General features: G+C 56.9%; 53 protein-coding genes and 3 pseudogenes (2 of these 56 only partly in view). 34 read left to right on the top strand and 22 right to left on the bottom strand.

Going from position 1 to position 57,671, the window contains the following annotated elements; translation table 11 throughout:
• From mioC to AU509_RS06440, 22 genes are all read left to right on the top strand, one after another.
• Positions 1-334: the 3' portion of an FMN-binding protein MioC gene (gene mioC, locus AU509_RS06545; RefSeq protein WP_085650605.1), read on the top strand. Its footprint begins 110 nt before the window's first position; the window shows 334 of its 444 coding nt (coding positions 111-444); the start codon falls outside the window, past its left edge; the stop codon is at positions 332-334.
• 377 nt (positions 335-711) lie between these two features.
• Positions 712-2,601: a tRNA uridine-5-carboxymethylaminomethyl(34) synthesis enzyme MnmG gene (gene mnmG, locus AU509_RS06540; protein WP_085650606.1), complete on the top strand. Its 1,890-nt coding sequence runs from the start codon at positions 712-714 to the stop codon at positions 2,599-2,601.
• Positions 2,602-2,670: 69 nt separating this feature from the next.
• On the top strand, positions 2,671-3,291 hold the full coding sequence (gene rsmG / locus AU509_RS06535; protein ID WP_094117949.1) for a 16S rRNA (guanine(527)-N(7))-methyltransferase RsmG: 621 nt from the start codon (positions 2,671-2,673) through the stop codon (positions 3,289-3,291).
• A 633-nt stretch (positions 3,292-3,924) separates the two neighbouring features.
• On the top strand, positions 3,925-4,308 hold the full coding sequence (atpI, locus tag AU509_RS06530; RefSeq protein ID WP_085650608.1) for a F0F1 ATP synthase subunit I: 384 nt from the start codon (positions 3,925-3,927) through the stop codon (positions 4,306-4,308).
• Positions 4,309-4,331: 23 nt separating this feature from the next.
• Positions 4,332-5,135 carry a F0F1 ATP synthase subunit A gene (gene atpB / locus AU509_RS06525; RefSeq protein ID WP_085650609.1) on the top strand — a complete coding sequence of 268 codons (804 nt, stop codon included), beginning with the start codon at positions 4,332-4,334 and terminating at the stop codon, positions 5,133-5,135.
• 49 nt (positions 5,136-5,184) lie between these two features.
• Complete coding sequence (atpE, locus tag AU509_RS06520) at positions 5,185-5,424, top strand: F0F1 ATP synthase subunit C (RefSeq protein ID WP_005976545.1); 240 nt, start codon at positions 5,185-5,187, stop codon at positions 5,422-5,424.
• A 63-nt stretch (positions 5,425-5,487) separates the two neighbouring features.
• Complete coding sequence (gene atpF, locus AU509_RS06515; protein WP_026738608.1) at positions 5,488-5,958, top strand: F0F1 ATP synthase subunit B; 471 nt, start codon at positions 5,488-5,490, stop codon at positions 5,956-5,958.
• Positions 5,959-5,972: 14 nt separating this feature from the next.
• On the top strand, positions 5,973-6,506 hold the full coding sequence (gene atpH / locus AU509_RS06510) for a F0F1 ATP synthase subunit delta (protein ID WP_085650610.1): 534 nt from the start codon (positions 5,973-5,975) through the stop codon (positions 6,504-6,506).
• A 12-nt stretch (positions 6,507-6,518) separates the two neighbouring features.
• A complete protein-coding gene (gene atpA / locus AU509_RS06505; RefSeq protein ID WP_085650611.1) occupies positions 6,519-8,060 on the top strand; it encodes a F0F1 ATP synthase subunit alpha in 1,542 nt (513 codons plus the stop codon).
• Positions 8,061-8,112: 52 nt separating this feature from the next.
• Positions 8,113-8,976 (top strand): F0F1 ATP synthase subunit gamma, encoded by an 864-nt coding sequence (gene atpG / locus AU509_RS06500; RefSeq protein ID WP_085650612.1) that lies wholly within the window; start codon positions 8,113-8,115, stop codon positions 8,974-8,976.
• 47 nt (positions 8,977-9,023) lie between these two features.
• The gene (gene atpD, locus AU509_RS06495) at positions 9,024-10,406 is read left to right on the top strand and encodes a F0F1 ATP synthase subunit beta (RefSeq protein WP_085650613.1); all 1,383 of its coding nucleotides are present in this window, start codon (positions 9,024-9,026) and stop codon (positions 10,404-10,406) included.
• 29 nt (positions 10,407-10,435) lie between these two features.
• Positions 10,436-10,849: a F0F1 ATP synthase subunit epsilon gene (locus AU509_RS06490; protein WP_026738603.1), complete on the top strand. Its 414-nt coding sequence runs from the start codon at positions 10,436-10,438 to the stop codon at positions 10,847-10,849.
• A gap of 268 nt (positions 10,850-11,117) precedes the next feature.
• The gene (gene glmU, locus AU509_RS06485; protein ID WP_094117948.1) at positions 11,118-12,488 is read left to right on the top strand and encodes a bifunctional UDP-N-acetylglucosamine diphosphorylase/glucosamine-1-phosphate N-acetyltransferase GlmU; all 1,371 of its coding nucleotides are present in this window, start codon (positions 11,118-11,120) and stop codon (positions 12,486-12,488) included.
• Between the two features lie 251 nt (positions 12,489-12,739).
• The gene (gene glmS, locus AU509_RS06480) at positions 12,740-14,575 is read left to right on the top strand and encodes a glutamine--fructose-6-phosphate transaminase (isomerizing) (RefSeq protein WP_094117947.1); all 1,836 of its coding nucleotides are present in this window, start codon (positions 12,740-12,742) and stop codon (positions 14,573-14,575) included.
• A 966-nt stretch (positions 14,576-15,541) separates the two neighbouring features.
• Positions 15,542-16,582 carry a phosphate ABC transporter substrate-binding protein PstS gene (pstS, locus tag AU509_RS06475; RefSeq protein ID WP_085650632.1) on the top strand — a complete coding sequence of 347 codons (1,041 nt, stop codon included), beginning with the start codon at positions 15,542-15,544 and terminating at the stop codon, positions 16,580-16,582.
• A 123-nt stretch (positions 16,583-16,705) separates the two neighbouring features.
• Positions 16,706-17,665, top strand: coding sequence for a phosphate ABC transporter permease PstC (gene pstC, locus AU509_RS06470; protein WP_085650633.1), 960 nt, complete (start codon positions 16,706-16,708; stop codon positions 17,663-17,665).
• The gene (gene pstA, locus AU509_RS06465) at positions 17,665-18,552 is read left to right on the top strand and encodes a phosphate ABC transporter permease PstA (RefSeq protein WP_094117946.1); all 888 of its coding nucleotides are present in this window, start codon (positions 17,665-17,667) and stop codon (positions 18,550-18,552) included. The genes pstC and pstA overlap by 1 nt, the downstream gene beginning before the upstream one ends.
• 52 nt (positions 18,553-18,604) lie before the next feature.
• Positions 18,605-19,381, top strand: coding sequence for a phosphate ABC transporter ATP-binding protein PstB (gene pstB, locus AU509_RS06460; protein ID WP_094117945.1), 777 nt, complete (start codon positions 18,605-18,607; stop codon positions 19,379-19,381).
• A gap of 13 nt (positions 19,382-19,394) precedes the next feature.
• Positions 19,395-20,126, top strand: a complete 732-nt coding sequence (phoU, locus tag AU509_RS06455; protein WP_085650636.1) for a phosphate signaling complex protein PhoU — start codon at positions 19,395-19,397, stop codon at positions 20,124-20,126.
• A 183-nt stretch (positions 20,127-20,309) separates the two neighbouring features.
• Entirely contained in the window at positions 20,310-21,146 is an 837-nt protein-coding gene (locus AU509_RS06450) for an ABC transporter substrate-binding protein (protein ID WP_085650637.1), read from the top strand.
• Between the two features lie 64 nt (positions 21,147-21,210).
• Complete coding sequence (locus AU509_RS06445; protein WP_085650802.1) at positions 21,211-21,960, top strand: amino acid ABC transporter permease; 750 nt, start codon at positions 21,211-21,213, stop codon at positions 21,958-21,960.
• Position 21,961: 1 nt separating this feature from the next.
• Positions 21,962-22,678 (top strand): amino acid ABC transporter permease, encoded by a 717-nt coding sequence (locus tag AU509_RS06440; protein ID WP_085650638.1) that lies wholly within the window; start codon positions 21,962-21,964, stop codon positions 22,676-22,678.
• A 4-nt stretch (positions 22,679-22,682) separates the two neighbouring features.
• On the opposite strand, the gene yieH is transcribed toward AU509_RS06440, so the two are convergent.
• Positions 22,683-23,357 (bottom strand): 6-phosphogluconate phosphatase, encoded by a 675-nt coding sequence (yieH, locus tag AU509_RS06435; protein ID WP_094117944.1) that lies wholly within the window; start codon positions 23,355-23,357, stop codon positions 22,683-22,685.
• A gap of 260 nt (positions 23,358-23,617) precedes the next feature.
• Between yieH and AU509_RS06430 the strand changes: the two genes are divergently transcribed.
• On the top strand, positions 23,618-24,955 hold the full coding sequence (locus AU509_RS06430; RefSeq protein ID WP_085650640.1) for an NCS2 family permease: 1,338 nt from the start codon (positions 23,618-23,620) through the stop codon (positions 24,953-24,955).
• A 114-nt stretch (positions 24,956-25,069) separates the two neighbouring features.
• Here AU509_RS06430 and AU509_RS06425 read toward each other — a convergent pair whose 3' ends face one another.
• The 5 genes and pseudogenes from AU509_RS06425 to AU509_RS06405 all read right to left on the bottom strand — a co-directional run bounded on the left by AU509_RS06425 (position 25,070) and on the right by AU509_RS06405 (position 31,571).
• The gene (locus AU509_RS06425) at positions 25,070-25,789 is read right to left on the bottom strand and encodes a 4'-phosphopantetheinyl transferase family protein (protein ID WP_085650641.1); all 720 of its coding nucleotides are present in this window, start codon (positions 25,787-25,789) and stop codon (positions 25,070-25,072) included.
• Between the two features lie 308 nt (positions 25,790-26,097).
• Positions 26,098-26,604: pseudogene (locus AU509_RS06420) on the bottom strand (4Fe-4S dicluster domain-containing protein); the annotation flags it as partial.
• Positions 26,601-28,607 carry a formate-dependent uric acid utilization protein AegA gene (gene aegA / locus AU509_RS06415; protein WP_094117942.1) on the bottom strand — a complete coding sequence of 669 codons (2,007 nt, stop codon included), beginning with the start codon at positions 28,605-28,607 and terminating at the stop codon, positions 26,601-26,603. The gene aegA and the pseudogene AU509_RS06420, both read right to left, overlap by 4 nt.
• Before the next feature lie 466 nt (positions 28,608-29,073).
• On the bottom strand, positions 29,074-30,174 hold the full coding sequence (locus tag AU509_RS06410; RefSeq protein WP_162896328.1) for an FUSC family protein: 1,101 nt from the start codon (positions 30,172-30,174) through the stop codon (positions 29,074-29,076).
• Positions 30,175-30,647: 473 nt separating this feature from the next.
• On the bottom strand, positions 30,648-31,571 hold the full coding sequence (locus tag AU509_RS06405; RefSeq protein WP_085650645.1) for a DMT family transporter: 924 nt from the start codon (positions 31,569-31,571) through the stop codon (positions 30,648-30,650).
• A gap of 340 nt (positions 31,572-31,911) precedes the next feature.
• On the opposite strand from AU509_RS06405, the gene AU509_RS06400 reads away from it, so the two are divergent.
• The 3 genes and pseudogenes from AU509_RS06400 (at position 31,912) to AU509_RS06390 (ending at position 34,453) form a co-directional block, all read left to right on the top strand.
• On the top strand, positions 31,912-32,754 hold the full coding sequence (locus tag AU509_RS06400; RefSeq protein ID WP_085650646.1) for a transporter substrate-binding domain-containing protein: 843 nt from the start codon (positions 31,912-31,914) through the stop codon (positions 32,752-32,754).
• A gap of 9 nt (positions 32,755-32,763) precedes the next feature.
• Positions 32,764-33,467, top strand: a pseudogene (pxpB, locus tag AU509_RS06395) (5-oxoprolinase subunit PxpB).
• A complete protein-coding gene (locus tag AU509_RS06390) occupies positions 33,464-34,453 on the top strand; it encodes a 5-oxoprolinase subunit C family protein (RefSeq protein ID WP_094117941.1) in 990 nt (329 codons plus the stop codon). Before pxpB ends, AU509_RS06390 begins: the two are co-directional and overlap by 4 nt.
• A gap of 238 nt (positions 34,454-34,691) precedes the next feature.
• Here the strand turns inward: AU509_RS06390 and AU509_RS06385 are convergent, their stop codons facing one another.
• Complete coding sequence (locus AU509_RS06385) at positions 34,692-35,894, bottom strand: pyridoxal phosphate-dependent aminotransferase (RefSeq protein WP_094117940.1); 1,203 nt, start codon at positions 35,892-35,894, stop codon at positions 34,692-34,694.
• A gap of 383 nt (positions 35,895-36,277) precedes the next feature.
• On the opposite strand from AU509_RS06385, the gene nac reads away from it, so the two are divergent.
• The 7 genes from nac to AU509_RS06350 all read left to right on the top strand — a co-directional run bounded on the left by nac (position 36,278) and on the right by AU509_RS06350 (position 41,796).
• Positions 36,278-37,201 (top strand): nitrogen assimilation transcriptional regulator NAC, encoded by a 924-nt coding sequence (gene nac / locus AU509_RS06380; protein ID WP_094117939.1) that lies wholly within the window; start codon positions 36,278-36,280, stop codon positions 37,199-37,201.
• A gap of 290 nt (positions 37,202-37,491) precedes the next feature.
• A complete protein-coding gene (locus AU509_RS06375; protein WP_139824023.1) occupies positions 37,492-37,884 on the top strand; it encodes an acetyl-CoA carboxylase biotin carboxyl carrier protein in 393 nt (130 codons plus the stop codon).
• A 2-nt stretch (positions 37,885-37,886) separates the two neighbouring features.
• A complete protein-coding gene (locus tag AU509_RS06370) occupies positions 37,887-38,684 on the top strand; it encodes a LamB/YcsF family protein (protein ID WP_094117938.1) in 798 nt (265 codons plus the stop codon).
• 119 nt (positions 38,685-38,803) lie between these two features.
• Positions 38,804-39,556 (top strand): SDR family oxidoreductase, encoded by a 753-nt coding sequence (locus AU509_RS06365; RefSeq protein ID WP_085650653.1) that lies wholly within the window; start codon positions 38,804-38,806, stop codon positions 39,554-39,556.
• A 36-nt stretch (positions 39,557-39,592) separates the two neighbouring features.
• Positions 39,593-40,288, top strand: coding sequence for an amino acid ABC transporter permease (locus AU509_RS06360; protein ID WP_085650654.1), 696 nt, complete (start codon positions 39,593-39,595; stop codon positions 40,286-40,288).
• Between the two features lie 4 nt (positions 40,289-40,292).
• Entirely contained in the window at positions 40,293-41,048 is a 756-nt protein-coding gene (locus AU509_RS06355) for an amino acid ABC transporter permease (protein ID WP_085650803.1), read from the top strand.
• Between the two features lie 10 nt (positions 41,049-41,058).
• Positions 41,059-41,796, top strand: a complete 738-nt coding sequence (locus tag AU509_RS06350; RefSeq protein WP_085650655.1) for an amino acid ABC transporter ATP-binding protein — start codon at positions 41,059-41,061, stop codon at positions 41,794-41,796.
• Positions 41,797-41,933: 137 nt separating this feature from the next.
• On the opposite strand, the gene kdpC is transcribed toward AU509_RS06350, so the two are convergent.
• The 15 genes and pseudogenes from kdpC to AU509_RS06290 form a co-directional block, all read right to left on the bottom strand.
• Positions 41,934-42,524, bottom strand: coding sequence for a potassium-transporting ATPase subunit KdpC (gene kdpC / locus AU509_RS06345; RefSeq protein WP_094117937.1), 591 nt, complete (start codon positions 42,522-42,524; stop codon positions 41,934-41,936).
• A gap of 11 nt (positions 42,525-42,535) precedes the next feature.
• Positions 42,536-44,584, bottom strand: a complete 2,049-nt coding sequence (gene kdpB, locus AU509_RS06340) for a potassium-transporting ATPase subunit KdpB (protein ID WP_094117936.1) — start codon at positions 44,582-44,584, stop codon at positions 42,536-42,538.
• Between the two features lie 30 nt (positions 44,585-44,614).
• Positions 44,615-46,288 carry a potassium-transporting ATPase subunit KdpA gene (gene kdpA / locus AU509_RS06335; RefSeq protein ID WP_094117935.1) on the bottom strand — a complete coding sequence of 558 codons (1,674 nt, stop codon included), beginning with the start codon at positions 46,286-46,288 and terminating at the stop codon, positions 44,615-44,617.
• Positions 46,288-46,376, bottom strand: a pseudogene (kdpF, locus tag AU509_RS18280) (K(+)-transporting ATPase subunit F). The gene kdpA and the pseudogene kdpF overlap by 1 nt, the downstream one beginning before the upstream one ends.
• A gap of 294 nt (positions 46,377-46,670) precedes the next feature.
• Positions 46,671-47,720, bottom strand: a complete 1,050-nt coding sequence (gene fni / locus AU509_RS06330) for a type 2 isopentenyl-diphosphate Delta-isomerase (RefSeq protein WP_094117934.1) — start codon at positions 47,718-47,720, stop codon at positions 46,671-46,673.
• A 23-nt stretch (positions 47,721-47,743) separates the two neighbouring features.
• Positions 47,744-48,658: a terpene synthase family protein gene (locus AU509_RS06325; protein WP_094117933.1), complete on the bottom strand. Its 915-nt coding sequence runs from the start codon at positions 48,656-48,658 to the stop codon at positions 47,744-47,746.
• Complete coding sequence (locus AU509_RS06320; protein WP_094117932.1) at positions 48,655-50,226, bottom strand: prenyltransferase/squalene oxidase repeat-containing protein; 1,572 nt, start codon at positions 50,224-50,226, stop codon at positions 48,655-48,657. Before AU509_RS06320 ends, AU509_RS06325 begins: the two co-directional genes overlap by 4 nt.
• Positions 50,210-51,148, bottom strand: a complete 939-nt coding sequence (locus AU509_RS06315) for a polyprenyl synthetase family protein (protein ID WP_254901535.1) — start codon at positions 51,146-51,148, stop codon at positions 50,210-50,212. Before AU509_RS06315 ends, AU509_RS06320 begins: the two co-directional genes overlap by 17 nt.
• A gap of 275 nt (positions 51,149-51,423) precedes the next feature.
• On the bottom strand, positions 51,424-52,773 hold the full coding sequence (locus tag AU509_RS06310; protein ID WP_094117931.1) for a cytochrome P450: 1,350 nt from the start codon (positions 52,771-52,773) through the stop codon (positions 51,424-51,426).
• A 13-nt stretch (positions 52,774-52,786) separates the two neighbouring features.
• Positions 52,787-53,764, bottom strand: a complete 978-nt coding sequence (locus tag AU509_RS06305) for an SDR family oxidoreductase (protein WP_254901534.1) — start codon at positions 53,762-53,764, stop codon at positions 52,787-52,789.
• Between the two features lie 117 nt (positions 53,765-53,881).
• Positions 53,882-54,886 (bottom strand): cytochrome P450, encoded by a 1,005-nt coding sequence (locus AU509_RS06300; protein WP_217809655.1) that lies wholly within the window; start codon positions 54,884-54,886, stop codon positions 53,882-53,884.
• 23 nt (positions 54,887-54,909) lie between these two features.
• Positions 54,910-55,182, bottom strand: coding sequence for a cytochrome P450 (locus AU509_RS18275; protein WP_217809654.1), 273 nt, complete (start codon positions 55,180-55,182; stop codon positions 54,910-54,912).
• 82 nt (positions 55,183-55,264) lie between these two features.
• Positions 55,265-56,332 carry a cytochrome P450 gene (locus tag AU509_RS06295; RefSeq protein ID WP_217809653.1) on the bottom strand — a complete coding sequence of 356 codons (1,068 nt, stop codon included), beginning with the start codon at positions 56,330-56,332 and terminating at the stop codon, positions 55,265-55,267.
• Positions 56,329-56,466 (bottom strand): hypothetical protein, encoded by a 138-nt coding sequence (locus AU509_RS18270; RefSeq protein ID WP_205756420.1) that lies wholly within the window; start codon positions 56,464-56,466, stop codon positions 56,329-56,331. The genes AU509_RS06295 and AU509_RS18270 overlap by 4 nt, the downstream gene beginning before the upstream one ends.
• Positions 56,459-57,283 carry a cytochrome P450 gene (locus AU509_RS06290; RefSeq protein WP_217809652.1) on the bottom strand — a complete coding sequence of 275 codons (825 nt, stop codon included), beginning with the start codon at positions 57,281-57,283 and terminating at the stop codon, positions 56,459-56,461. Before AU509_RS06290 ends, AU509_RS18270 begins: the two co-directional genes overlap by 8 nt.
• 20 nt (positions 57,284-57,303) lie before the next feature.
• Here AU509_RS06290 and AU509_RS18265 point away from each other — a divergent pair, with 20 nt between their 5' ends.
• Positions 57,304-57,671: the 5' portion of a hypothetical protein gene (locus AU509_RS18265; RefSeq protein ID WP_217809651.1), read on the top strand. Its footprint extends 49 nt past the window's final position; the window shows 368 of its 417 coding nt (coding positions 1-368); the start codon lies at positions 57,304-57,306; its stop codon lies beyond the right edge, outside the window.

The raw sequence follows: 57,671 nt of genomic DNA, 5'->3' as shown, positions 1-57,671 counted from the left end.
TGGCCCCGAACTCAGCGAAGTTCCGACAGAAGGGTTATGGCTGGTAATCACCTCCACGCATGGCGCTGGCGACTTGCCTGACAACCTGAAAACGTTGTTTGAAAATATAGAGGCGAATAAGCCCGACCTATCGGAGATCCGTTTTGGCGCGATCGGGATCGGCAGTAAGGAGTACGACACTTACTGTGGCGCGATCCTGACAGTCGATCGCGTTTTGCAGGATCGTGGAGCAAAAAGGATCGGTGAAATCCTCAAGATCGACATCACCGAGCACGAAATTCCGGAGGATCCAGCGGAAGAATGGGTGGGATCGTGGGTTAATTTACTCAGATAATGCCTTTTTTCACTCCTTTATCTGTGGATAAAACGCGTTATAACAGGGGTAAAACCGGTAGTTATCCCAATAACAACTGCCGGTCGTTTTCTGAGCTGTGCATAACTACCCATTCAGATCCCAGCTTATACGGTGTGGGATCACCGATCTTTCACAGCTAATGATCCCGATTAAAGGATTGATCATTCTGCCGATTTTGCGGTTATCCACAGATAACGTCGATCCTAATAAGAGATCTAATAAAGAGATCTTTAAATAAAAAGATCTTTCTTTAATTACCTGACGATCAACCGCGCTTGGTCGTTCGAACAAACTTGAGTAGAATCCCCCACCCCAGGGCCGTAACGATCGTTCGCAACCACGCGAGGTGCAGTACCATGTTTTATCCAGATCCTTTTGACGTCATCGTGATCGGCGGAGGTCACGCCGGCACAGAAGCCGCGATGGCTTCTGCTCGAATGGGACGTCAAACCCTTTTACTGACGCATAACATTGATACGTTAGGACAAATGTCATGCAATCCAGCCATTGGCGGGATCGGAAAAGGACATCTGGTCAAAGAGATCGACGCCATGGGTGGCCTGATGGCCAGCGCGATCGATCAGGCGGGTATTCAGTTTAGGATACTAAACATCAGTAAAGGCCCGGCAGTACGCGCTACCCGAGCTCAGGCAGACCGCGTCCTGTATCGACAGGCGGTGAGAACGGCGCTGGAGAATCAGGAGAACCTGACGATCTTCCAGCAGGCTGTCGACGATCTGATAGTGGAAAACGATCGCGCGGTGGGTGTTGTCACCCAGATGGGACTGAAATTCCGCGCTAAATCCGTTGTTCTGACCGTCGGGACTTTCCTGGACGGCAAAATTCATATCGGGATGGATAACTACAGCGGTGGCCGTGCTGGCGATCCGCCGTCCATTCCGCTCGCTAAACGTCTGCGGGAACTGCCGCTGCGCGTCGGCCGCCTGAAAACAGGCACACCGCCGCGCATCGACGCTCGCACTATCGACTTCAGCGTTCTGGGCCAGCAGCATGGCGACAACCCGATGCCGGTGTTCTCCTTCATGGGAAGCGCCAGTCAGCATCCGGCGCAGATGCCCTGCTACATCACGCATACCAACGAACGTACGCATGAGGTGATCCGTAATAATCTGGATCGCAGCCCGATGTACGCGGGCGTTATCGAAGGCATCGGACCTCGCTACTGCCCGTCTATCGAAGACAAAGTCATGCGCTTTGCCGACCGTAATGCTCATCAGATTTTCCTGGAACCGGAAGGGCTGACCAGCAACGAGATATACCCGAACGGTATCTCAACCAGCCTGCCGTTTGACGTGCAATGGCAGATTGTTCGCTCTATGGCCGGGATGGAAAATGCACGCATTGTTCGTCCTGGCTACGCGATCGAATATGACTTTTTCGATCCGCGCGATCTCAAACCGACGCTGGAAAACAAATTTATCCACGGCCTGTTCTTTGCCGGCCAGATCAACGGCACCACCGGTTACGAAGAAGCGGCGGCTCAGGGCATGCTGGCGGGACTCAACGCCGCACGACTGGCCTTCGAACAGGATGGATGGACCCCGCGTCGCGATCAGGCCTACATCGGCGTGCTGGTGGACGATCTCTGTACGCTGGGCACCAAAGAACCGTACCGCATGTTCACTTCGCGAGCGGAATACCGTCTGATGCTGCGTGAAGACAACGCGGACCTGCGTCTGACCGAACAAGGTCGAGAACTGGGCATGGTCGACGATATTCGCTGGGCGCACTTCAACGAGAAGCTGGAAAGCATCGAAAAAGAGCGTCAACGCCTGCGTGATGTGTTCGTCCACCCGCATTCTGAGCAGGTTGCCGAAATCAACACGCTGCTGAAAGCGCCATTGTCTCGCGAAGCCAACGGTGAAGATTTGCTGCGTCGCCCTGAAATTGACTATGCGCTGCTAACGCAGTTGCCGATGTTCGCACCGGCGCTGAGTGATGCCAAAGCGGCGGAGCAGGTCGAGATTCAGGTCAAATACGAAGGCTATATCGCCCGTCAGCTGGAAGAGATCGAAAAACAGCAGCGTAATGAAAATACCTTGCTGCCTGTTGACCTGGATTATCGTCAGGTCAGCGGACTGTCGAACGAAGTGGTCGCCAAACTCAACGATCACAAGCCCGGCTCGATCGGCCAGGCGTCCCGTATCTCCGGCGTTACTCCCGCCGCCATTTCCATCTTGCTGGTGTGGTTGAAGAAACAAGGGATGTTGCGCCGCAGCGCCTAACAGAGCGCGGCTTAACGCCGCGCTGCATCATGTCTATCAAGCTAACAGAACGAAAAATCAGGATTTTGCGTGCTTACGAAACTAAACCACCTGCTGGACAGCGCTGGCATAACGTTGACCGATCGCCAGAAAACACAGCTGATACAGTACGTTGAACTGCTGAATAAGTGGAACAAGGCCTACAATCTGACTTCGGTGCGCGACCCCGGCCAAATGCTGGTGCGTCACATCATGGATAGCCTGGTGGTAGAACCGCATCTGGAAGGACAGCGCTTTATCGATGTCGGCACCGGTCCGGGTCTGCCTGGCATTCCGTTGGCCATCATCCGTCCTGACGCTCATTTCGTCCTGTTAGACAGCCTGGGCAAGCGTGTACGTTTTCTGCGTCAGGTGCAGCATGAGCTGCAGTTGGAAAATATTGAACCGGTACAGAGCCGTGTAGAGGACTTCCCTGCTGAGCCTGCGTTTGACGGCGTCATCAGCCGCGCGTTCGCGTCTCTGCAGGATATGGTCGAATGGTGCCATCATCTTCCCGCGCGACCTCAGGGCCGTTTCTACGCCCTTAAAGGCGTCCTTCCCGACGATGAGTTGCATGCCTTGCCTGAAGGGATTTCCGCCGAGTCGATCGTCAAATTGAATGTACCCGAGCAGGAAGGGGAGCGTCATTTGGTCATTCTGCGTCAGCTTTAATGTTGTTTTTTATCAAATAAGCACGAAGTAATTGCACTTTTCACCCGATAGTCAGGGACGTGCGCGTGATAAATTAGCGGCCTCAGTAATTTTTAATGTGATGTTACACAGCGGTGTCTTTAATGCATTTTGACGGGAATGTGGGGTGTGGTTTTTTTAAACAGCCTGACAGTTTCGCTGCCGTTTTACGTGACGGATATGTGTTAATGATGTGAGATAAAATTATCCGGAATGTCAATAACCGGTTTCCGCTGTGGTTTTGTTATGTTTGCTGAGTGTTGGTTTTTAACTATTTGAAATTAAATAAATAAAAATAGCTATTTTTGCTAAAGACAAAAAAAAAGCCGATCGTATATAAAACGCTGTAGCTTGTTTTATGTGAGTAATATCACACAATGTAGCCGATTTAGTGCTGGTTTTATTAAAGTCGTGTTAACAGCATAGTTAGTAAAAATAAGGCTTCTGAAATAAATTTAAATAATCGTTCACCTTTTGGCTACTTATTGATTGAATTCGCTTGGCTGAAACGTATAATTTGCTCGTTTTTTGCTGCTTGACTCGATGCTCTAAAGGCAGTTTTATACGACTTTATTCAGCATACCTCTGAGAAAAGGTACGGGGAGAGCAAGCGTCATGTCTGTACCCCTTTACAATGGGAAAGTCGCGCTGCATTCGTTGCTGATACAATGCGTAGTGATGTTGGCGTTGAGCGCTATTTTCGCTACGGTCAGCCAGAAGGCCGCGGTTTCCGCATTAGGCGGGGGATTGGCAGCCTGGTTGCCGAATATGGTGTTTATGCTGTTTGCCTTACGGCGGAACGTGCAGACACCATCAGCAGGACGCATTGCCTGGTCATTTGCTGTGGGCGAGGCGCTGAAAATGCTCTTCACCATTGCATTGTTGGTGGTGGCGTTAGGCGGGTTTCATGCGGCATTCCTTCCGCTTGGCCTGACATACTTGTCGGTGTTGGTTATCCAGATCGTGGCACCCGCTGTCATTAACCGTTACCGTAGTTAACAACAAAAAGGGTAAGAGACATCATGTCTGCTTCAGGAGAAATCTCTACTCCGCAAGAGTATATCGGCCATCATCTGACGCATTTACAGGTGGGTTCGGGCTTCTGGGCGATCAACATCGATTCGATGTTTTTCTCAGTCGCTCTTGGCATACTCTTTCTGGTTATCTTTCGTTCAGTCGCTAAAAACGCAACCAGTGGCGTGCCTGGCAAGCTGCAGACCGCAGTTGAGCTGGTCGTCGGTTTCGTGGATAGCAGCGTGCGTGATATGTATCACGGCAAGAGCAAGTTGATTGCTCCTTTGGCGCTGACCATTTTCGTCTGGGTTTTCCTGATGAACTTTATGGACCTGCTGCCGATCGATTTGCTGCCGCAAATTTGGGCGAAGATTTATAGCGCCGCCGGGCACGATCCTGCCCATGCTTATTTGCGCGTGGTACCTTCTGCCGACGTGAACATTACGCTGTCGATGGCGTTAGGCGTTTTCATTCTGATTCTGTTCTACAGCATCAAAATGAAAGGCGTGGGCGGCTTTGTCAAAGAGCTGACACTGCAGCCGTTTAATCATCCTGTCTTTATTCCTGTCAACCTGATTCTTGAAGGTGTCAGCCTGCTGTCCAAACCGGTTTCACTGGGTTTGCGACTGTTTGGCAACATGTATGCGGGTGAGTTGATCTTCATCCTGATTGCCGGCTTGTTGCCGTGGTGGTCTCAATGGTTGTTGAATGTCCCTTGGGCCATTTTCCACATCCTGATCATTACGCTTCAGGCTTTTATTTTCATGGTTCTGACGGTTGTTTATCTCTCGATGGCATCTGAAGAGCATTGATTTTCTTTCAACACAATAACGTTTTAACTGAAACAAACTGGAGACTGTCATGGAAAACCTGAGTGTGGATCTGCTGTACATGGCTGCCGCGTTGATGATGGGTTTGGCGGCTATCGGTGCTGCGATCGGTATCGGCATTCTGGGTGGTAAATTTTTGGAAGGCGCTGCACGTCAGCCCGATCTGATTCCTCTGCTGCGTACACAGTTCTTTATCGTAATGGGTCTGGTGGATGCAATCCCGATGATCGCTGTGGGTTTGGGTCTGTATGTGATGTTTGCGGTCGCCTAAACAAGCTTGTGCTTGTCAGGTGATGGAACATCAACCATTTAACTTACGAAGAGGCATTGTGCTGTGAATATTAACGCTACAATCCTCGGCCAGGCCATTGCGTTTGTCCTGTTTGTCCTGTTCTGCATGAAGTACATATGGCCGCCGATTATGGCAGCCATTGAGAAGCGTCAAAAAGAAATTGCTGACGGTCTGTCTTCTGCTGAACGCGCCAAGAACGATCTGAACCTAGCGCAGGCCAATGCGACCGATCAACTGAAGAAAGCTAAAGCGGATGCTCAGGTCATTATTGAGCAGGCGAATAAGCAACGCGCTCAGATTCTGGAAGAAGCGAAAGTGGAAGCAGAAACGGAACGCAACAAAATTGTGGCGCAGGCCCAGGCTGAGATTGACGCTGAACGCAAGCGCGCTCGCGAAGAGCTGCGTAAGCAGGTCGCCTCGCTGGCCATTGCGGGTGCCGAGAGAATTATTGAACGTTCCGTGGATGAAGCTGCTAACAGCGACATCGTCGATAAACTGGTCGCTGAACTGTAAGGAGGAAGGGGCTGATGTCTGAATTTGTCACGGTAGCTCGCCCCTACGCCAAAGCAGCTTTTGACTTTGCCGCAGAACACCAGGCGGTTGAACACTGGCAGTACATGCTGGCATTTGCTGCGGAAGTAAGCCGAGATGAACAGATCGCCGAGTTGCTTTCCGGCGCTGTCGCGCCGCAAACGCTGGCGAATACCTTCATCGAGGTGTGCGGTGATCAACTGGATGATGCGGGCCAAAACCTGATTCGGGTTATGGCCGAAAACGGGCGTTTACTGGTGCTTCCTGAAGTACTGGAACAGTTTGTTCAACTTCGTGCGGCACAGGAATCGACAGTTGATGTCGATGTGATTTCCGCCACGACGTTGAACGAGCAGCAGCTATCCAAGATAGCGGTTGCGATGGAACAACGTCTGTCACGTAAAGTGAAGCTGAATTGCAAAATTGATAAGTCTGTTATGGCCGGCGTGATCATTCGCGCAGGCGATATGGTGATAGACGGCAGTATTCGTGGTCGTCTGGATCGTCTGGCAGACGTCTTGCAGTCTTAAGGGGACTGGAGCATGCAACTGAATTCCACCGAAATCAGTGAACTGATCAAGCAGCGGATTGCTCAGTTCAATGTTGTGAGCGAAGCTCATAACGAAGGTACTATCGTTTCCGTCAGTGACGGGATCATCCGTGTACACGGTCTGGCCGATGTCATGCAGGGGGAAATGATTTCTCTGCCCGGCAACCGTTATGCCATCGCACTGAACCTGGAGCGCGACTCCGTGGGTGCCGTGGTGATGGGTCCGTATGCGGACCTGGCCGAAGGCATGAAAGTGAAATGCACCGGCCGTATCCTGGAAGTTCCGGTAGGCCGCGGCCTGCTGGGCCGAGTGGTCAACACACTGGGTGCGCCTATCGACGGTAAAGGTCCGGTAGAGCACGACGGCTTCGCGGCCGTTGAAGCGATTGCGCCGGGCGTAATCGAACGTCAGTCTGTCGACCAGCCGGTTCAGACCGGTTACAAATCCGTCGATGCGATGATTCCGATCGGCCGCGGTCAGCGTGAGCTGATCATCGGCGACCGTCAGACCGGTAAAACCGCGCTGGCCGTTGATGCCATCATCAACCAGCGTGATTCCGGCATCAAATGTATCTACGTCGCTATCGGCCAGAAAGCCTCCACGATTTCCAACGTGGTTCGCAAACTGGAAGAGCATGGCGCGCTGGCTAACACCATCGTGGTTGTGGCTACGGCTTCCGAATCTGCCGCTCTGCAGTACCTGGCGCCTTATGCCGGTTGTGCGATGGGCGAGTATTTCCGTGACCGCGGCGAAGACGCACTGATCATTTACGATGACCTGTCCAAACAGGCTGTCGCCTATCGTCAGATTTCTCTGCTGCTGCGCCGTCCGCCGGGCCGTGAAGCATTCCCGGGCGATGTGTTCTATCTGCACTCCCGCCTGCTGGAACGTGCTGCGCGTGTCAACTCGGAGTACGTAGAAAAATTCACCAACGGTGAAGTGAAGGACAAAACGGGTTCTTTGACGGCGCTGCCTATCATTGAAACTCAGGCAGGTGACGTTTCCGCGTTCGTTCCGACCAACGTTATTTCCATTACCGATGGTCAGATCTTCCTGGAATCTACCCTGTTCAACGCTGGTATTCGTCCTGCTGTTAACCCAGGGATCTCCGTATCTCGTGTGGGTGGTGCAGCGCAGAGCAAGATCATGAAGAAACTGTCCGGTGGTATTCGTACCGCTCTGGCACAGTATCGCGAACTGGCGGCGTTCTCTCAGTTTGCCTCCGATCTGGATGATGCAACGCGTAAACAGCTGAACCACGGTCAGAAAGTGACTGAACTGCTGAAACAGAAACAGTATGCGCCGATGTCCATCGCGCAGCAGTCTCTAGTGCTGTTCTCAGCAGAACGCGGTTACCTGGAAGACGTTGAGCTGTCTAAAGTGGGAAGCTTCGAAGCGGCGCTGCTGGCCTATGCCAGCCGTGAGCACGGCGAACTTCTGCAGCAGATCGACCAGACGGGTGCTTATAACGATGAAATCGAGGGTCAATTCAAAACTATCCTCGATACTTTTAAAGCAACCCAGTCCTGGTAATTGCCCGCGTCTGCCTCACGGCAGACCGCTAGGCTATTGAGGAGAAGCTAAGATGGCCGGCGCAAAAGAGATACGTAGTAAGATCGGAAGCGTCCAGAATACGCAGAAGATCACTAAAGCGATGGAGATGGTCGCCGCTTCCAAAATGCGTAAATCGCAGGATCGTATGGTGGCCAGCCGTCCTTATGCTGAAACTATTCGCAAAGTGATTGGTCACCTTGCGTTAGGTAATTTGGAGTACAGACATCCGTACCTGGAAGAGCGCGAAGTTAAGCGCGTCGGGTATTTTGTGGTGTCTACAGACCGTGGCCTGTGCGGTGGCTTGAATATTAACCTGTTCAAAAAGCTTCTGGCCGAGATGAAAGAGTGGGGCGATAAGGGCGTAGAAAGCGATCTGGCGCTGGTAGGTTCGAAAGGCGTCTCTTTCTTCAATTCCGTTGGCGGAAACGTTCTCGCTCAGGTAACGGGTATGGGCGATGCCCCCAGCCTGTCTGAATTGATCGGATCGGTAAAAGTCATGCTGCAGGCCTATGACGAAGGTCGTCTGGACAAGCTGTATGTGGTGAGCAACAAATTCATCAATACCATGTCTCAGGAGCCTCAGGTTGTTCAGCTGTTGCCTCTTCCCCCGGCGGAAGACAGCACGTTGAAGAAGAAGTCCTGGGATTACCTGTATGAGCCGGACCCTAAAGCATTGCTGGATACCCTCCTGCGCCGCTATGTGGAATCTCAGGTTTATCAGGGCGTCGTAGAAAACCTGGCCAGCGAACAGGCCGCGCGAATGGTTGCGATGAAGGCCGCCACCGATAACGGCGGTAATCTGATTAAAGAGCTGCAGTTGGTATACAACAAAGCTCGTCAGGCCAGCATCACTCAGGAACTCACCGAGATCGTCGGGGGAGCCTCCGCGGTTTAAGCTAGGTTAACGAATTACGTATTGTCGAATTACGTAGAGGATTCAAGATGGCTACTGGAAAGATTATCCAGGTAATCGGCGCCGTGGTGGACGTCGAGTTCCCTCAGGATGCCGTACCGAAAGTGTACGATGCGCTTGAGGTTGAAAACGGTGCTGAAAAACTGGTGCTGGAAGTACAGCAGCAGTTGGGCGGCGGCGTTGTTCGTTGTATTGCAATGGGAACTTCAGACGGTCTGCGTCGCGGCCTGGACGTTGCTAACCTCGGTCACCCGATTGAAGTGCCGGTAGGTAAAGCGACGCTGGGTCGTATCATGAACGTACTGGGCGAGCCGGTCGACATGAAAGGCGATATCGGCGAAGAAGAGCGTTGGGCTATCCACCGCGAAGCGCCGGCGTACGAAGAACTGTCCAACTCCCAGGAACTGCTGGAAACGGGTATCAAGGTTATCGACCTGATGTGTCCGTTCGCCAAGGGCGGTAAAGTCGGCCTGCTCGGCGGCGCGGGTGTGGGTAAGACCGTCAACATGATGGAACTGATCCGAAACATCGCTATCGAGCACTCGGGTTATTCCGTGTTTGCGGGTGTAGGGGAACGTACTCGTGAGGGTAACGATTTCTACCACGAAATGAGCGAATCCAACGTTCTGGATAAAGTGTCTCTGGTATATGGCCAGATGAACGAGCCGCCGGGTAACCGTCTGCGCGTCGCACTGACCGGTCTGACCATGGCGGAGAAATTCCGTGATGAAGGTCGCGATGTTCTGCTGTTCGTCGATAACATCTACCGTTATACGCTGGCAGGGACCGAAGTGTCCGCACTGCTGGGCCGTATGCCTTCCGCAGTAGGCTACCAGCCGACGCTGGCGGAAGAGATGGGTGTGCTGCAGGAACGTATCACTTCCACGAAAACCGGTTCCATCACGTCCGTACAGGCCGTTTACGTCCCTGCGGATGACTTGACCGACCCGTCGCCAGCCACCACCTTTGCTCACTTGGATGCAACCGTGGTACTGAGCCGTCAGATCGCGTCTCTGGGTATCTACCCGGCCGTTGACCCGCTGGATTCCACCAGCCGTCAGCTGGATCCGCTGGTTGTTGGTCAGGAACACTATGATGTCGCTCGTGGCGTGCAGTCCATTCTGCAGCGTTACCAGGAACTGAAAGACATCATCGCGATTCTGGGTATGGACGAACTGTCTGAAGAAGACAAACTGGTTGTATCCCGTGCGCGTAAGATCCAGCGCTTCCTGTCTCAGCCGTTCTTCGTGGCAGAAGTGTTCACGGGTTCTCCGGGTAAATTCGTCTCTCTGAAAGAGACCATCCGTGGCTTTAAAGGCATCATGGACGGCGAATACGACCACCTGCCGGAACAGGCGTTCTACATGGTTGGTTCCATTGACGAAGCAGTGGAAAAAGCCAAGAAACTGTAACGCCTTGATAGGAGGGTGACATGGCTGCTATGACTTACCATCTGGATGTCGTGAGCGCGGAACAGGCAATGTTCGCCGGTCTGGTACAGAAAATTCAGGTGACCGGTAGCGAAGGCGAGCTGGGGATTTACCCTGGTCACGCCCCCCTGCTGACGGCCATTAAGCCTGGTATGGTGCGTATTGTTAAGCAACACGGTGATGAAGAGTTCATCTACCTGTCCGGCGGTACCCTTGAGGTACAGCCGAATGCGGTCACCGTGTTGGCTGATACCGCCATCCGTGGGCAGGATCTTGATGAAGCGCGGGCTTTGGAAGCGAAGCGTAAGGCTGAAGAGCATATCCGTAGTTCACACGGTGACGTGGATTATGCTCAGGCCTCTGCTGAACTGAGCAAAGCCATTGCTAAACTGCGCGTTATCGAGCTGACCAGAAAATCGATGTAACAGAGACAGTCTCCAAAAAGCCGGCCGGTTTTTACCTGCTGGCTTTTTTTATACCCGTGGTCCGGGCGATGTTGTGGGGAGCAATACCTGAAAACGTCGTAAAAGGGTCGCCTCCGCGAAGGAATTCGCCATTTCGTCGGCGTTATCTCGCAAAATGAGGCCAAGCGGGATTTTTCGCTGAAAAATATGTAGTAATCCGGTGTAATAATAGGGTTAACTTTCATTCGTCCCACTTAGTGGGCACCAATCAGTTTCAGTCAGGATGCCTATGTCGAACAGTGCTATCAGCGTCGTGATTCTTGCCGCCGGCAAGGGGACACGCATGTATTCCGATCTTCCCAAAGTTCTCCACCCGCTGGCGGGTAAACCGATGGTTCAACACGTGATTGATACCGCCATGAAGGTGGGCGCTGAGCGCGTTCATCTGGTCTATGGTCACGGCGGCGATCGCCTCAAAAAGACGCTGTCCGGCGAAGCGCTGAACTGGGTGTTGCAGGCTGAACAATTGGGGACGGGCCATGCGATGCAGCAGGCGGCACCTGCGTTTAGCGATGACGAAGATGTCCTGATGTTGTACGGCGATGTTCCGCTGATCTCCGAAGCGACGCTGAAGCGTCTGGTTCAAGCCAAGCCTGACGGCGGTATCGGCCTGCTGACCGTGAATGTGGACGATCCCACCGGGTACGGCCGCATCGTACGGCAGGACCATGAGGTCGTCGGCATTGTGGAACATAAAGATGCCAGCGAAGCGCAGCGTCAAATCGGCGAAATCAATACGGGTATTCTGGTCGCGGGCGGTCGCGATCTGAAGCGTTGGCTCAGCCAGCTGACCAATAACAATGCGCAGGGCGAATACTACATCACCGATATCATTGCGATGGCCGCTCAAGAGGGTCGTCGCGTTGCAGCGGTACACCCTGAGTGTGCCAGCGAGGTGGAAGGCGTTAATAACCGTCTCCAGCTGGCGCGTCTGGAACGTATCTACCAGCAGGAGCAGGCGGAGAAGCTGTTGCTGGCGGGAGTGATGCTGCAGGATCCGGCGCGCTTCGATCTGCGCGGCAACGTGAAGTTTGGCCGTGACGTCACCATTGACAGCAATGTCATACTGGAAGGCGACGTCACTCTGGGGGATCGCGTGACGATTGGCGCGGGCTGCGTGATCAAAAACAGCGTCATTGGTGATGATTGCGAAGTCAGTCCATACTCGGTGTTAGAAGACGCCGTGTTGGAAGCGAAGTGCACCATCGGGCCATTTGCACGTCTGCGTCCCGGCGCGGAGCTGGCCGAAGGGGCTCACGTCGGCAACTTCGTTGAAATGAAAAAAGCCCGTTTGGGTAAAGGCTCCAAAGCCGGTCACCTGACCTATTTAGGCGATGCTGATATCGGCGCGAACGTCAATATCGGCGCTGGCACCATCACCTGTAATTATGATGGGGCCAACAAACATCAGACCATCATTGGCGATGATGTGTTCGTGGGTTCGGACACCCAACTGGTGGCGCCGGTTCGCGTTGCTAAGGGAGCGACTCTCGGCGCGGGGACCACCGTCACTCGCGACGTCGGCGAGAACGAGTTGGTGCTCAGCCGTGTCCAGCAGACGAATATCGCTGGCTGGCAGAGACCGGCGAAGAAAAAGTAAATCTATTCGACGATGGCGGCGGATATGCGCCGTCGTCGAATAGATCATCCCGCCCGAACAGGGGCGGGATGCGCATTGTCTTGATGAAAGACGGTTTTGTCCTGCCTTTTCACACTGATGCGCGAACTTGCAGGCCAAAACATAATAATTCCCCACTCTACAAGGCTCGGGGAGCCCGGAATATACCGGATTAATCAGGTCAAAGACTTCATCGGTGACACAGTATGTCGCCTCTATAGGAATACCATTGTATGTGTGGAATTGTAGGCGCAGTCGCGCAACGAGATATTGCTGAAATCCTGCTGGAAGGGTTACGCCGTCTGGAATACCGGGGCTATGATTCGGCCGGTCTGGCGGTTGTCGATAACGAAGGGCATATGACCCGTCTGCGTCGTCTGGGCAAGGTGCAGATGCTGGCTCAGGCGGCGGACGAACATCCGCTGCACGGCGGCACCGGCATCGCCCATACGCGTTGGGCGACGCATGGCGAACCGTCGGAAACGAATGCACACCCGCATGTGTCTGAAAACATCGTCGTGGTGCATAACGGTATTATCGAAAACTATGAGCCGCTGCGTGAAACGCTGACCGCTCGAGGTTTTCGATTTGTTTCCGAAACGGATACGGAAGTTGTCGCGCATCTGGTGCGCTGGGAACAAAAAGAGAACGGCGGTTCGCTGATTGATATCGTCAAACGCGTCATTCCTCAGCTGCGCGGCGCTTACGGTATGGTGTTGATGGACAGCCGCGATCCCAACGTTTTGGTGGCCGCGCGTTCCGGTAGCCCGCTGGTCATTGGCCGTGGCGTAGGGGAAAACTTCATCGCTTCCGATCAGCTGGCGCTGCTGCCGGTTACGCGTCGCTTTATCTTCCTGGAAGAAGGCGATATCGCCGAAGTCACTCGCCGTACGGTACGTATTTTCGATCGTCAGGGTGCGGAAGTGACGCGCGAAGAGATCGAATCCAGCGTGCAGTACGATGCCGGAGACAAAGGCGCCTACCGCCATTACATGCAGAAAGAAATTTATGAACAGCCTCTGGCGATCAAAAACACGCTGGAAGGCCGTTTTAGCCACGGCGAGATCGATTTGTCCGAGCTGGGCGCGCAGGCGGATGAACTGCTGTCTAAAGTCGAGCATTTACAGATTATCGCCTGCGGCACCTCCTACAACTCCGGGATGGTGTCCCGCTACTGGTTCGAGTCGCTGGCCGGTATTCCGTGCGACGTCGAAATCGCTTCCGAATTCCGTTACCGCAAGCCTGCCGTGCGTCGTAACAGCATGATGATTACGCTGTCCCAGTCTGGAGAAACCGCCGATACGCTGGCGGCGCTGCGTCTGTCCAAGTCGCTCGGCTACCTGGGTTCGCTGGCGATTTGTAACGTCGCGAGTTCGTCGCTGGTGCGCGAGTCCGACCTGGCGCTGATGACCAAAGCGGGCACCGAAATCGGCGTGGCGTCGACCAAGGCTTTCACCACTCAGCTGACGGTCTTGCTGATGCTGGTAGCGCGCATTGGGCGCCTGCGCGGTATGGCTCCTCAGGTCGAGCATGATATTGTGCATGCTCTGCAGGCCTTGCCTGCGCGCCTGGAGCAGATACTGTCTCAGGACAAGCTGATTGAATCGTTGGCGGAAGGCTTCTCCGACAAACACCACGCGCTGTTCCTGGGCCGTGGCGACCAGTATCCCATCGCGATGGAAGGGGCGCTCAAGCTCAAAGAGATCTCCTACATTCACGCGGAAGCGTACGCTGCCGGTGAGTTGAAACACGGCCCGCTGGCGTTGATTGATGCGGATATGCCGGTCGTGGTGGTGGCGCCGAATAACGATTTGCTGGAAAAACTCAAATCCAACATTGAAGAAGTGCGCGCCAGAGGCGGCGAGCTGTATGTCTTCGCGGACGAAGAAGCGGGATTCACCTCGGACAGCAATATGATGAAAATCATCCCGTTGCCGCATGTGGAAGAAGTCATCGCCCCTATCTTCTACACCGTGCCGCTTCAGCTGCTGGCTTATCACGTCGCCTTAATTAAAGGGACGGATGTGGATCAGCCGCGCAACCTGGCTAAATCCGTTACCGTTGAGTAATTAACCCTGCCTCGTCAGCCAGTGAAATAATGTTTATATTCTCTGGCTGACGTTATTTTTTCCTTTTTCTTTAATTCCGTTATAAATTTTTCCGCCCAGCGAACCAATGCTAGGGAGCAACGGATGGGGCATACTTTTCCACTTTGGAGCAACCGGCAAGTTCAACCAGCAAGCGAATTTTTCTGTGGTGTGGGTAAGGCATCGGTGGACAGGGCAGAGGTTGACGATTTTTTCTTATTGTTGATTATGGTAGTGGGTCTAGGTTTGGAAAGCTGATAATTATGTGCATCGAACAATTGGCAATATGGATGCTTTAATTATTGGCTGATTTTCCACCGCTGGAAGTAAGCCTCTCTCTTATTTATCGGATAACCTATTTCCTTCCCGGGTTATCCGATATCTCGATTCTTTCTATTTTTTATCTCCTCCGTTTCTTATAAGAACATATTCAGCGCACTTCCATTCCTAATCAAAATCATCGATAAAAATTATTCTCTGCCGATTTTTTTATATTTCAATCCCGTTTCATTCCGATCTGTTTTGATGCTAATGATTGATTTTATGGATAATTACCAGTCTGGCTTACAACCTGGTTAGGGCTGTATTCTTTGCCTTCGTGAGTGACCTTAATTCGTCATTTCTGACGCATAAAGGCGAGTTCATAGAATGATTCGTGGAGAAGAAAAATAAATCGGCGGGTCGTTTAATTCGGCGTTAATTACCGTTGAGGCCAGGTGAAAATGGTGAAGATAAATTAAACGGCGAAGGCGTAAAAAAGCGCGAATTAACTACGAAATAGGGGGGCATCGAAGCGTCATGGTAAACGCGGGGGTGTGTCATAAAAATGTCATATTTCGTACATTTAACTGTCACCGAATTGACCTATTTTTTGCTGCAGCAAACTACACTCTGATAATACACACTCGCTCTGGGTCTACACGTTGACAATATCCCACAGGAGGGATTATGAAACTGATTCGTACCACTGTTGCCAGTATTGTTGCAGCAAGTGTTTCTCTGACTACCGTCTCTGCTTTCGCTGCCGTTAACATCACCGGCGCAGGTGCGACATTCCCCGCGCCGGTCTATGCCAAATGGGCTGACTCCTACCAGAAAGAAACCAGCAATAAAGTTAACTATCAAGGTATTGGTTCTTCCGGTGGTGTTAAACAGGTGACGGCGAAGACCGTCGATTTCGGCGCATCCGATGCTCCGTTGACGGATGAGAAGCTGACTCAGGACAAACTGTTCCAGTTCCCAACCGTCATCGGCGGCATCGTGCTGGCGGTTAACGTTCAGGGCGTAAAGCAGGGTGAGCTGACGCTGGATGGCAAAACGCTGGGCGATATCTACCTGGGCACCATTAAAAAATGGAATGATCCGGCTATCGCTAAGCTGAACCCGAACGTCAAGCTGCCGAATCAGGATATCGCCGTGGTCCGCCGTGCAGACGGTTCAGGCACCTCCTACGTATTCACCAGCTACCTGGCTAAGGTCAACGCACAGTGGAAAGAGAAAGTCGGGTCCGGCAACACCGTGAGCTGGCCGACCGGTCTGGGCGGTAAAGGCAACGACGGGATTGCCGCTTTCGTACAGCGTCTGCCGGGTTCTATCGGCTACGTTGAATACGCCTATGCTAAACAGAACAACCTGGTTTACACCAAGTTGATCTCCGCTGACGGTCAAGCGGTCAGCCCGTCTGGCGCGTCGTTCAGTAATGCGGCGAAAGGCGTAGACTGGAGCAAATCCTTCGCACAGGACCTGACCTTCCAGAAGGGCAGCGACGCATGGCCTATCACCTCCACCACCTTCATCTTGCTGCAAAAAACGCAGAATAAACCTGAGATCGGCAAAGAAGTGCTGAAGTTCTTCGACTGGGCTTACGATAAAGGCGCTGCTCAGGCGGAAGCGCTGGATTACGCGACATTGCCGAAAGAGGTCGTTGAGCAGGTGCGCGCAGCGTGGAAAACCCAGATTAAAGACAGTGAAGGTAAAGCCCTGTACTAATCGGACGTTGTACGATAGAACGTTTCCCATTATGTAGTCACTGAGAGGTGGATAAACCGGAAACGGCATATCCACCTTTGAACTTTTCATTGGGTTATCCCAGTTTATTAGGAAGAGAGTTGTATGGCTGAATATAAGCCAACCATTACTCCACCAGGAAAACATGGCGACGTGATCTTCGGCGCGGTGGTCCGGTTGGCGGCGCTGTTAACGTTGTTGCTGCTGGGCGGTATTATCGTTTCTCTGATTATTGCGTCCTGGCCCAGTATTCAAACCTTCGGTTTTTCATTCCTGTGGACGAAAGAGTGGGATGCACCCGCTGGTAAATTCGGTGCGCTGGTCCCGATTTACGGCACCATCGTCACCTCCTTGATCGCACTGATTATCGCTATACCCATCAGTTTCGGCATCGCGCTATTTCTGACGGAGCTGGCTCCGGGCTGGCTCAAACGTCCATTAGGCGTCGCCATTGAGCTGCTGGCGGCGATCCCCAGCATCGTGTACGGCATGTGGGGGCTGTTTATTTTTGCCCCGCTGTTCGCGCAATATTTTCAACAGCCGGTAGGAAACGTACTGTCAGCGATCCCGTTCGTGGGGGCCTTATTCACCGGTCCTGCCTTCGGCATTGGTATTCTGGCCGCGGGCGTGATTCTGGCCATCATGATCATCCCTTATATCGCCGCCGTTATGCGCGACGTCTTTGAGCAGACGCCGGTTATGATGAAAGAGTCGGCTTACGGCATTGGCTGCACCACCTGGGAAGTGATCTGGCACATCGTGCTGCCGTTCACCAAAAATGGGGTGATTGGCGGCGTCATGCTGGGTCTGGGCCGCGCGTTAGGCGAGACCATGGCGGTGACCTTCATTATCGGTAATACCTATCAGTTGGACAGCGTTTCGCTGTTTATGCCTGGCAATAGCATTACCTCCGCGCTGGCCAACGAATTCGCCGAGGCGGATTCCGGGCTGCATACTGCGGCGCTGATGGAGCTGGGGCTGATTCTGTTTGTGATTACATTCATTGTCCTGGCCTGCTCGAAATTTATGATCATGCGTCTGGCGAAAAATGAGGGAGCGAGCTGATGGCGACGATGGAAATCGAACGCAGCGACGAGATAGCGCGCAATCGACGCAAAATGCAGTCCTGGCGTCGGCAGAAAAACCGTATCGCGCTGTGCCTGTCCATGTTGACCATGGCGTTCGGGCTGTTCTGGCTGATCTGGATTCTGTTCTCCACTTTTACCCGGGGATTCGACGGCATGTCGATGGCGCTGTTCACTGAGATGACGCCGCCGCCCAACACCCCGGGAGGCGGTCTGGCGAATGCGATCGTCGGCAGTGGACTGCTGATCTTATGGGCGACCTTGTTCGGCACGCCGCTGGGTATTCTGGCCGGTATCTATCTGGCGGAGTACGGCCGTAAATCGCTGATCGCCGAAGTGATTCGCTTCATTAACGATATTTTGCTGTCGGCGCCTTCCATTGTGGTCGGCCTCTTCGTTTATACGCTGGTGGTGGCGAAGATGGAGCATTTCTCCGGCTGGGCTGGCGTGATCGCACTGGCGCTGTTGCAGGTGCCGATCGTGATCCGAACGACTGAAAACATGCTGAAGCTGGTGCCGGACAGCCTGCGCGAAGCCGCATATGCGCTGGGAACGCCGAAGTGGAAAATGATTTCCGCCATTACCCTGAAAGCCTCGGTATCCGGCATCATCACCGGGATTTTACTGGCGGTGGCGCGTATCGCCGGGGAAACGGCGCCGCTGCTGTTCACCTCGCTGTCGAATCAGTTCTGGAGCACCGATCTGATGAATCCGATAGCCAACCTGCCGGTCACCATCTTCAAGTTCGCCATGAGTCCCTTCAAGGAGTGGCAGGATCTGGCTTGGGCCGGTGTGCTGCTGATTACGCTCTGCGTTCTGTTGCTGAATATTGTGGCGCGCGTGCTGTTCGCTAAGAAAAGCGCCTAAAACCCTGTCGAGTGTTGCGTAGCAGCACCACCGCTAGAAGAGAGAAGTCTTGATGAGTATCGTTACTGAGACATCCACCAGCAAAATCCAGGTGCGTGATCTGAATTTCTATTATGGAAAATTTCACGCGCTGAAAAACATCACGCTGGATATCGCACAGAATCAGGTCACAGCGTTTATCGGTCCATCGGGGTGCGGTAAATCGACGCTCTTGCGCACTTTGAACAAAATGTATCAGCTCTATCCGGAGCAGCGCGCCGAAGGCGAAATCCTGCTGGATGGGAACAACATCCTCACTGATAGTCAGGATATCGCCCTGTTGCGCGCCAAAGTGGGCATGGTTTTCCAGAAACCGACGCCGTTCCCGATGTCGATTTACGACAACATCGCCTTTGGCGTTCGCCTGTTCGAAAAGCTGTCTCGCGTCGACATGGATGAACGAGTGCAGTGGGCGTTGACCAAGGCGGCCTTGTGGCAGGAAACGAAAGACAAACTGCATCAGAGCGGTTACAGCCTGTCCGGCGGTCAGCAGCAACGTCTGTGCATCGCGCGTGGGATCGCCATCCGGCCGGATGTGCTTTTGCTGGATGAGCCCTGTTCGGCGCTGGACCCGATTTCGACGGGGCGCATCGAAGAGCTGATTTCCGAGTTGAAGAAAGACTACACCGTGGTGATTGTCACCCATAATATGCAGCAGGCAGCGCGTTGTTCCGATCATACGGCGTTCATGTATCTGGGAGAGCTGATTGAATTCAGCGACACCGACACGCTGTTTACTGCGCCACAGCAGAAACAGACCGAAGACTACATCACCGGTCGCTACGGTTGATCAGGGGAGTTTGATGGAAAACCTCAATCTAAATAAACATATCTCCGGTCAGTTCAATGCTGAGCTTGAGCACATTCGCACTCAGGTGATGACGATGGGCGGGCTGGTGGAGCAGCAACTGACGGACGCCATCACGGCGATGCATAACCAGGATGAAGATCTGGCCAAACGCGTCATCGAAGGCGACGCCAAGGTTAATATGATGGAAGTGAGCATTGATGAAGCCTGCGTGCGCATCATTGCCAAACGTCAGCCTACGGCGAGCGATCTGCGTCTGGTTATGGCGATCATCAAGACGATTTCCGAACTGGAACGCATCGGCGACGTGGCGGACAAAATCTGCAGCACGGCGCTGGAGAAATTCTCGCACCAGCATCAGCCGCTGTTGGTCAGCCTGGAGTCTATGGGGCTGCACACGGTGCAGATGCTGCACGACGTGCTGGACGCGTTTGCCCGAATGGATCTGGAAGAGGCGATCCGCATCTATCGGGAAGACCGCAAGGTGGACAAGGAGTACGAGGGCATCGTGCGTCAGCTGATGACCTACATGATGGAAGACTCGCGCACTATTCCGAGCGTGTTGACCGCGTTGTTCTGCGCGCGTTCCATCGAACGTATCGGCGACCGCTGCCAGAATATTTGCGAAATTATTTTCTATTTCGTCAAAGGCCAGGATTTCCGCCATGTCGGCGGCGATGCGCTGGAAAAATTGCTCATCGAAAACGATGCGAAAAAAGACAGCTAACGTCTTGGTTCCTGCCTCACCGATAAGCCTCGCACTGCGGGGCTTTTTCTTTTTCCGGGCGGAAAAAATATCGCGACCGGCGGGATATGTAACATAACATTATATTATAGTCGGATATGTTATTTCCCTATATTTAGTCGGGTGTTAGCCTATAACCTATAAAAAACGGGGCAGGGATAACACATGAAAAATCGCTTTTTGACGTTAACGCTGGTGGCCGGATTGGCCACGCTGACAGGGACCGCTCAGGCGGATAAATTGGCGGATATTCAGAAGTCCGGCGTAGTCAAAGTCGCCGTGTTCGATAGCAACCCGCCGTTTGGTTATGTGGATCCCCAGAGCAAGAAGCTGGTGGGCTACGATGTCGATATCGCCGAAGCTGTCGGCAAAGCGCTAGGCGTCAAAGTCGAGCTGCGCGCCACCAACCCCGCAAACCGCATTCCGCTGCTGGTCTCGAAAAAAGTGGATCTCATCGCCGCTAACTTCACGATCACCGACGAACGCGCCAAACAGGTCAATTTCAGTATTCCTTACTTCTCCACCGGACAGAAATTCATCGCCCGCAAAGGCGTCCTGAAAACGCCGGAAGATATCAAAAACCTGCGCATTGGGGCGGATAAAGGCACCGTGCAGGAAATCACGCTGCGCGAGCACTACCCGACGGCCAAAGTGATCTCCTACGATGACACCCCGCTGGCTTTCGCGGCGCTGCGTAACGGCAACGTGCAGGCGATCACGCAGGATGACGCCAAACTGGTCGGTCTGCTGGCGAACGTCCCGGCGGCGCAGAAGGCGGAGTTTGAAATCTCGCCGTTCAGCATCACGCGCGAATATCAGGGTATTGGTATCCCCAAAGGGGAAGACGCGTTGACGCAAAAGGTGAGCGACGCGCTGTCGGCACTGGAAAAACAGGGTGAGGCAGAGAAGATCTATAACCGTTGGTTCGGGCCGGAGACGCTTTCCGCACAGCCGCGCGGCGACTTTAAGTTTGCGCCGTTAGATCAACAACCTAAAAGCTGATTTTCCCACAGATGACTGATGCTCTCATTCGCCCTCCGCACCGCGGGGGGCATTGTTGTTTATGATGTTTCCTGAAACGATACAACACTGGCTGACGGAGTGGCTGCTGGCGCCGCAATATCTGGCATGGCTATGGCAGGGTTTCCTGATGACCCTCGGCCTGTCCGCCGCCACCGTGGTCCTGGCCACGCTATTCGGCATGGTGCTGGCCGCCGCTCGCGACAGCCACATGCCCGTTCCGCGTTGGCTGGCTGTCGCCTATAGCGCCCTGTTTCGCAACACGCCGCTGCTGGTTCAGCTATTTTTCTGGTACTTCGGGGCCGGGCAGTTGTTCCCGTCGTCGGTGATGCAGTGGCTGAACACCCCGCATGAACTTTCTGCGCTGGGATTAGCACTGCCGTGGCCTTCCTTTGAATTTCTCGCCGGACTACTGGGTCTGACGCTCTACTCCAGCGCCTTCATCGCCGAAGAACTACGCGCGGGCATGGCGGGCGTCGCCACAGGACAGAAGTATGCCGCGCAGGCGCTCGGCCTAACCAGCTGGCAGGCAATGCGTTATGTGTTGTTGCCTCAGGCGCTGCGCATCGCCTTTCCGCCCTTGCTCGGACAGTACATGAACGTCATCAAGAACTCGTCGTTGGCGATGGCGATCGGCGTGGCGGAACTGTCTTACGCTTCACGTCAGGTGGAAACCGAGACGCTGCGGACCTTTCAGGCCTTCGGCGTCGCCACGGTGTTTTATATCGGCGCCATTGCGCTGCTAGAGGGATGGGGTATGTGGCGTCAACAGCGAAAATCGACGGAGGCGCGCTGAAATGGATTTTACGATCATCCGCGATAACTTCACCTATCTGATGTGGGGCACGTTTCCCGACGGGCCGCTGGGCGGAGCGGCGCTGACGTTGGCGATTAGCCTGATGGCGGGCGTCGCCTCGGCCATACTCGGCACGCTGCTCGGCATCGCGCTGGCGATGTCCCGGGGCTGGCTGGCCGCGCTGTTGGCGATGGTGTTGGGTTTTTTCCGGGCTATTCCCGTCATCATGCTGATTTTCTGGACCTACTTCCTGTTGCCTGTGCTGTTCGGCGTGGATATCCCGGAAATCACCACCGTCGTTTGCGCGTTGGCGCTGATCGCCTCCGCTTATCTTGCTCATGGGGTTAAAGCCGGGATTGTGGCGATAGGCCGCGGTCAGTGGCAGGCGGGGCTGTCGCTCGGCTTTAATCGCTGGCAGACGCTGGGCTACATCGTCTTGCCTCAGGCGCTGCGCATGATGGTGCCGTCGTTCATTAACCAGTGGATTTCCCTGATCAAAGATACATCGCTGGCGTATATCGTGGGCGTCGGCGAGCTGACGTTTCTGGCGACGCAGGTCAACAACCGCAGCATGGTGTATCCGCTGGAGGTCTTCCTGTTCGTGGCGTTGGTTTATTTTGTCATGTGCTTGGCGCTGGATGTGCTGGCGACCGGCATCAGCCGTCGTTATGGCGGCCGACGCGTCCAGAAAGTCGCCAGAGGCAAGGCGACGGCCTGACTGCTCAGCGCACTGATGTCAACGTAGACCAGCCGCGTTCGCGCCAGAGCGCGGGCAGTTGGCGCATATCATCGAACTGGGTGACCAGCGGGTGATGAATGGGGCGGTTGAGCGTATCGGCGCAATAATAAAACACGGGAATCCCGGCGGAAATGCCTGCTTGTACGCCAGCTTCTGAGTCTTCCACCAAAATACAGCGTTCAATCGCCACCTTCATCTGGTCGGCGGCGTAGTAGAGGATTGCCGGATCCGGTTTCCAGGTTTGAATGTCGTAACCGCTGTAAAGATGGTCGTTGAAGAAGGGCAGAAGCGCCGTTTTTCCCAGCGTGCGCTGCATTTTACTCACCGGCCCGTTAGAGACGACCGCCGTCGGAACCTGCAATTTTCCCAGCAGTTCGCGTACGCCTGGAATGGGTTGCAGGGCCGCGTCAAACAAACGGGCGATCTCGTCACGATACTCCTGCTCCAGCACGGCCATGTCTTGCGTCAAATGATAACGTTCGCAGGTGCGGAGAATGATGTCGTGAAGCCTGACGCCTTTAAACTCCGCGATGAATTGCTCTAATGCCAGCGAGATGTTGTAGGTGGCGAACACATTCACGTAGGCCTGACAGCACAGAACTTCGGTATCGACCAGCGTTCCGTCGCAGTCAAAGAAAACGCACTCAATCTGGGACATGACCTTCCTTAACCGGGGAGACAAAAGATACTTTTACTTTACTGCACAATGGGACGGTTGTAATCGCTTGTGGCCGTGGGCGAAGGCCGAATTCGCACGCCCGTGCTTCATGTTCCCGCTGTCACCTTCCACCACTTCCGCATATTCATAGGATGTCCTTATGGTAGATAAAAAAACGAGGCGACAGCGTCAACCGCTGAGAATTTTGGTATAGGATACCTGACGGATAATCTTTTCCTTTCTTCAGGCTATTATGACTCATGGATAAATCTCAAACTGGCTCCGCGTCTGAGCGTGGGTTGCTGCAACGCGTGTTCAAATTACGTCAGCACGGCACCACGGCGCGTACTGAAACGATTGCGGGCTTCACGACGTTCCTGACGATGGTCTACATCGTTTTTGTTAACCCGCAAATCCTCGGCGTGGCCGGAATGGATACGCAGGCCGTCTTTGTCACCACCTGTCTGATCGCCGCCTTCGGCAGTATCCTGATGGGCCTGCTGGCGAACCTGCCGGTAGCGTTGGCGCCTGCGATGGGTCTTAACGCCTTCTTCGCTTTTGCCGTAGTCGGCGCGATGGGCCTTCCCTGGCAGGTGGCGATGGGCGCTATTTTCTGGGGCGCAATCGGTTTCCTGTTGTTGTCCGTGTTCCAGATCCGCTACTGGATGATCGCCAATATCCCGCAGTGTCTGCGTTTAGGGATCGCCAGCGGCATCGGCCTGTTTATCGCGATGATGGGGCTGAAAAACGCCGGGATCATCGTGCCGAATGCGGATACGCTGGTTGCTGTGGGTAAACTGACCTCGCACAGCGTGCTGCTGGGCGTGCTCGGTTTCTTCATTATCGTGGTGCTCGCCTCACGCAACATCCATGCGGCGGTGCTGATCTCCATCGTTATCACGACGGCCATTGGCCTGCTGCTGGGTGATGTGAAATATACCGGCGTCTTCTCGTTGCCGCCGAGCGTCACTAACGTCGTGGGTCAGGTTGATCTGGCGGGGGCGTTGAACCTCGGACTCTCCGGCGTCATCTTCTCCTTCATGCTGGTTAACCTGTTCGACTCCTCCGGTACGCTGATCGGCGTGACCGAAAAAGCGGGGCTGGCGGATGAAAAGGGCAAATTCCCAGGGATGAAGCGCGCGCTCTATGTGGACAGCATCAGCTCCGTCGCGGGCGCCTTTATCGGTACGTCTTCCGTGACGGCTTATATTGAAAGCTCCTCCGGCGTCTCGGTCGGCGGTCGCACTGGCCTGACGGCCGTGGTGGTGGGCGTGTTGTTCCTGCTGGTGATGTTCCTGTCGCCGTTGGCGGGAATGGTGCCGGCCTACGCCGCGGCGGGCGCGCTGATTTACGTGGGCGTACTGATGACGTCCAGCCTTTCACGCGTGAAATGGGAAGACCTGACGGAAGCCGTGCCGGCGTTTATCACTGCCGTCATGATGCCGTTCAGCTTTTCCATCACGGAAGGGATCGCCCTCGGGTTTATCTCCTACTGCGTGATGAAAGCGGCGACCGGACGCTGGCGTGAAATCAGCCCGTGTGTGGTGGTGGTTGCTCTGCTGTTCCTGTTGAAAATTGTCTTCGTGGACGCCCATTGAGGTTTGCCCTGGCTAAAACAGCTGGGGGCCACGATTGATTCAACGAACTCGGGACGATGACAGGACGTTGTCCTCTTTCCTGATGACGATAAAAATAACGCGGCCATCGCCGCGTTATTTTTTTTCCGCCGGGTGGCTGGTCAATTTCATAAACCGCGCTGACTGGCGCTGTTGCTGAACAATCTCCGATGTCTTGCTGAGCCCTCCCGCCACCGTGTAGTTCCACAGTACCAGACGGTTTAGCTGAGGCGTCCGCGCGCAGGCCCAGGCCAGATAATCGTCGATGTCGCTCATCGCCTCTACCTCCGGCAAATGCGCTACGCGCAGTCGTCCGGACGCCGGATGAAGCTTCAATGACTCGCTCCCCTTCAGATTAAATTCCGGTATTTTGAGCACGGACTGGCGGATGACTGCAAGCTGAGAGGCGGCTTCCAGCGGATCGATTTGAGCGTCTACCCACGCCTTTTCCGCCTGCGTTTGCCATACCGACTGCGGCTGTTGGGACGCCCGTACATGGATGATCTCCATACTCATTCCCACACTGCCTGACTCGCTCAACAGTAGCCCGATGGTATTCCCCGCGTAGCTCAGGCTGAAGCTGGGCAGGTTGATATCGCTAAAACAGGGGCGGCCATTGGGCGCCGTCGCCAATGGGGGCAACATTGGATAGCCAAACAGATAAAACATGAGTTCTGCCAATAACGCCCGGCTTTTCAGGTAGCGCTCGCGCCGCTTCATCGAAAAACTTTGCGTTGAGGCGATCAGGTCGTCAGACAGGCGTTGCAGACTGGGCAAAACTTCCGTGCTGGTCCACCTGACGAAATGGCAGGTCATAGTTCACTCCATGATAATGACGCAAATCGTGGCGTCCGAGGTTAGCAGAGACGATATAAACGCTGCGATGCTATATATCACAGACAAAAATATTAACTAAGCACAAACTTACGGATTATTATTCAATTATTGGTACTGAAGCTGCTTTCGTCAAAATTCTCTCCCTGCTGCAACGGAGCAAGGAGAGTTACCGTCAGCGGAAGCGCCGGTGAGATAAGGGCGCGGCGTGATGGGATGACGGAGATTGTGACGTCCAATCTGCTATTGTTGCGCCGGAACCCGCCAGAAAGGCGACTATCTGGCGAATGGGAATTATCTCCCGCCGACTGCCATTGTCGCTCTTCTCTTTGTCGGCGCAGGGCATCGGGCGTGACCAACCGAAGGGCCGAGGTCGGACACACCCTGACGCAGGAAGGGCCGTCGGCCACGCCGTCGCATAAATCGCACTTACGCACTTCGCTGTGGGCGCGGGCGTCTCCCGCCTCTTGCGTCGAGCTCACCACCTGAATGGCGCCGAAGGGACAGGCGATGACGCAGCTTTTACAGCCGATGCAGCGTGAAGAGATCACCTGAATGCTGTCGTTCTGCGCGACCAGGGCGCCCTGCGGACAAGCGCTGGCGCAGGGAGCGTTCTCGCATTGATGGCAGAGTACCGGCACGCTGACGTCGGCGCTTTTGATGACTTTCAGCCTAGGGGCGAACGACGCGGTGTTCAGGCTGCTGAGCCCGCCGCCCGTGTGGGCGACGGCGCAGGCGATTTCACAGGTGCGGCAGCCAATGCACTGGCTGGCGTCGGCAATCACGAACGCATTCATCGCACCGGCTCCCTCAAATCGACGCGAGCGGTCGCTCCGGTCGTCTGCGTTTCGCACATCGCGTTGATCATGCTGTGCGCCGCCTTACGGCCGTCCGCGATGGCCGTCACCACCAGATCGGCGCCGCGCACGGCGTCACCGCCTGCGAAAATGCGAGGGTGACTGGTCTGGCAGGCATGACGACCGAGCGGTTGGGCTTCGATCTGCCCCCATTTATTGCGTTGCACCTGTGCGTCATCCAGCCACGGCATAGCGTGAGACTGAAAGCCGAACGCCGTAATCACGGCATCCACCGGATGGATGAACTCGGAACCGGCAACCGGCTGCGGACGGCGGCGGCCGCTGGCATCCGGCTCGCCCAGCTCGGTGCGGATCAGGCTGACGCCGCAGACTTCGCCTTGTTCATTGAGGCAGATTTTCTGCGGCTGCACGTTGAATATGAACTCCACCCCTTCCTCGCGGGCATTTTTCACTTCTTTTTTCGATCCGGGCATATTCGCTTCGTCGCGACGATAGGCGCAGGTGACCGACTCCGCGCCCTGACGTATTGAGGTGCGCACGCAATCCATGGCGGTATCGCCGCCGCCGAGCACCAGCACGCGTTTGCTCTGCATGGAGATGTAAGGTTCATCTTCTAAATCCGGCAGGCCCATCACCCGTTTGGTATTGGCGATCAGGAACGGCAGCGCGTCATAAACGCCCGGCGCGTCTTCGTTATCCAGGCCCGCTTTCATGGAGCGGTAGGTGCCGACGCCGACGAAGACGGTATCGAATTCGTCCAACAGCTGCGTCAGCGAAATATCACGCCCGATCTCGGTATTGAGATGGAATTCGATGCCCATGCCTTCAAACAGCACGCGGCGCTGGATCAGTACGTCTTTGTCCAGCTTGAATGAGGGAATGCCGAAGGTCAGCAGGCCGCCGATCTCTGGATGGCGGTCGAAGACCACCGCTTTGACGCCGTGACGCGTGAGGACATCGGCACAGGCGAGGCCGGCGGGACCCGCGCCGATGATCGCCGCCCGTTTACCGGTCGATTTGACCTGACTCAGGTCGGGCTTCCAGCCCATTTTCAGGGCGCTGTCGGTGATATAGCGTTCGATATTGCCGATGGTCGCTGCGCCATAAGACTCTTTGCCGAGCGTACACGCGCCTTCGCACAAACGATCCTGCGGGCAGACTCGTCCGCAAATTTCCGGCAGGCTGCTGGTGCGATGCGACAGCTCCACGGCTTCCATAATGCGGTCTTCTTTCGCCAGACGCAGGAGTTCAGGAATGTTGTTATGCAGCGGGCAAGTCCATTCGCAGATGGCGTGCTGGCCGCAGGTCATGCAGCGTCCAGCCTGATCGTGAGTCTGTTCCGGCGTAAAGCCCAGGTAGATTTCATTAAACGTGGAAATACGCTCGTTGAGCGATTTCTTGATGGCATCCATTCGCGGCCAGTCTTTGCGTTTAGCCAGCAGAGGGGGGCGTGATGGCGTAAAGGCCGGCGCCGCGCGCCAGTTTCCGGGCGCGGAACGCTGCGCCGTCTCGCGCTGTTTTTCCTGACGCTGCTGCTCTAGTGTGTGCTCACTAACTAAGCGCAACGCCTGGGTGGGGCAGGCTTCAACGCACGCCTGACCTTCGGCGCGGTCGATACAGAGATCGCATTTGTGAGCGGCTGCGGTATCCGGTGTTTTTTCCGTCGTTTCCACAGATATCGCGCCAAAGGGACAGGCAATGACGCAGGTTTTACACCCGATGCATTTTTTGGCGATGACCTGAATACTGTCCTCTTTTTTCACCAGGGCCTGTGTTGGGCACATGGCGGCGCAGGGGGCGTCTTCACAGTGATGACAGGTGACCGCCGTGTGCAGCTCGGCTTTATGAAAAACGTGGATACGAGGGGTAAAATTTTCCGCGCTTTCAGGATAAGCGCCATCGTTATGGGCAATCACACAGGCAATCTCGCAGGCTTTACAGCCGATGCAGTCCTTGGCGTTTGCGACGATAAACCGATTCATATCTTCTCCCGATAAGATCGTGTTGATGCAGGATTCGGCAATGAATAAAAGCCGATACCGCGTCTTACTTTATCTGTAAAATAACAAAAAGTAAGCGCTTGCTTACTTTTTGGGTGACGACCGTCACACTTTTTAATTGTCCGGCCAGAGCGAAAAGCATGGGGCTGGGGCGTGAAGTCCTATCAAGAATAGCGGCTTCGTAGTCTGGCGCTGGATTTTTATCCTAGCGGCTCCCCACCACGGCTATGTTGATATAGAACAGAGAATTAAAAAGAAGAATAATCAAATTTATTCAATATGTTAGCGTATTGAGAGTCATTATCTTGTACGCAAAACCCGGCGTGCGGCAAAGAGAACGATTGCGTGAGGTCTTTCAACGGTATCTTAAGGCTGTCGCGGTCGCTTCACGGCTGGGGCTGACGCCTCGCCTGAGGAGGGAGCGATCTGAATCAGGAGACGGGGAGCGTTATTCGGCGCGATTCCTGACGCGCAGGTGGACATGCCTGCGCTGTTGCGTTTTCATCGTGCTAAGCAGCATGGCCAACGCATCCAGTTTGTCGATAATTTGGGTGCCCAGATAGAAATAGCCGTAAATTTTGTTCTCTATCGCGATGTCATTTCCGACGTGCTCGACCAGCAGCGTCGACCTCAGTTCCTCCATCACATCCTGTTCGAACTCTTTATGATGGAATTTCTTGATGGCGTCAGGATCGTTAATATCGTCGCGAATAAGCGCCTGTAAAATTTTAAAACGGTAATCGATCGCGTAATTAATTTTCTTCGATAGGGAGGAGGCGCAAATAATATTGTGGCTAACCGGGCAGTCCCAGAAGGCTTTTTCTATCAGATTCAGATAAGAGATGATATCGAGAATAGTTTCTTGGAGTGACGCATAAGTTTTTTTATCTATTCTGGTTTCTTTCTGGGCAGGCGCGGAGAGTTTTAATATATTAGCGATGGTTTTTTTATTAATACTGTTAAGATTTTTTAATTCGGGCCGGTTGAATAGATTACGAGATAAATTAGCGCAGTAAAGCTGATGCAGATTGGATATGAGTTTATACAGTTCTATATTCCAGTGAATACACGCTTTGTGCGGAAAAATACTGGAAAAAATCACGGCGATGACGCAGCCGATAAAGACGTCAGAAATACGCCACAGCGCGATATCCAGATTTCCGCCTGACGCGCTGACGGTTACGGAAAGCGTAATACCAATCAGTATCCCGGCATAAGGAATCTTGCTCAATGTCAGGTAGCCGCAGGTAAATATACCGAGGGCGATGATCACGATCATGCCTGGAAAGGAGTACTTCCCGGCATAAAACGAGAGAATACCGAAGATGATGCCAATCAAGGTACCGGTTGAGCGCTGGATGGCCCGGGGGTAGACGCTGCCTTTATAGGACATCGGGCCCATGATGACGACCATAGTGATCAGGATCCACGAGACGTCTTTGACCAGGTCCAGTTTTGCCAGCAGGAGTAGAGCGAAAATAAAAGAAATCGTTAAGCGCAGCGCATGGGAGATACGATAATATTTATATTGTAAATTCTCTACTTTCATGGTCTTTTCTTTTAAAAGCACCCGCCAAATCACCATTAACCTCTGTGTGAAAGTTAATTATCGATCGCGAGCACCCCTATTTTCCACTGGTATGAAATGATGTCATCCAACAACGGACACAGAGGATAGCATCTTTTTTAACTAAAGTTAACAACAGCGCCGCTCGCAAAAAATCAAGCTTGTTCTTATAAGAAGATAAAGTCTCTGAGCTGAGGTAATAAATTGTAAGTCGATGTTTTTACCGCAAAGCCATCAGAAACTTCCCCTATTCACGATGAATATATATCTTTTTCGTTAAGGAAAGTGTTAATTATTTTAATGGACTGAGGGATAAATAAAAAAAAGAGGGATTAGTGTTGCGATGAATGATTCTGGGGTGAAAATATTATTAATCCATCAGGTTATGGCTATTCTCCACGATGACTCAATCAGCCTGACGCGGGGAAAGAGAAGGATATTTAATGATGACATCGCTAAACGATTGAACGCCGAATGACCGCTTTCCTATTACGGCGTTCGCACCAGACGGTAAAGATACCGGCACAGGCGATGATGGCCGCGCCGGCGATGGTGGAGCCCCCCGGCACGCTATCCAGGAAGAGATAACCGATCAGCATGGACCAGACCAGCGTGGTGTAGTCGAAAGGGGCCAGCAGCGAGGCGTCGGCGTAGCGCAGGCTTAGGGTAATCAGTATTTGCGCCATCCCGCCGAAAAAACCGCAGCCAATCAGCAGCAGGAGCTGGGGATAAGTCGGCATCAGCCAGCCGAAATACAGCGTGCCCAGACCGATAAACATCGTCATCAGCGAGAAATAGAACACGATGGCGCCGGGCTTCTCTACGCCGTTGAGGAAGCGAATTTGTATCGACGAGGCGGCGGTGCAGAGCGCGGCCAGTAGCGCGAAAACGACGCCGATGGCTGAGCCGGTGGCGACGCCGGAGGTGGAGGAAAAGATAGAGCCGCTGGCGCCCAGATACGCCGACAGCATGACAAGGATGCCCGAGAAGCCGACCACGACAGCCAGCCAACGATAAAATCGGACGATCTCTTTTAACAATATCGCCGCCATGATGACGGTAAATAACGGGGCGGCGTAGCTGATGGCGGTCACGTCCGCCAACGAAATATAGACCAGCGCCAGATAGTTAAAATACATACCGCCCGTGCCGGAAAAACCACGGATTAAATGGCCGAAAAGGTTGCGGGTTTTGATTAAGTCGAGAATATTGCCTTGAAACTTGAGCCAGATCAGCAGGGGAAATAACGCGACGAACGAACGGAAAAAAATGACTTCGCCGGTCGGGATTGCGCCGTTTAATCCTTTGACGCAGGCCAGCATTAATGTCGCGCACAGCGCCGACATTATTTTCAAGAGTACGCCCATTCTGGAATTCATTGTCTATTTTCACTCTTCGGCTGCAATATCGGCATTCGCTTTCCTGATGCGGGAAATTGCCCTAACCATAGAGTGACTGCGTTCGCGTCCGTTAAGATAATTTCGTTCTGTCTGGATAGTTTTTCCTTATATTTTCCTCCCGTCATACAAATTCCATATCACCACACACGCTTTCCGTCTTATACATCGGTTTTCTTCGCCTCTATAGTCAAACTGCTTGAAGAGTCACACAGCGTGATGGCTGTTATCTGTTTATTTTTAGTAAGTTACTTCATACCGCTTCTGCCGCGTTGGCGTCAGAAGAACTCTGAATCTTAATTAAAATAGCGGGGAATTCGTGATGAAATTGAAATTGCTTTCGGGTGCCGTATTGACCCTGCCTCTGTTGGCGGCATTGTCACCCGCCGCCCACGCGGATTTACTCGCGGATATCCACGCTCGCGGTCAGTTGAACTGTGCGGTCTACTCCGACGTGCCGCCGTTTTCGTCTCCCGATCCTAAAACGCGTCAGTTGGCGGGGATGGATGTCGATCTCTGTCATGCGCTGGCGAAGGAGATGGGGGTCAAGGCCAACCTGATGCCGACCTCGATTGAGGCGCGCATCGCCGTCATCGCCACCGGCCGCGCCGATGTGCTGGTCGCCAACCTGGCCTACACCAAAACGCGCGGCAACCAAATTCAGTTCAGCGACCCGTACTATGTGGCGAAAGAGATGCTGGTGGTGAAGAAGCCGAACGAAAACAAAACGCGGGCGGACTTTAAAGACAAACGCATCAGCGCGACCAAAGGCACCACCTCCGAGCAGTCCATCCATCTGGCGGGCGCTAAAGCCGTGACCTTCCAGGATGCGGCCTCTGCTTTCCTGGCGCTGGAACAAAACAAAGTGGTGGGCTTCGTCACCAACACTATGACCGCCATTAAAATGATTTCTCAGGCGCAAAAAGACGGTATCGAGCTGGGCATGATCAAAGAGCCGATGGCGCTCGAGCCGATTGGCGTCGGTATGAAAAAAGACGAACCGGCGCTGTTGGCGGCCGTGAACCGCAGCCTGAAGACGATGGACGACGCGGGCACGATCGACACAATCTGGAATACCTGGATTGGACCGAACACCGAGTACAAGATGGTGCGCGAAGAAAAAGTGCAGCCGCTTTCAAGTCTGAAATTCGAACCGCTGGAATAACTCATGACCATGCTGTCGCGCGACGTGCCGGAGCGCGTCTCCTTGACGCTCGTCAGTCAGGGCGAGCAGGTAAAAGTGTCAACGATTGGCGGTCGGGCCTATCTGGTTGATGCACCGGGCGATTTCGACCTGCCGGCGCAAAGGCGCATTTGGGCGCTGGCGGCGTTACTGCGGCAACGTGACGATATCGAATCCCTGATCCCCGGCGTGACCAATCTGCTGGTGCTGTTCAAGCAGACGCCGCCGGAGCCGTCCGCCGTCGTTGATCTGCTGAGGGAAGGTTGGGACCGTGCGCGGCTGTCACCTCGCAGGGCAAACGGATCGACATTCCCGTATGCTACGGCGGTGAGCACGCCACGGATCTGGATGCCGTATGCGAATTCACCGGTCTGACGGCGAAAGACGTCATTCGCCGTCATTATCAGGGCGAGTACACGGTTTTCGCGCTCGGCAGCGCGCCGGGGTTTGGCTATTTGCACGGTCTGGACCCGGCGCTGGCCACCCCGCGTAAAAAAGTGCCGTCGCTGAATATGCTGAAAGGCACCGTGACCATCGGCGGCGCGCAGACGGGGGTGTCGGCGCTGACCGGCCCAAATGGCTGGAACGCGATCGGCTTCGCCGATATGCCGCTCTTCGACCCCTGGGCGGACACGCCCGCGGTCATGGCGCCGGGAGACCGCGTCCGTTTTCTGCCTGAGAGGATTGAACTGTGATTGAGGTCATCAAAACCGGTCCGTTGAATACCGTTCAGGATCTTGGCCGCACCGGCTTTCGCCATATCGGCGTCTCGGTCAGCGGGGCGATGGATGCGCTGGCGCTGCGCGTCGGCAATCTGATGCTCGGCAATGACGAAAATGCCGCGGGGATTGAAGTACAACTTTTCCCTTTCCGCGTCCGTTTCACCGCTGACGGCGCCATCGCCCTGACCGGCGCCGATTGCCGCGCCGTGCTGGACGGTAACGCGCTGCCGCCCTGGTGGGCCTGCGCGGTGCAGGCCGGGCAGGTGTTAGAGATGTCGTATCCCCGCAGCGGCGCTCGCGGTTATCTGTGCGTGGCGGGCGGCATCGATGTTCCGTTGGTGATGGGATCGCGCAGTACCGCGCTGCGCGGCAATTTCGGCGGACTGGAAGGCCGACCATTGACGCAAGGCGACCGTCTGCCGACGGGAGACGCGATGCGGTGTGCGCTGCCGAAGGGCGGGATTGGCGCGGTGCCCCCAGCGGTGGCCTTGGCTGACGTATTTCCGGTTAGCCCGGAGGGCGTGATTCAACTACGGGCGATCCCCTCTGGCGAATTCGACCTGTTTGCTCATGACGCCGCGCGTTTCTGGTCGCAATCGTGGACCATTTCCCGGCACAGCAATCGCACCGGCTATCGCCTGAGCGGCGAGCCGCTCGTCCCGTCCCGAACGGTTGAAATGCGCTCCTATGGTTTGATCCCCGGCATTGTGCAGGTGCCTCCGGCGGGCGAACCCATCATTCAAATGAGCGATGCCAATACGGCAGGCGGCTATCCCAAAATCGCGGGCGTTATCGAAGACGACCTGTGGCGATTGGGACAGGCGCAGGCGGGCGATCGGCTGCAACTCATCGAAAGCGATGCCGCCGAGGCCATCGCCGTCAATCGCGCGGTGAGGGACTACCTGTCTGCCGTCACCCGCAGCTGTCATCAGGTCGCAGCCGTGGCGCTGAACGGCTAATCACCGGGTGCCGCAGGCCTGTCCATCTGGCGGCGGCATCAGCGCAATTGAGCCTCTCTCACCTTCCTCTGAATAACGACGTACTGTTCCTCTCTCTGCGCGGTTTCCCCCGCAGGTTTCTCTCTTTGCCTACGTGGCGTCTGGCAGTATGTCGTGCGGTTGAACGGAGCGCTTGCAGGCATAAAAAACGGGGCGCAGAAGCGGCCCCGTTCTTTTGTCAGACTCGGTGAGATGACGTTTAACGCATTCCTTCGCAGAAGGCGGCCAGACGGTCGCAGCCTTTTTGCAGTATCTCCATGCTGGTGGCGTAGGAGAGGCGGAAATAGGGACTCATACCGTAAGCCGCGCCCTGCACCGTCACCACGTGGTGCTCTTCCATCAGCGCCATCACGAAGTCGGCATCGTTGGCGATGTAGCGGCCGCCTTGGGTGGTTTTCCCTATCAACGCGGCGATGTTCACAAACAGGTAAAAAGCGCCTTGAGGTTTGTGACACAGCAGGCCGTGGATAGCGCTCAGGCGCTCCAGCACATAGTCGCGTCGCTGGCGATAAATCTCCGCGCGCTCTTTCAGTAGATCCTGCGGGCCGTCCAGTACCGCGACGGCCGCCGCCTGCGTTAACGTGGTCACGCCGCCTGCGTTCTGCGTATTGACGTTGCTCATCGCTTTGATCAGGTCGTTTGGTCCGCCGCAGAAGCCCAGCCGCCAGCCGGTCATTGACCAGGCTTTGGAGACGCCGTTGACCGTCAGAACGCGATCTTTCAGTCGGGGTTCGACTTCCGCCATCGTGTAAAAGGTCACATCGTCGTAGATCAGATGTTCATAAATGTCGTCGCTCAGGATCCAGATATCGGGATATCGCAGCATGACGTCCGCGATCCCCTGCAAATCGGCCCGGCTGGCGACCGAACCGGTGGGGTTGCTGGGGTAGTTGAGCAACAGCCATTTGGTTTTCGGGGTGATGGCCGCCTTAATCGCCTCCGGATAGGGTTTGAAGTTGTTTTCCTGCGGACAGGCCACGGGCACCGGAACGCCGCCCGCGAACTTCACGATATCGGCATAGCTAATCCATGAGGGGGACGGCAGCAACACTTCGTCGCCCGGATTGATCGTCGCCATGAAGGCGTTAAAGATAATCTGCTTGGCGCCGCCCGCGGTGATGATCTGACTGATATCGTAGTCCAGATGGTTGTCGCGCTTGAACTTACGCTGAATAGCCGCGCGCAGCGCCGGTGTCCCGTCGGTGGGTGGATAGCGGGTATCGCCCGCCAGCGCGGCGGCGTAGGCGGCCTCCGAGGCGTGTCGCGGTGTGGGAAAATCCGGTTCCCCGGTGGATAAGCCAATAACATGGATACCCTGTGCGGCGAGATCTCGCGCTTTCTGCGTCATGGCCACAGAAGCGGAAACGGTGACATTTTTTAGGCGATCGGCAATTTCAGGCATGTGCGGAGATTCCAGTCAGTCAGGGGCGTCATGCCGGTGAGGCCTGCAACGGAAGGATCAGGCGTGCGGCACGGTGCGAAAAGCAGGTCGATGAGAGACCCAGGTTGGGAAGAGCATAAAAGTGAACCCGGCGCAGAGGCCAATAGCGCTTTGTTGTGGTGACATAACCGAACGCGATGGTTGCCGGTGTCAGGCCTGTGGGGGATGGTGACCGCATTGCTTCAGTATGGTGCAAAAGGCGGAATGACTCGTGACAGACGCGGCGAGCTCATATGGTCTAACCCACTGAAATCACACTCTCTATCGCCCCAGAACCACGGTTATGCGCGTTGGCCCCAATCTTGCTTTGATTAACCTCAAGATCCCGCAGTGAGGAAGCCACTATGAATCTCCGTCGACTTAAATATTTCATCAAGATCGTTGACGTGGGCAGCCTGACGCAGGCCGCCGATGTTCTTCATATCGCGCAACCTGCTCTTAGCCAGCAGCTGGCGACGCTGGAAGGCGAGGTCAATCAGCAGCTGTTAATCCGCACCAAGCGCGGCGTCACGCCGACCGAAGCGGGCAAAATTCTCTACACGCATGCTCAGGCTATCCTGCGCCAGTGCGATCAGGCGCAAATCGCCATCGACGGCGCCGGGTTGACCCTCTCGGGCAGCGTATCCGTCGGTCTGGCGCCGGGGACGGCCGCCCAGCAGCTGGCGCTGCCGCTAATGAAGGAAGTGCATCGGCAGCATCCCGGCATCGTGCTGTATTTCAACGAAAACTTCGGCACTACGCTCAGTGAACTGATCATGAACGGGCGCATGGATATGGCGGTGATTTACGGTAGCCGCGAGATCCACGGCCTGCGTTTTATGCCGCTGATGAAGGAAGATCTTTATTTCGTCTGCCCGCACGTGCTGGACGCGCCGAAAAGCAGCATTTCTCTGGCTGAGGTCGCGCGTTACGACCTGTTCCTGCCGCGAATCTACAACACGATGCGCAAAGGCGTGGATGATGCCTTTATTCAGGCGGGCGTGTCCTACAAGGTCAACTGCGAAATTGAGTCGCAAACGACGCTGAATGCCGCCGTGAGCGAAGGATTAGGCTGCACGATCATGCCGGAGTCCGCCGCGCGCGCCATGCTGCAGGCCAGCAACGGGTGGATGGCGAAGATCGTCGATCCGAATATTCAGGTCTCCCTGACGTTTTGCATGTCGGACCATTTGCCGCTTTCGCAACCGGCGAAAGTCGTGAAAGACATCCTGTTGTCGCTGATGGTGAAACGCACCACGGACAACCGTCCGCTGGCGCTGGTGGGGTAATAAGTCTCCCTTATCGTTGCAAAGCGAAACCCTCTTACCGAATCAACCTGTCGCCACGTTAGAGTGCGAACATCCCCAGTACGCCGGGGCGACGGGTGGTTGTCGGACGTCGGCGACAGGCGGCGATTCCGGTTGTATTTGCGCCCTGCCTGCCAACGTCCCCCTTTCCTGTGTTGACCGCCTGTCTGTCCAGCTATTCACGGGAAGCGCCCGTCGCGTGGCGAAATGATGTCGGACGAGTTGACAGGATATTTATGCAAAACAGCCCATTAGCACTCCGGGAGCTACGTGTGGTGGCCCACAAGATGCGCCGCTCGGGGTTAACCCAAATAGAGATTGGCGGCAGCGATTACCATGTTCGTCTCAGGTTTGAACCGGCTGGCGATGTTCCGACGGCGATGTCCTCCGGACTGCGGGAAGCCGAAGCGAGTGTGCCGACGGAGATCGTGCGGGCCTGCCTGCCCGGCAGGGTCTGTGTGCAGTATCCGGGACGTGATGAAACGTTTGTTTCGCTCGGTTCTGTCGTCCGGCAAGGCGCGCTGCTGGCGCTCTTAAAGATTGGGCTGACCTATCTGCCCATACTGAGTCCGACCGATGGCACGGTCACATCGATGCCGGTCAGGCAAGGCGATGCGGTCGAGTATGACAGCGTCATCCTCACCCTGAGAAAAACAGAGGATTAATGATGAAATCGATGGATTTAAATGCCGATATCGGCGAAGGCTTCGGCGACTATCAGATAGCGGACGACGCGGCGCTGATGCCGCTGATCACCTCGGCCAACGTCGCCTGCGGTTTCCACGCGGGCGATGCCGCGATCATGGCGAAAACCGTCGAGTTGGCCAAACACCATCACGTCGATCTCGGCGCGCACGTCGGTTTTCCCGACCTGATGGGATTCGGCCGCCGTCGAATGCAGATCGAACACGATACGCTGGCGCACTACGTCACTTATCAGCTCGGGGCGCTGTCGGCGTTCGCCAACGCGGCGCGCTATCCGCTGACCCATATGAGTTTTCACGGCGCCCTTGGCAATATGGTTTCTGAGGATGAAGCGCTGGCGGATGTCCTGCTGCGGGCGGTCAAAACCTTCGATCCAAACATGATTATCAGCACGATGGCGGGAAACGCCGTGGATCGCGTGGCGCGTCGGCTTGGCTTACGCGTGGTGTGCGTTTTTCTGGCCGATCGCGCCTATGAAAGTAACGGGCTGCTGGTCAGCCGCGCCAAACCGGGCGCGGTCATTCACGATACCGAACAGGTCAAAGCGCGGGTGCGCCGATTGCTGACGGAAGGCACCATCGAGAGTATTGATGGCGACACGCTGACACTCGATGTCTCCTCGATTCTGGTGCACGGCGATACGCCTGAGGCGATTGAGATGGTTAAAACGCTGCGCGCGGCGATTGAAGAAACCGGCCTGCGTATTGCGCCGGTTTCAGAGCAAATTCGCCAGCAGAGCTGGGAGAAAACCTCGTTATAAGTCGTCCTTATCGCCTCAAACCGTTTATGTCTTATGCTTGCTTGTCATGGCTAGTTAGAGTAGGAAAAAAGATAGGGCACCGAACACGGATGTCCTGTCATCTTACAAGGAGATTGAACATGCCATTTTCAGATTATAAAACTGCATTGGTGACTGGCGCGTCAGCCGGTATTGGCGAAGCGATCGTCGAGCGCCTGTGTCAGGAAGGGCTGACGGTCCACGCGGTAGCGCGCCGCGGAGAACAACTCGCCGAGCTGTCTGCCCGAACAGGCTGTATTCCCCATGCTATCGACGTCAGCGATACGGACGCGCTCACGCGCCTGTGTAGTGAGATTCAGGTCGATGTGCTAGTGAACAACGCGGGCGTTTCCCGTTCTGGCTCGATTCTGGATGCCGATGAAGAGGTGATCGATACGCTGGTGGACGTCAATCTGCGGGCGGTGTTGCACCTCAGCCGCTTATTAGTGCCAGGCATGAAGGCGCGAAACTGCGGACACGTTATCAACGTCACTTCTATCGCTGCCGTCTACAACTTCAACGGCAACTCCATTTATCACGCGACCAAAGCGGGCGTACATGCCCTGTCTCGCCAACTGCGGTTGGATTGTTACGGCAAGATGGTTCGTGTGACCGAAATTTGCCCTGGCCGTGTGGCCACAGACATCATTGGGATTGCGATGGGCGATATTGAAGATGCCCGCCGTCGCTACATTGATGGTTTCGATTTACCGACGCCGAAGGACATTGCGGACACCGTGGCATTCGTCCTTGCCGCGCCGGTAAACGTTAACTTCGGCAATATTGAAATTACACCGACCACGCAGGTAATGGGCGGCTTGTCGACCATGCGGCCGGGCGATTCCGTAGAGTAAGTATAAGAACGATCAGTCGCTGAGGGAGACAAAACGATGACGCTCGATTTTTCCGCTGTTTTCACCGATCAATTCGGATCGATGCTCGGCGAGGGGGTCATCGTTACCCTGAAGCTAGCGCTGGGGTCCTGGTTGCTGGCCATGGCGCTGGCGCTGCTGTTAGTCGTGATCCGCCTGACGCATAAGCGTACGGCGGTGTTTCTGGTGTCGGCCTACGTGTCTTACCATCGTAACGTGCCGACGCTGATTCAGCTGATGATGTGGTACTTCGCGATCCCCACGCTGCTGCCGGAGTCGGTGCAGATGTGGATCAACGATTTCAACGCGGAGTTTCTGTTCTCCATGTTTGCGCTGGGCCTGTGTCAGGCCGCCTATTTCTCCGAGGATATCCGCAGCGGGCTGCGGGCGATCCCGGATGGGCAAAACGAGGCGGCGCGCGCGCTGGGCATGAGTTACGGTCGCGCGATGCGGCTGGTTATCCTGCCGCAGGGGTTGCGCAATTCACTGCCGTCGTTAATCAACCACACCGTGCTGTTGTTCAAGAACACCAGCCTGGCGATGGTCATCGGCGTTGCGGAGCTGACTTATGTCACCCGCGACATCGAAAACCAGACGTTCCGCACCTTCGAGTCCTATCTGGTAGCCTCCGTAGGCTATTTGATCTTCTCTTTGCTGCTGATGGGGGCTGGCGCGCTGCTGGCTCGCCATTTCCAGCGCGTCTATGCGAGGTAATCCCGTGGCCGATATCTTCACGATTTTGCACGACAACGGGATGCTGTTTCTGATGGGGCAGTATCCGAATGGTCCCCTCGGCGGCGTGCTGTGTACGTTACTGATCTCCGTGCTGGCGATGCTGTTCGCCTTCCCGGTCGGCATGCTGCTCGGCATGGCGCGTATTTCCCCTTTCCGCTGGTTACGCTGGCCGGCGGCCTGCTGGGTCTACGCGCTGCGCGGCATTCCGCTGCTCATGGTGGTGTTCTGGACCTACTTCTGCATCCCTTTGCTGATCGGCCATAACATTAGCGGATTCGCGACGATGCTGTGTACGCTGGTGATTTACGAAAGCGCCTACATCGCCGAGATTATTCGCGGCGGCATTCAGGCGCTGCCGTCCGGGCAGTACGAAGCCTCCCGCGCGTTGGGCATGAGTTACGTCAAAACTTTCCGCATGGTGATCCTGCCGCAGGCGCTCTACAACACGTTGCCCAGTCTGGTGAGCCAGTTGGTTTCCATCATCAAGGACAGCACGCTGGGCTATGTCATCAACGTGCCGGAACTGACCTTTGCCGCCAATCAGGTCAACAACCAACTGTTGACCAAGCCGTTTCAGGTGTTCGCGATTGTGGCGCTGAGTTACTACGTCATTTGCTTCAGTCTGACCTGGCTGGCTAACCGGCTGGAAGCGCACGTGGCGCGCAAGCGGCGTAATGAAAACCCCGCAGGTACGCCAGCCGAGAAAACCGAATTATTGACCGAAACACCGTCGCTATAAGGAATGCATGATGAGACCGATGATTATGTTTAACCGGGTCAGCAAATGGTATGGCGATTATCAGGCGTTGACCGATTTGAATGCTGAGATCAAAAGCGGTGAGGTCGTGGTGGTTTGCGGACCGTCGGGGTCCGGCAAGTCGACGCTGATTCGGACGGTCAACCGTCTGGAGCCGATTGAAAAAGGGCAGATCCTGTTCGACGGTATCGATATTCACGGCACCAGCACCCGGCTCAACCAACTGCGCACGCGCATTGGCTTTGTGTTCCAGAATTTCAACCTGTTCCCGCACGTCTCGGTGATGGACAACATCATGATGTCGCCGGTGAAGGTGTTGGGTGTCAAACGTTCGGAAGCGCGAAAGCATGCGGGCGAACTGCTGGAGCGCGTGGGGTTGTCGCACAAGGCCAACGCCTATCCGGCGCAGCTTTCCGGCGGTCAGCAGCAACGCGTGGCGATAGCCCGCGCGCTGGCGATGAAGCCGCCGGTGATGCTGTTCGACGAACCGACCTCGGCGCTGGACCCGGAGATGGTGGGGGAAGTGCTGAACGTGATGCGCGGATTGGCGCAGGAAGGCATGACGATGATGTGCGTGACGCATGAGATGAATTTCGCCCGTGAAGTGGCGGACACCGTCTGGTTCATGGATCAGGGACAGATTCTGGAAAAGGCCGCGCCGGAAAACTTCTTCCGTGCTCCACAGCACCCACGCGCACAGCGCTTTCTGAGCGATTTGCGTCAGCACTAAGGTTTGCCGTGACACCGCATTGCGCCGTCGCAGGTTAAAGCGACGGCGTGATCCTGTTTCTTCTTTCATTTCCCCGCTTTCCCTGTGCTGCCCGCGTTGCGCTGTTCATATCGCCGCGCGGGCTTCGTGCCATTTCACTACCGTTTTTGCTGCGAATCTTTTTGCATATCGTCCAACGCGATATTCAATTCCAATACGTTGACCGTGGGTTCGCCCATAAAATAAGGCTGGGGCCGCTGTGTGTGAGCAATGATCAGCCAACGTACGTCGTCTTCCGACAGATGACGGGCCGACGCGACGCGAGGCACCTGCCACTGCGCGGCCGGTGGGGATATATGCGGGTCCAGGCCGCTGCCGGAAGCGGTGACCAGCTCGACGGGAACGGGACCGAGCGTCTGCGGATTAGCGGTGTGCAGGTCGGCCACACGCTGTTGGATGGCCTCGTCCAGCGCCGGATTGCTCGCCGCCAGATTGCTGCCGGAAGAGGCCAGTGCGTTATACGGCGTGTCGGCGGTCGCCGACGGACGGCCGTGGAAATAGTCCGCCCGCGTGAAGTGCTGGCCGATCAGCGCTGAGCCGCGAAGCTGTCCATCGCGTTCGATCAGCGACCCGCCGGCCGTATCCGGAAAGGCCCACTGAGATAACGACGTCGTCAACAGCGGATAGGCGGCTCCGGTAATGACGGCCAGCAGGAGAAACAGGGAAATCGTAGGACGTATCAGGTTCATACTTTGGCTCCTCAGCCCAGACCCAGAATGGTCAACAGCATGTCGATCAGTTTGATGCCGATAAACGGCGCGGCCAGTCCACCCGCGCCGTAAATCCACAGATTACGGCTCAACAGCGACGCTGCGGACATGGGGCGGTAGCGAACGCCTTTGAGCGCCAACGGGATCAACAGCACGATAATCAGCGCGTTGAAGATCACGGCGGAAAGAATGGCCGAGTTCGGCGAGTGCAGATGCATCACGTTCAGCTTGTCGAGCTGCGGATAGGTCGCGGCAAACGCCGCTGGGATAATGGCGAAATACTTGGCCACGTCGTTGGCGATACTAAAGGTGGTCAGCGAGCCCCGCGTCATCAGCATCTGTTTACCGATGCGCACGACCTCCAGCAGTTTGGTGGGGTTGGAGTCCAAATCCACCATGTTGCCCGCCTCCTTGGCCGCCTGCGTCCCCGAGTTCATCGCCACCGCCACATCGGCCTGCGCCAGCGCGGGCGCATCGTTGGTGCCGTCGCCGGTCATGGCGACCATGCGGCCTTCAGCCTGATACTGGCGGATCAGGGCCAGTTTGGCTTCCGGCGTCGCCTCCGACAGAAAGTCATCCACCCCGGCCTCGGCGGCGATGGCGGCCGCCGTGAGCGGGTTATCGCCGGTGACCATCACGGTTTTGATCCCCATCCGGCGCAGTTCGGCAAAGCGCTCCCTGATGCCGCCTTTGACGATATCTTTCAGTGCCACGACCCCCATCACGGCGTTATTCTCCGCTACGATCAGCGGCGTTCCGCCGGAGCGAGCCACCGACTCCACCAGCACGTTAACCGCCGCCGGGAACTGTCCGCCTTGGCTTTCAACGTGACGGCGAATGGCGTCGGCCGCGCCTTTGCGTAACATCTTCGGGCCGATATTCACGCCGCTCATGCGGGTCTGCGCGGTGAAGGGGATGAACGTGGCGTTCAGGCTCTGTAGGTCGCGTTCGCGCAGGTTGAATTTCTGCTTGGCCAGCACCACGATGCTGCGGCCTTCCGGGGTTTCATCCGCCAGCGACGCCAGCTGAGCGGCGTTTGCCAGCGCATTCTCCGTGATGCCGGGGGCGGGCAGAAACTGGCTGGCCTGACGGTTGCCCAACGTGATAGTGCCGGTTTTATCCAGTAGCAGCACATCGACATCTCCCGCGGCTTCTACTGCGCGTCCGCTGGTGGCGATCACATTGGCCGCCAGCATCCGGCTCATCCCCGCGATCCCAATCGCCGACAGCAATGCGCCGATGGTGGTGGGGATCAGGCAGACCAGCAGAGCCACCAGCACGATGACGCTGACCGGCGAGCCGCTCCAGGCTGAGAAGGGGTACAGCGTCGCGGTCGCCAGCAGAAAGACGATGGTCAGCGCGATCAGCAGGATGGAAAGCGCGATCTCATTGGGCGTTTTGCGGCGCTTGGCCCCTTCGACCATCGCGATCATGCGATCCAGAAAGGTTTCGCCGGGGTTGACGCTGCACTGGATCACCAGCCAGTCGGAGAGGATGCGCGTTCCGCCTGTGACGGAAGCGAAATCGCCCCCGGCTTCGCGGATCACCGGCGCGGATTCGCCGGTGATGGCGCTTTCATCCACCGACGCGCAGCCCGCCAGCACTTCGCCGTCGCAGGGGATAATATCGCCGGCTTCCACCCGTACCCAATCGCCTTTTCGCAGGCTTTCGGCTGCGACCTGCTGGTGCGGCGCGTCGTGTTTCGGCTCTGCCAGTTTTTTCGCCCAGCTGGTGCGTTTGATGCCTTTCAGACTCTCGGCCTGAGCCTTGCTGCGGCCCTCGGCCAGCGCTTCGGCGTAGTTGGCGAACAGCACGGTGAACCACAGCCACAGGCTGATCGCCGCGGTAAACGTCAGTTCCCCCGTCAGCCAATCCATGCCTACACCGACGGCCAGCAGCGTCGCCAGAATACTGCCCAGGAAGACGACGAACATCACCGGATTGCGATATTGCATCCGAGGGTCCAGCTTCCTGAATGACTCGACCAGCGCGGCGCGCCACAGCGTGTTGCGCGGCTGGGAAAGCGTGTTATGTCCCATAAAATGTGTCTCCGGCAATGAATAGTGTCATCACTGCAGATGTTCGATAATGGGCCCTAAGGCCAGCGATGGAATGAACGTCAGCGCCCCGACCAGCATCACGATGCCGATAATCAGTCCGACAAACAGCGCGCCGTGGGTCGGCAGCGTCCCGACGCTGGCGGGTTGCGTAGGACGACTCGCCAGCGAACCGGCGATCGCCAGAACAGGGATAATGGGGGCGAATCGGCCTATCAGCATGGCGGCGCCCAGCAACAGGTTGTAGAACGGCGTGTTCGCGGACAGCCCGGCGAACGCGCTGCCGTTATTGTTGGCGGCGGACGTGAGCGCATACAGCACTTCGGTAAAGCCGTGCGGTCCGGGGTTCAATATCCCGGCTTTACCTGCGTCGGTCATCATCGCCAACGCCGTGCCGAGCAGGACCAGCGTCGGCGCGATCAGGATGGCGAGCGCCGTCATTTTCATTTCCGGTACGCCGATTTTTTTGCCCAGATACTCCGGGGTGCGGCCGATCATCAGCCCGGCGACGAATACCGCCAGCATGACGTTCATCAGCATGCCGTACAGGCCGGAGCCCACGCCGCCGAAGACCACTTCGCCAATCTGCATCAGCCACAGCGGCACCATGCCGCCCAGCGCGGTGAAGGAGTCGTGCATCGCATTGACCGCGCCGCACGAGGCCGCCGTCGTAATGACCGCGAACAACGCAGATTGCAGGATGCCGAAGCGGCTCTCTTTGCCTTCCCAGTTCAGCACGCTGTCCGCACCGTAGGCGGCCAGATGCGGATTGCCGTCGACTTCAGCCTTCATGACCACGGCTGCGGCGACCACGAACATAATTAGCATCGCCCACAGCACGGTGTGTCCTTGTCGGGTATCGCGGATTGCCCGGCCGAATGCCAGACACAGCGCGGCGGGGATCAGGAACATCGCCAGCATCTGCACGAAGTTGGTCAGCGCTGTCGGGTTCTCGAACGGATGCGCCGAGTTGGCGTTAAACAGCCCCCCGCCGTTGATGCCGATCATTTTGATGGCTTCCTGCGAGGCGACGGGCCCCATCGGCAGCGTTTGCTGCACGCCTTCCAACGTAGTGAAGGTCAGATAAGGGCTGAGGGTTTGCGGCACGCCCTGGCTGACCATCAACAGCGCCGCCAGTAAAGACAGCGGCAGCAGCACAAACAGGGTGGTCCGCGTCAGGTCGCGCCAGGCGTTGCCCAGCTTGTCGGTCGCGTGGCGGGCGAACCCGCGAATCAGTGCGAACAGCACCGCGAAACCGGTCGCCGCAGACAGGAAGTTCTGCACGGTCAGCCCCATCATCGTGCTGAAGTTGCTGAGGGTGCTTTCCCCGGCGTAAGACTGCCAGTTAGTGTTGCTGACGAAGCTGATGGCGGTATTCAGCGCCAGATGCCACGACAGCCCCGGCAATCCCTGCGGATTGAGCGGCAGCGATCCCTGCAACATCAGGATGGCGAACAGGACGATGATGCCGAGCAGGTTGAACGCCAGCACTGCCGCCAGATATTGACGCCAGTTCATGTCGCCGTCCGAGATGCCGCACAGTCGCCAAACCCCACGCTCAAGCCACGCCGTTCCCGGCAACGCGTTATCGTGAATGAGTCCCGTCAGCAATCGTCCTAGCGGCTGGGCCAATAACAGCAGCGCCGTCAGATAGACGGCGAGGAGTAAAACAGCATCGGCGGCCATCACAGCGCCTCCGCATTAAACAGGGCGTAAAACAGGTAGCCAGTAATAAAAAGACCAGCACGATGCCGGCGATAATTCCTGCGCTCACGGTGATTCTCCAGGTGTGAAGGGAATACGGAGGAGCGTAGAGAAAGGGACATAAAAATGTCGTCAAATTGCGGAGGGGTGGTATAAAAATTTTGTATAAATGGAACGAAAACTCGGCAATGTCGGGTCTGTTAGGGGGGCGAGATCGACCATGTCGACGTCCGCCGGTTGCGCGTCGAGTGAGCCTGCGTCGCGAAGGGCAAAAAACGCGTGCCGGTCATGCGTCGAACTCAGTCCGCGCAAACGGACATTGATAGCGTTGGTCCCTCCCTGAAGCGGGAGTTTTCGCTGCGTGTTACTCGGGGATCATGCCGGGAGGCGGCAATAACCGAGCCTGCCGCAGCGCCGCGAGGTTGCCCGACCCCGTGCAGAAGCAGGCAATTTTCAGCTGGCGAATAAGAATGTCGAAATGGGCGATCACCGCCTCGGTGGATCGGGTGGCGGCCTCGAGAACGCCTGCCGCCTGACCCACGATGTCCGCACCCAGTCGGAGAGCTTTCGCCGCATCTACGCCGTTGCGAATACCTCCGGAAGCGATCAACGTCGTCTCCGGCAATGCTTGCCGAACCTGTTGTACCGCAGTGGCGCTGGGGATGCCCCAGTCGGCAAACGCCATTGCCACCTCCCGGTCGGCGGGGTGGCCTGCGCGCTCGGCTTCCACCGCCGCCCAATGGGTGCCGCCCGCTCCGGCAATATCGATGGCCTGTACGCCCGCATCGACCAGCATTCGCGCTACCCGCGCCGAAAGACCTGTCCCGACTTCCTTCACCATCACCGGGACGCCAATATGAGCGGCTGCCTGCGCAATGCAGCCCAGTACCCCGCGCCAGTCGCGATCGCCCTCGGGTTGAACGGCCTCCTGCAATGGGTTGAGATGGATGATGAGGCCGCTGGCTTCCAGCGTTTCCACCGCGCGGCGCGCCAGCGTTAGCCCATCAGATTCCAGCAGTTGGGCGGCGCCGATATTGGCGAGCAACGGGATATCCGGCGCGGTGCGGCGTAATGCGCGCGTCAGCCCCTGACGGTGGTCGGTTCGCAGACTCACGCGCTGCGAACCCACGCCCATCGCGATGCGTAATGATTGCGCCGCTTCCGCCAGATGGCGGTTGATGGCCTCGGCGCGCCTCGCCCCGCCGGTCATGGAGCTGATCAGCAGAGGCGCTCGCATCCCGATGCCCAGCAACGTGCTGCTCAGGTCGATGTCCTCAAGGTTCAGCTCCGGCAACGCGCAGTGTTCGAACTGGATGCGATCCCAGCCCGCGGAGGTGGGCGAGTCGGCCTGCTGCCTGAGGACGATATCCAGGTGGTCGTTCTTGCGTTGGCTTAGCGCGTCGCTTGGTTTCATTTTTACTCCCTGTCGCTGCCCACTCATGCGTGGCGAGGATCGTCTGAGCGGGCGGGCGTTGCCGTGCCGTCAACCCGGTAGCGTAGGGCCGATGTGGCGTAATATTGAGTGCCAACCGTCAGCATGGTTTCCATCAGTCGTACCCAGATGGGAGCGAATTTCGCCGTCTTCAACAGCGGCCTCAGCATCCTTTCATAGCCGGTGATTTCAGTCTGAAGAAACGCGACGGCGCTCAACGTGGGATAGCGGCGTTCGAGTTGTACCGCCAGATTATCGGTTTCGCCCGAGGTGCGATCGTTGTCGAGGCCATGGAGATCGTTTTGCAGTCGGCCGATGGCACAGAGGAAGCGCAGGGCATTCTGAAAGGTCGGTTCGGTCAGCCAGCGCGGCATATCCAGTTCCCATAACAGCGACAGGCATCCGAACACGTTTCGGTAGCCGATGGAGTCGATGCCGTTTCGGAGATGCTCGGCATAAGACCAGCCTCCTGGGTCGTTTGCAAGGCGCTTGCCGTTTTGTAAGGCCGTGCTGTAGGCCTGCGTGTCGGCCAATAGCTGTGAATAATCGTGTTGGTGGCAGGCCAGTCGGGCGAGACGATGGCGCAGGACGGAGCAGCCCACGGACGCCGTTGGCGCGTCCGGCGTCCGGCCGACGAGGATGCCCTCGACGACGGCGTAGTCGTCGGGGGATATCGTCGCGCGATCGTGACAATCATCGATCCAGAACAGCAGCGCCATCTCCTGATAGAAGGCAAGCACTCGTGCTTCGTCGTCCGGATCATGTCCGGTACGGGCGCTCATCGCGATCAGCTCGGGTCGAATACTGTTGAGGATAAATTGTCCTCCCCGGACGGCCTCCACCGCATGCTCGTCGAGAAAGCCGGACAGCGTTTCGCCCCAGGCCTTCACCTGCTGGCAGGCGTCGTCGTGCAAGGTCATATCCGTTCTCCCTGGGGTTCTGTTAGTGCGTCGCCAACGTCGGCGTGGAGAGCGTCCCAGTTCAGCGCCAGCCAGAGTCCGGCCAGTTCGGTGACCCGCACCACGCGCTGAGGGCAATACAGCTCTTTCCCGATCCACAGCGGCGTGACGGGAAGCTGGTTCGGCTGATAGCGGGCCAGTAACCACTCCCGCGCCCGAGCAACGACTGACGCCAGCTTCTCGCGCAGGTCGGTGTCAACTCTGTCGTTCATGATGTGCAGCGCGAACAGCGCGTAGGCGGTTTCTTCCTGCGTCGGCGCAGACCCCGCGCCCCACCCACCGGACGGATGTTGCGTCCCCAGAATCTTGTTCAGCACATCATTATCTCGCCACGACGGCATGCCGTGCGCCAGCGCGGCGACGGCATGTGACGTCGGGTACAGCCAGGAGGCGTGCCATTTTTCGTTTTTCCATACGCCATCGGCGCTTTTGCCGTTCTCAATGTAAGCCCGTGCGGCGGGCGCGGCGGTGCCGAGCAGACTTAGCGCGTGCACGGCATGGATTGTCGTCGAAAGCGACGGATTGCGCTCGCCGGGGAAGGTCACGAACAGGTCGCCTTTTTCGAACTGACGCAGCGGATCGAAAGTGAGTGAGTGGCCTGAAAGCTGCACGACCGCCGCTGCGATGGCGGTATCGTCAGCATCCGACGCAAAAGTCTGTGCCGGCCCCACCCCGCGTGGGGTAAGGCGCGTCTGGATGTTTGCCGCGAGGGTTTGCACCACGGTGGCAAGCGTGGGGTGAGAAAACAGGCCCGCGAGGTGAAGCGAGTACAGCGACCAGCAGGGTTCGAAAACGTCGATGGGCCAAACGTTCGGCACCACACCGTCGATGCCGACGCCGGTCGCGCGCGAGGCCTTGTGGAGATAACGTGCTGTGCGTTCGTGAGGCGCGGCTGAGTTTTCGGCATAGGCGCGACCCAGCCAGACGGCGGTCGCCGAAGGGCTAATGCCCACGCTGCCGAACGCGTCGGGCGTGGCCTCGGTCGATGACCGTCCCCAGGACTCCCAGGAGTGAAACAGAGGGTGTCCGGACGGTACCGTCGTGAGCGATTTCAGCTTCCCCAGCCGCGCGCTTTCCGCCTCGTAGAGCGCGCCGTAGCGCGGATAGGCGAGTGGGGGGAAAAGCGCGGCCGCCTGACGGCATAGCTGCGGCAGGATGAGCTCGACGCCGATAGGCGCGTCGTCCGGAATGCCTTCGGCATAGGGATCATTCTCCTGCGTCAGATAAGCGTCGGCAGCAGCGAGGGCGGCGGCGGCCCCTTCGGGCTGAGGTTGCGCCTCATGCAGCGCCAGTACCGCCGCTACGGTCGGCACCTGACGATGCAGCGGGAAGTCCGGGTTGCCCCAACCGCCGTCTTCGTGCTGTTGTTCAATCAGCCAGCGATAGGCGCCGACGCGGTCGGGGGGATGGGGATGGGCGCGTAATAGCTGCGCGGTGTCGTACACCGAAGGGCCGACGTAGCCGCCGTCGTGCATGTCGGACAGCAGCGTATTCAGTTCGGCCAGGATGTTTTCAGTTAAAGCGTGCATGTTGAGTTCTCCCTCTTAGGCGACCCGCCAATGACGAGCGCATTCGGAAATCAGGCAGCCGTTTAGCCGCCAGTGCAATCAGTTGCGCCAGCTTTTCGGCGCGCGGCCCCAGCGGCGCAATCGCCGTTTCGGCGTCGTGAAACAAATCCGAAGCCAGCGAGCGAGCGGCCTCAATTCCCATCAGGGATGCGCAGGTGGGTTTCTGCGCCGCTGCGTCTTTGCCTGCGGTTTTCCCGAGCGTAGCGGTGTCCTCGGTGGCGTCGAGAATGTCGTCGATGACCTGTAACGCCAGGCCGAACGCGGCGCTGTAGCGGTCCAGCGCGTCGTAGAGTTCGCGGTGTTCGTCGTCGTCGATAACCGTGCAGAGCGCCCCCATGCGTACCGACGCGCGAACCAGCGCACCGCTTTTCATGGCGTGCATTTTGATGATGTGCTCCAGCGGCACGCTTTTGCCGACGATCGCCAAATCGATGGCCTGACCGCCTGCGGCCCCCTCGGTGGACACGGCGCGTGCCAGTTCCTGAACCAGCGCGATGCGGTTTTCAGAGGGGATAGCCAGCTGTGTCAGCGTAAGAAAGGCGTGGGCCTGTAATGCGTCCCCGACCAGAATCGCCGTCGCTTCGTCGAACTTTACATGCACCGTGGGCAGGCCCCGGCGCAGTACGTCGTCATCCATCGCGGGGAGATCATCATGAACCAGCGTGCAGGCATGCATCATTTCGATAGCGGCGCCGATCTCGTCCAGAAGGGACGCGGGCGTGTCATTCAGCGCTCCCGCGGCTTTGGTCAGCAGCGCTCGGGTACGCTTTCCGCCCTGTAACGTGGCATACCGCATTGCCTCGGACAGACGGGTGCCGTTGTCGTTATCCGCAGGTAAAAGCTCTGCCAGCGCGTGTTCAATATGCTTGGCGTTGGTTTTCATCCATACGCTCACGTCCTGCGTATGAAGGGAATGCCCCCCGCGGGTGCCTGTTTCACGGGCGCCGAATGCGCACTTCGTGTCCTTGTGCCTGTTGGTGAGGATATTCATCATTTCTCTCCCATCGTTTCCGTGCCATCAATCCAGCACGTGGGTCAGTCCGTCTGGACGCTGTCGGCTTGTTTTCCCGAGACGCCCGCCGCGATATCGGGCTTCCCTCGCCATTCGTCCGGCGGTTTTTATGACTCGGACGCCCTCTGAGTTCATAGCGATAATCGTCAGCCCGTCTCTTTCGAAAAGGCGATGCGAATCCCCATCGAGGGATGCGCGGTGGGGTAGTAGTGAGTGCCTTTATCGGGGTCATTCAGAAGCTGCGGTCGCCGCCCGGCCCGGCGTAAGGTCAGCGCCAGCGCCACGCTGAACTGCATCAGTTCCAACCACGCCAGGTGATAACCGATGCAGACGTGCGGCCCCGTCCCAAATTGCAGCGCGTCGATGGATTTGATCGACTCCGTCCTGTTCAGCCAGCGCTCTAGCCGGAATTCATCAGGCTGTTCGTGCAGCAGGGAGGAGTGCGACAGGTGCAGAAGCGGAATGCACAGGTTGGTGCCTGCCTGGATGCGGTGACCGGCGATGTCGAGATCCTGCACGGCGCGTCGGGGCAAAAGCGTCGTGGGCGGATGCAGGCGCGCCGTCTCTCGGAAGACCGCTTCCGCGACCGGATATTGCGGCAGATCGCTGTGCTGGGTAGGGATTCGTCCTTGTCTCTCCGCCTCTTCGCATAGCGACTCCCAGACGTCGGGGCGGCGCGCCAGTTCAACGGTAATCCATGCCATTGTCGATGCGGTGGTGTCATGGCCTGCAAGCACCAGCAGGCGCAGGTTGGCAATCAGCGTATCGTCGGGCAACGGCTGTTCGTTCTGGTCAAATGACGTCACCAGTGCGCAGAACAGGCCCGGCTCATCGGGATGGGCGCGCGCATGCCGGATATAGTCCCGCAGCTGTCCGTCAATCCAGCTGCGCGCCGCGCGCCCCCGTCGCAGCGGGGTGCCGGGCAGGTCAATGGGGGGCGCAATCAGCAGACGGATCAGGTCGCGATATTGACGATGCCACTGGGGAAGGTCGCGAGCAGGGATACCCAACAGGCGGAAAATCAGCGTAAGCATCAGGTCGTTGGACTCCCGCAGAATCGAAATTTCGTCCAGCGCGCACCATTGCTGAATACGCTGGTGGATAAGGGGAGCGAAAGTTTCTCCGATGGCCGCCTGCGTCAGCCCTTTCGGTAAAAAGGTCGGCTTGATGGCATTCCGGGCATGTCGGTGCGTCATGCCGTCCTGCGCCACGACCGATCCGCCCAGCATATCGGTCGCCATTTCTTCAATCAGCGCCGACGAAGCCTCTTTGTTTCTCAGTAGTGCGAACACGTCCGGGTGGGTGCTGGTCACGAAGTGCCCCGCAGGACCGAAGTCGAGCCAAAAATGGTCGCCATAGGTCTTTTCTCCGTGGCGCAGCAGGCTGGGCAGATTGCACACGATGGCGGGAAGGTGTCCCAGCACGGGAAAAGCGCCCGCCATCATGGGAATGCCCTGCGCTGGACGAGGTCTGCGTTTGAACGGATTTAGCAGCATGTCGTCATCTCCATCACGAACGGGGAAGGTCGAAGTCTGGGCTGGCGGGCGCGGGACGTCGGATATTGCCGCCGTCGGCGTAGGTGGGGACGTGCGACAGCATGCCTCCGTCGATGCGGATCACCTGACCCGTGATGAACGCGGCGTCTTCGGAGAGGAGAAAAACCACCAGCGCCGCGACGTCCTCCGGCAGCCCGGTACGCGGCAGCAGCTGGTGCCGCATCAGGTGTTGCCGCAGGGTATCGTTCAGCTTGGCCGCCAGCCGTTCGGTGATAATCAGTCCCGGCGCCACTGCGTTGCAGCGTATGCCGTTCTGGCCGTACTGCGTTGCCAGTGACGTGGTCAACATGTTCATCCCGGCCTTTGAGGCGGAGTAGGCGGTGAGTGCCGTATCGCCGCTCAATCCCTGACAGGAGGTCATGTTAATGATGGCACCGCCCCCGCGAGCGACCATGCCGGGGATAGCCTGACGGCAGCACAGCAGCGTGCCGCGCAGGTTGGTGGCGATAATCTGATCCCAGATGGCGAGGTCCACCTCTAGAATATTGAGATCGCGCGGCGTGAGATTCATGGCGCTGGCATTGTTGACCAACAAATCGACGCCGCTAAAATGACGCGCTGTCTGGGCGAACAGCGCGGCGACGCTACGTTCGTCCGAGATGTCCACGGACAACGCGATAGCCTCGCCGCCCGCTGCGCGGATACTCTCGGCACAGATCTCGGCGCTATCGCCGTCGATATCCGCTACCACCACGCGCGCCCCTTCCTGAGCGATAGCGGCCGCGCAGGCCTTACCGATACCCGCTCCCGCGCCGGTGACTACAGCGGTTTTACCGTTGAACTTACCCATCGGGCGCTCCTTGTTTTGTACGTCGATGACCTGCTCGTGGATGAGGGGAGGACGTCCCCTCTCGTCGTCGAGGATCTCAATCGCGGCGACCGGGCATTGACTGGCCGCCAGCAACACCTTCTCGCGTAGCGCTTCCGGCACGTCGCCCGAATGGCTTCCGCAATGCCATCTTTATCGCGTTGCCAGAACATGCCGGGCAGGGTCAGTACGCACTGTCCCGTCGTGCCGCATAAGTCCGGGTTGACCTTCACTTTCATGTCATTCTCCTGGCGTATCCAAACGGACCGGCAGAGAGCGGAAGGTCCTGAGAAAGGCGGAAGGTTCCCGCTCCGGATCGCCGGCCAGCACAAGGTGTGGGAATCGTGCGTGGATGACGGGCAGGCATTCGGCCAACTGCACTCTCGCCAACTGGGCGCCGAGGCAGAAATGGATGCCGTGACCGAAGCTCAACAGGACGTGGCCGTCGGTGGACATGCCCGGCGCAGTGCCGTGGAAGCGTGACGGGTCGAAGCGGTCCGGGTCGGGGAATGCCGCTGGATCTCGGTTGCCGGACACGAGGAGCACGCGCACGTCAGCCCCTTCGGGGATGGTGACGTCGCCGAGGGGGATGTCGTACTGAGCGATGCGCGGAATGGAGCTGAACATGGCGGGGGCATCGTAGCGCAGCACTTCCTCGATAAAGGCTTTGACCGATGCCGCGTCGCCATCCAGCCAGCGCCGCTGTTCAGGAAACGCCAGCATGTCGAGAATGGCGTGATCGATCGTTGCGGCGGTGGTGGCGAATCCGCCCAGCAACATGCCCCACAGCATGCTGATGAGCTCCGCATCCGACAGTGTGTCGGCGTCATCATCGTGGGTGGACACCAGCGCCGATACCAGGTCTGACTGGGGCGCGCGCCGCTTTTGCTCTATCAGTCCTTCAAAATAGCGCTGCACCTCCAGACTGGCCGCGTCCGATGCCGCAAGCTGTTCGTCGCTGGCGTGCGGGTTAAGTCCCTCCAGAATGGTGCGAATGCTGGCGGCGAGCGCGAAAATATCCGCCTGCGTCATACCAAACAGTTCGGCGAAAGTCAGCATGGGCAGCACGACGGAGAAGGCTTCGTGCAGGTTGACGACATCGCCTTTTTCCAGCGAGGACGCGATATCGTCCAGTCGCGAATGAGTCACCCGCACGATGCCGGGTCGCAGGCTGTCGATCTGCCGCACCGTGAAGTCGCGGGAGACAAGTCGACGCAGGCGCGTGTGCGTGGGCGGCTCTTTCATGGCCAGCGTGGAGGCGAGCAGGTTCAGCGACCGGCTGGTCGCGCCCGAGGGAAAAGGCGGGCTAAATCCTCGGCGGACGGGCCCCGGAAGGCGTCTCCGGTGGCTTTCAGCGCCCAGTAAATATCGGCGTGGCGACTCAGCAGAAAAATACCGGAGACTGAGCGATGTACGGGATCGTGCTCACGCAGCCAGCGCATATAGTCATACGGATTCGCGTTATTGTCCGGCGCAGCCAGCGCAGCGAATGCATCCCGGTAGGCAGTAGCCGACGGGGTAGAATGTTCTTGCGTGTTCATCAGTGACCTCACGCCTGTTCTGCAGGCGACTGCGGGAAACAGGACAAATTAAGAACGGCCCTAAGGGAGCCTGTGTTGGGCGTTACAAGTACACGGGGAACGTCTCGAATCCGCCCGTGATGATCTCTTTGCGCAGCGTGAGCTGATTCGCAGGCACGGCCAGACGTAGCTGAGGGAAGCGCTGGAAAATATTGCCGAACACAATACGCAGCTCCAGCCGCGCCAACGCGACGCCGACGCAGTAGTGCGGTCCGTGGGAAAAGGCGAGGTGAGGTTTTTTGTCGCGCCCGATATCAAACACTTCCGGGTCTTTAAATTGCCGAGGGTCGAAGGAGGTCGCCGGCAGCCCGACCAGAACTTTGCTCTCCGCGGCGATGTGGACGCCCGCAATCGTCACGTCCGTGCGCGGATAGCGCATGATGCCGTCCCAGCCCGCGCCAGGAGGGTACATTCGCAGGATCTCCTCCACGGCCTGATCCACGATCGACGGATCGTCAATCAGCCGCTGACGTTGATCGGGGTGTTCAAACAGGGCCAGCAGACCGAATTCGATCTGCGCCACGGCGCTTTCATGCCCTGCCACCAGCATACCTGCCGCCAATCCCAGCGCTTCTTCTTCCGTCGCTTTTCCCTGATCGACCGCCGTCATGAGATCCGTCAGCAGATCGTCGTTGGGCGTTTCTCGTTTGGCATGCATGTTCCGGCGAATGTATTCGCGAAGGGCTTCCCATGCCACGCGGGAGTCGTCACGCGCGCCCGTTTCGTGCTGGTGAGTCATCGCTTCGTCGGAAAGTCCGGCGAAGTAGGTGTGGTCTTCGAATGGCACGCCCATCAAGGCGCAAATCACCATCGCAGGCAGGGAGAATGACAGGTGTTTACGCAGGTCTAACGGCTGCGGGCTGGATGCCATCTCGTCAAACAGGCGAAAGGCGATGACTTCAATCTGCTGGGTCAGCGTTTGTACGCGGCGAGGACTGAACGCTGGCCCGACAATGGCGCGCAGACGGCTGTGCTCAGCGCCTTCGTGAGAGACCAGCCAGCCAGGAGAGCCCAGAATCACGGAGTCCGGCGTAAATTCGGCGGGCGGCATGCCTGCAGGACGAAACCGCTCATCGTTTAGGATGGTCTTGGCTTCATTGTATCCGGTCACCCACCAGCCTCATGGCCGGAGGGGAAACGAACGCGGTGGATGGGTCCGCGTGAGCGCAGCGCCAGCATCTCCGGCGACGGCTCGATATGGTTGACGCGCCACATCGGCAATTGTACTGGGTGATTTTCAAGCATGGGTTCCCTCCATTTTCTGTGGTGTGTTCCTGAAAGAGACCGGTAAGGTCAACGGGCAACGAATGACGTAGGACGGCATATAGCTGATGTCCTCGTCGGCTGTCGCCAGCGCGAGATCGGTGAAATGCGTGAATAAGGCGGGAAGCGCGCTCATGAGCTCCAGCCGCGCCAGCGCGGCGCCAAGACAAAAATGAGGGCCTTGCCCGAAGGATAAATGACGGTTGTTCTTGCGGGTAATATCGAACTGGCTGGCATTCGGGCCGAACTCGTTCGGGTCGCGGTTCGCCGCGTGGAATGCCATCAGGACGGCGTCTCCCCGGCGGATGTGGCGGCCGCCGATATCCATATCTTCCATCGCGTAGCGGAACGGCAGATAGGCGACGCTGCTGCCCCAGCGCAAGATTTCCTCGATAGCCTGCTCCCAGGAGATAGCGCCGTTACGCAGCATCTGGAGCTGATCGGGATGAGTGAGTAATGCCTGCACGCCGTTGCCGATGACGCCGGAAGTGGTGATGAACCCCGCCGAAAGCACCATGAACAGCATGTCGAGCAGCTCAGTATCAGACGTTAGCTCACCGTTGTCGCGGGCAAGAATCAGCGCGGACGCCAGATCGTCGCTTAAATTAAGTCGTTTAGTTTTAACCAGTTGGTCGAAAAAACGGGGTATGCGCTCCCTCGTTGCACGAGCCTCTTCCGGCGTCGCCTCGGTGCTGGCTAGGCTGTTGGTCAAGCCGACGATTTCGGCTCGGAGCTGGTCCGGCAGGCCAAACAGTTCGGCGATAACCATGGTGGGAAGCGGGATGGCGAAATTGGCCATCAAATCGGCCGGAGAGCCTGTTGCTTCATGGCGGCAATGAGCTCGGCGACCCGCTGTTCAATGCTCGGACGCATCAGTGCGATGCGCTGCGGCGTGAACGCTTTCGACAGGACGCCCCGCAGCCGTTTGTGATCGGCGCCGTGGGCGGTGACCATGTTATCGAGGCGACACATCCCAATGAGGGGATGATTCTCCGGAATTTCTCCCTCCTGCAAGGCGCGCCAATGACGCCAATCACGGGTAAATCTCGGGTCGGCAACGATTTGCCGGAGAGTGTGATGATGCTGATCGCCCAAGTCTTGATGTTACCGGGGAGCGAGACGCCAGCGATGGGACCTTTGCAAAGCCGAGCAGAGGTCGAGTCCAGGTCTGCCGGGCTGGATGAAAT

Origin of the sequence: Lonsdalea britannica (genome assembly GCF_002111595.1) — a bacterium.
Taxonomy (GTDB): domain Bacteria; phylum Pseudomonadota; class Gammaproteobacteria; order Enterobacterales; family Enterobacteriaceae; genus Lonsdalea; species Lonsdalea britannica.
The sequence above is the reverse complement of the archived record's forward strand: the minus strand, read 5'-3'. Positions and strand labels throughout refer to the sequence as shown.

What these genes read in the sequence shown, in the direction of transcription:
- AU509_RS06445 (WP_085650802.1), top strand. Translation starts at nt 21,211, where the DNA reads ATGTTTCCTGAAACGATACAACACTGGCTGACGGAGTGGCTGCTGGCG.
- AU509_RS06300 (WP_217809655.1), bottom strand. Translation starts at nt 54,886, where the DNA reads ATGAAAGAGCCGCCCACGCACACGCGCCTGCGTCGACTTGTCTCCCGC.
- atpI (WP_085650608.1), top strand. Translation starts at nt 3,925, where the DNA reads ATGTCTGTACCCCTTTACAATGGGAAAGTCGCGCTGCATTCGTTGCTG.
- AU509_RS06410 (WP_162896328.1), bottom strand. Translation starts at nt 30,174, where the DNA reads ATGAAAGTAGAGAATTTACAATATAAATATTATCGTATCTCCCATGCG.
- aegA (WP_094117942.1), bottom strand. Translation starts at nt 28,607, where the DNA reads ATGAATCGGTTTATCGTCGCAAACGCCAAGGACTGCATCGGCTGTAAA.
- AU509_RS06490 (WP_026738603.1), top strand. Translation starts at nt 10,436, where the DNA reads ATGACTTACCATCTGGATGTCGTGAGCGCGGAACAGGCAATGTTCGCC.
- AU509_RS06405 (WP_085650645.1), bottom strand. Translation starts at nt 31,571, where the DNA reads ATGAATTCCAGAATGGGCGTACTCTTGAAAATAATGTCGGCGCTGTGC.
- pstA (WP_094117946.1), top strand. Translation starts at nt 17,665, where the DNA reads ATGGCGACGATGGAAATCGAACGCAGCGACGAGATAGCGCGCAATCGA.
- atpH (WP_085650610.1), top strand. Translation starts at nt 5,973, where the DNA reads ATGTCTGAATTTGTCACGGTAGCTCGCCCCTACGCCAAAGCAGCTTTT.
- AU509_RS06325 (WP_094117933.1), bottom strand. Translation starts at nt 48,658, where the DNA reads ATGACCTTGCACGACGACGCCTGCCAGCAGGTGAAGGCCTGGGGCGAA.
- pstB (WP_094117945.1), top strand. Translation starts at nt 18,605, where the DNA reads ATGAGTATCGTTACTGAGACATCCACCAGCAAAATCCAGGTGCGTGAT.
- fni (WP_094117934.1), bottom strand. Translation starts at nt 47,720, where the DNA reads ATGAAACCAAGCGACGCGCTAAGCCAACGCAAGAACGACCACCTGGAT.
- nac (WP_094117939.1), top strand. Translation starts at nt 36,278, where the DNA reads ATGAATCTCCGTCGACTTAAATATTTCATCAAGATCGTTGACGTGGGC.
- atpA (WP_085650611.1), top strand. Translation starts at nt 6,519, where the DNA reads ATGCAACTGAATTCCACCGAAATCAGTGAACTGATCAAGCAGCGGATT.
- AU509_RS06310 (WP_094117931.1), bottom strand. Translation starts at nt 52,773, where the DNA reads ATGCTGCTAAATCCGTTCAAACGCAGACCTCGTCCAGCGCAGGGCATT.
- AU509_RS06370 (WP_094117938.1), top strand. Translation starts at nt 37,887, where the DNA reads ATGAAATCGATGGATTTAAATGCCGATATCGGCGAAGGCTTCGGCGAC.
- atpB (WP_085650609.1), top strand. Translation starts at nt 4,332, where the DNA reads ATGTCTGCTTCAGGAGAAATCTCTACTCCGCAAGAGTATATCGGCCAT.
- AU509_RS06360 (WP_085650654.1), top strand. Translation starts at nt 39,593, where the DNA reads ATGACGCTCGATTTTTCCGCTGTTTTCACCGATCAATTCGGATCGATG.
- AU509_RS06430 (WP_085650640.1), top strand. Translation starts at nt 23,618, where the DNA reads ATGGATAAATCTCAAACTGGCTCCGCGTCTGAGCGTGGGTTGCTGCAA.
- AU509_RS06385 (WP_094117940.1), bottom strand. Translation starts at nt 35,894, where the DNA reads ATGCCTGAAATTGCCGATCGCCTAAAAAATGTCACCGTTTCCGCTTCT.
- AU509_RS18275 (WP_217809654.1), bottom strand. Translation starts at nt 55,182, where the DNA reads ATGAACACGCAAGAACATTCTACCCCGTCGGCTACTGCCTACCGGGAT.
- AU509_RS06450 (WP_085650637.1), top strand. Translation starts at nt 20,310, where the DNA reads ATGAAAAATCGCTTTTTGACGTTAACGCTGGTGGCCGGATTGGCCACG.
- AU509_RS06315 (WP_254901535.1), bottom strand. Translation starts at nt 51,148, where the DNA reads ATGAAAACCAACGCCAAGCATATTGAACACGCGCTGGCAGAGCTTTTA.
- mnmG (WP_085650606.1), top strand. Translation starts at nt 712, where the DNA reads ATGTTTTATCCAGATCCTTTTGACGTCATCGTGATCGGCGGAGGTCAC.
- AU509_RS06400 (WP_085650646.1), top strand. Translation starts at nt 31,912, where the DNA reads ATGAAATTGAAATTGCTTTCGGGTGCCGTATTGACCCTGCCTCTGTTG.
- AU509_RS06350 (WP_085650655.1), top strand. Translation starts at nt 41,059, where the DNA reads ATGAGACCGATGATTATGTTTAACCGGGTCAGCAAATGGTATGGCGAT.
- atpE (WP_005976545.1), top strand. Translation starts at nt 5,185, where the DNA reads ATGGAAAACCTGAGTGTGGATCTGCTGTACATGGCTGCCGCGTTGATG.
- atpG (WP_085650612.1), top strand. Translation starts at nt 8,113, where the DNA reads ATGGCCGGCGCAAAAGAGATACGTAGTAAGATCGGAAGCGTCCAGAAT.
- pstC (WP_085650633.1), top strand. Translation starts at nt 16,706, where the DNA reads ATGGCTGAATATAAGCCAACCATTACTCCACCAGGAAAACATGGCGAC.
- AU509_RS18270 (WP_205756420.1), bottom strand. Translation starts at nt 56,466, where the DNA reads ATGCTTGAAAATCACCCAGTACAATTGCCGATGTGGCGCGTCAACCAT.
- pstS (WP_085650632.1), top strand. Translation starts at nt 15,542, where the DNA reads ATGAAACTGATTCGTACCACTGTTGCCAGTATTGTTGCAGCAAGTGTT.
- AU509_RS06440 (WP_085650638.1), top strand. Translation starts at nt 21,962, where the DNA reads ATGGATTTTACGATCATCCGCGATAACTTCACCTATCTGATGTGGGGC.
- yieH (WP_094117944.1), bottom strand. Translation starts at nt 23,357, where the DNA reads ATGTCCCAGATTGAGTGCGTTTTCTTTGACTGCGACGGAACGCTGGTC.
- kdpA (WP_094117935.1), bottom strand. Translation starts at nt 46,288, where the DNA reads ATGGCCGCCGATGCTGTTTTACTCCTCGCCGTCTATCTGACGGCGCTG.
- AU509_RS06365 (WP_085650653.1), top strand. Translation starts at nt 38,804, where the DNA reads ATGCCATTTTCAGATTATAAAACTGCATTGGTGACTGGCGCGTCAGCC.
- AU509_RS06320 (WP_094117932.1), bottom strand. Translation starts at nt 50,226, where the DNA reads ATGCACGCTTTAACTGAAAACATCCTGGCCGAACTGAATACGCTGCTG.
- AU509_RS06425 (WP_085650641.1), bottom strand. Translation starts at nt 25,789, where the DNA reads ATGACCTGCCATTTCGTCAGGTGGACCAGCACGGAAGTTTTGCCCAGT.
- kdpB (WP_094117936.1), bottom strand. Translation starts at nt 44,584, where the DNA reads ATGGGACATAACACGCTTTCCCAGCCGCGCAACACGCTGTGGCGCGCC.
- glmU (WP_094117948.1), top strand. Translation starts at nt 11,118, where the DNA reads ATGTCGAACAGTGCTATCAGCGTCGTGATTCTTGCCGCCGGCAAGGGG.
- glmS (WP_094117947.1), top strand. Translation starts at nt 12,740, where the DNA reads ATGTGTGGAATTGTAGGCGCAGTCGCGCAACGAGATATTGCTGAAATC.
- kdpC (WP_094117937.1), bottom strand. Translation starts at nt 42,524, where the DNA reads ATGAACCTGATACGTCCTACGATTTCCCTGTTTCTCCTGCTGGCCGTC.
- phoU (WP_085650636.1), top strand. Translation starts at nt 19,395, where the DNA reads ATGGAAAACCTCAATCTAAATAAACATATCTCCGGTCAGTTCAATGCT.
- atpD (WP_085650613.1), top strand. Translation starts at nt 9,024, where the DNA reads ATGGCTACTGGAAAGATTATCCAGGTAATCGGCGCCGTGGTGGACGTC.
- AU509_RS06290 (WP_217809652.1), bottom strand. Translation starts at nt 57,283, where the DNA reads ATGGCCAATTTCGCCATCCCGCTTCCCACCATGGTTATCGCCGAACTG.